The 55281-nt window shown below is 57.6% G+C and carries 60 protein-coding genes and 2 tRNA genes (1 of these 62 only partly in view); 44 read left to right on the top strand and 18 right to left on the bottom strand.

All coding sequences use genetic code 11. The features are described from left to right. The first annotated feature begins 25 nt into the window (after positions 1–25). The 15 genes from B9Z51_RS10600 to B9Z51_RS10525 all read left to right on the top strand — a co-directional run bounded on the left by B9Z51_RS10600 (position 26) and on the right by B9Z51_RS10525 (position 13314). Entirely contained in the window at positions 26–1102 is a 1077-nt protein-coding gene (locus B9Z51_RS10600) for an ABC transporter substrate-binding protein (RefSeq protein ID WP_108374347.1), read from the top strand. 60 nt (positions 1103–1162) lie between these two features. Beyond that, positions 1163–2023: an ABC transporter permease gene (locus tag B9Z51_RS10595; protein WP_369959072.1), complete on the top strand. Its 861-nt coding sequence runs from the start codon at positions 1163–1165 to the stop codon at positions 2021–2023. 12 nt (positions 2024–2035) lie between these two features. Beyond that, the gene (locus tag B9Z51_RS10590) at positions 2036–2812 is read left to right on the top strand and encodes an ABC transporter permease (protein ID WP_108374343.1); all 777 of its coding nucleotides are present in this window, start codon (positions 2036–2038) and stop codon (positions 2810–2812) included. A gap of 11 nt (positions 2813–2823) precedes the next feature. Next, positions 2824–3660 (top strand): ABC transporter ATP-binding protein, encoded by an 837-nt coding sequence (locus B9Z51_RS10585; protein ID WP_108374341.1) that lies wholly within the window; start codon positions 2824–2826, stop codon positions 3658–3660. Positions 3661–3793: 133 nt separating this feature from the next. After that, complete coding sequence (locus B9Z51_RS10580) at positions 3794–4903, top strand: ABC transporter substrate-binding protein (protein ID WP_108374339.1); 1110 nt, start codon at positions 3794–3796, stop codon at positions 4901–4903. Between the two features lie 4 nt (positions 4904–4907). After that, the gene (locus tag B9Z51_RS10575) at positions 4908–6239 is read left to right on the top strand and encodes a sulfatase (RefSeq protein ID WP_108374337.1); all 1332 of its coding nucleotides are present in this window, start codon (positions 4908–4910) and stop codon (positions 6237–6239) included. A gap of 8 nt (positions 6240–6247) precedes the next feature. Continuing rightward, positions 6248–6862: a glutathione S-transferase C-terminal domain-containing protein gene (locus tag B9Z51_RS10570; RefSeq protein WP_108374335.1), complete on the top strand. Its 615-nt coding sequence runs from the start codon at positions 6248–6250 to the stop codon at positions 6860–6862. Positions 6863–7179: 317 nt separating this feature from the next. Beyond that, on the top strand, positions 7180–7734 hold the full coding sequence (locus B9Z51_RS10560) for an ATP-binding cassette domain-containing protein (protein WP_108374965.1): 555 nt from the start codon (positions 7180–7182) through the stop codon (positions 7732–7734). 37 nt (positions 7735–7771) lie between these two features. Then, on the top strand, positions 7772–7987 hold the full coding sequence (locus B9Z51_RS10555) for a molybdopterin-binding protein (protein WP_108322464.1): 216 nt from the start codon (positions 7772–7774) through the stop codon (positions 7985–7987). 313 nt (positions 7988–8300) lie between these two features. Next, positions 8301–8468, top strand: a complete 168-nt coding sequence (locus B9Z51_RS18420; protein ID WP_158272869.1) for a hypothetical protein — start codon at positions 8301–8303, stop codon at positions 8466–8468. Between the two features lie 203 nt (positions 8469–8671). After that, positions 8672–9193, top strand: a complete 522-nt coding sequence (locus B9Z51_RS10545; protein ID WP_108374329.1) for a spore coat U domain-containing protein — start codon at positions 8672–8674, stop codon at positions 9191–9193. A 133-nt stretch (positions 9194–9326) separates the two neighbouring features. After that, the gene (locus tag B9Z51_RS10540) at positions 9327–9986 is read left to right on the top strand and encodes a molecular chaperone (RefSeq protein ID WP_233254914.1); all 660 of its coding nucleotides are present in this window, start codon (positions 9327–9329) and stop codon (positions 9984–9986) included. A gap of 31 nt (positions 9987–10017) precedes the next feature. After that, entirely contained in the window at positions 10018–12318 is a 2301-nt protein-coding gene (locus tag B9Z51_RS10535; protein ID WP_158272867.1) for a fimbria/pilus outer membrane usher protein, read from the top strand. Then, on the top strand, positions 12315–12875 hold the full coding sequence (locus tag B9Z51_RS10530; RefSeq protein WP_108374323.1) for a spore coat protein U domain-containing protein: 561 nt from the start codon (positions 12315–12317) through the stop codon (positions 12873–12875). Before B9Z51_RS10535 ends, B9Z51_RS10530 begins: the two co-directional genes overlap by 4 nt. A 112-nt stretch (positions 12876–12987) precedes the next feature. Then, positions 12988–13314, top strand: a complete 327-nt coding sequence (locus tag B9Z51_RS10525; protein WP_108374963.1) for a plasmid stabilization protein — start codon at positions 12988–12990, stop codon at positions 13312–13314. 150 nt (positions 13315–13464) lie between these two features. Here B9Z51_RS10525 and B9Z51_RS18255 read toward each other — a convergent pair whose 3' ends face one another. The 3 genes from B9Z51_RS18255 to B9Z51_RS10515 form a co-directional block, all read right to left on the bottom strand. Further along, positions 13465–13740, bottom strand: coding sequence for a hypothetical protein (locus B9Z51_RS18255; RefSeq protein ID WP_146187741.1), 276 nt, complete (start codon positions 13738–13740; stop codon positions 13465–13467). 36 nt (positions 13741–13776) lie between these two features. After that, positions 13777–15291, bottom strand: a complete 1515-nt coding sequence (locus B9Z51_RS10520) for an acetyl-CoA hydrolase/transferase family protein (RefSeq protein WP_108374321.1) — start codon at positions 15289–15291, stop codon at positions 13777–13779. Positions 15292–15506: 215 nt separating this feature from the next. Further along, positions 15507–15582, bottom strand: a tRNA-Lys gene (locus tag B9Z51_RS10515). 211 nt (positions 15583–15793) lie between these two features. Here B9Z51_RS10515 and B9Z51_RS10510 point away from each other — a divergent pair. The 4 genes from B9Z51_RS10510 to B9Z51_RS10495 all read left to right on the top strand — a co-directional run bounded on the left by B9Z51_RS10510 (position 15794) and on the right by B9Z51_RS10495 (position 19435). After that, complete coding sequence (locus B9Z51_RS10510) at positions 15794–16423, top strand: alpha/beta hydrolase (protein ID WP_108374318.1); 630 nt, start codon at positions 15794–15796, stop codon at positions 16421–16423. A gap of 10 nt (positions 16424–16433) precedes the next feature. Then, on the top strand, positions 16434–17297 hold the full coding sequence (gene cysT, locus B9Z51_RS10505) for a sulfate ABC transporter permease subunit CysT (protein ID WP_108374316.1): 864 nt from the start codon (positions 16434–16436) through the stop codon (positions 17295–17297). Continuing rightward, positions 17294–18193, top strand: coding sequence for a sulfate ABC transporter permease subunit CysW (gene cysW, locus B9Z51_RS10500; RefSeq protein ID WP_108374314.1), 900 nt, complete (start codon positions 17294–17296; stop codon positions 18191–18193). The genes cysT and cysW overlap by 4 nt, the downstream gene beginning before the upstream one ends. Positions 18194–18322: 129 nt before the next feature. Next, positions 18323–19435: a sulfate/molybdate ABC transporter ATP-binding protein gene (locus tag B9Z51_RS10495; protein ID WP_108374312.1), complete on the top strand. Its 1113-nt coding sequence runs from the start codon at positions 18323–18325 to the stop codon at positions 19433–19435. Between the two features lie 188 nt (positions 19436–19623). On the opposite strand, the gene B9Z51_RS10490 is transcribed toward B9Z51_RS10495, so the two are convergent. After that, positions 19624–20277, bottom strand: coding sequence for a rhodanese-like domain-containing protein (locus B9Z51_RS10490; protein ID WP_233254913.1), 654 nt, complete (start codon positions 20275–20277; stop codon positions 19624–19626). A gap of 175 nt (positions 20278–20452) precedes the next feature. On the opposite strand from B9Z51_RS10490, the gene B9Z51_RS10485 reads away from it, so the two are divergent. The 5 genes from B9Z51_RS10485 to B9Z51_RS10465 all read left to right on the top strand — a co-directional run bounded on the left by B9Z51_RS10485 (position 20453) and on the right by B9Z51_RS10465 (position 23587). Beyond that, positions 20453–20785: a helix-turn-helix transcriptional regulator gene (locus tag B9Z51_RS10485; RefSeq protein ID WP_108374310.1), complete on the top strand. Its 333-nt coding sequence runs from the start codon at positions 20453–20455 to the stop codon at positions 20783–20785. Positions 20786–20863: 78 nt separating this feature from the next. Continuing rightward, positions 20864–21274 (top strand): DsrE family protein, encoded by a 411-nt coding sequence (locus tag B9Z51_RS10480; RefSeq protein WP_108374308.1) that lies wholly within the window; start codon positions 20864–20866, stop codon positions 21272–21274. Positions 21275–21313: 39 nt separating this feature from the next. Next, positions 21314–21622 carry a c-type cytochrome gene (locus B9Z51_RS10475; protein WP_108374306.1) on the top strand — a complete coding sequence of 103 codons (309 nt, stop codon included), beginning with the start codon at positions 21314–21316 and terminating at the stop codon, positions 21620–21622. Positions 21623–21633: 11 nt separating this feature from the next. Next, positions 21634–22905: an NAD(P)/FAD-dependent oxidoreductase gene (locus B9Z51_RS10470; protein WP_108374304.1), complete on the top strand. Its 1272-nt coding sequence runs from the start codon at positions 21634–21636 to the stop codon at positions 22903–22905. Between the two features lie 67 nt (positions 22906–22972). After that, a complete protein-coding gene (locus B9Z51_RS10465) occupies positions 22973–23587 on the top strand; it encodes a cytochrome c (protein ID WP_233254912.1) in 615 nt (204 codons plus the stop codon). Between the two features lie 19 nt (positions 23588–23606). Here B9Z51_RS10465 and B9Z51_RS10460 read toward each other — a convergent pair whose 3' ends face one another. Next, a complete protein-coding gene (locus B9Z51_RS10460) occupies positions 23607–24713 on the bottom strand; it encodes a YeeE/YedE family protein (RefSeq protein WP_233254911.1) in 1107 nt (368 codons plus the stop codon). An 86-nt stretch (positions 24714–24799) separates the two neighbouring features. Beyond that, the gene (locus B9Z51_RS10455; protein ID WP_233254910.1) at positions 24800–25864 is read right to left on the bottom strand and encodes a YeeE/YedE family protein; all 1065 of its coding nucleotides are present in this window, start codon (positions 25862–25864) and stop codon (positions 24800–24802) included. Between the two features lie 94 nt (positions 25865–25958). Between B9Z51_RS10455 and B9Z51_RS10450 the strand changes: the two genes are divergently transcribed. Continuing rightward, positions 25959–26444, top strand: a complete 486-nt coding sequence (locus tag B9Z51_RS10450; protein ID WP_233254909.1) for a thioredoxin fold domain-containing protein — start codon at positions 25959–25961, stop codon at positions 26442–26444. Positions 26445–26515: 71 nt separating this feature from the next. Then, complete coding sequence (locus B9Z51_RS10445) at positions 26516–27217, top strand: Crp/Fnr family transcriptional regulator (RefSeq protein ID WP_108374299.1); 702 nt, start codon at positions 26516–26518, stop codon at positions 27215–27217. Between the two features lie 18 nt (positions 27218–27235). Here B9Z51_RS10445 and B9Z51_RS10440 read toward each other — a convergent pair whose 3' ends face one another. Then, on the bottom strand, positions 27236–27946 hold the full coding sequence (locus tag B9Z51_RS10440; protein WP_233254908.1) for a cyclopropane-fatty-acyl-phospholipid synthase family protein: 711 nt from the start codon (positions 27944–27946) through the stop codon (positions 27236–27238). On the opposite strand from B9Z51_RS10440, the gene B9Z51_RS10435 reads away from it, so the two are divergent. From B9Z51_RS10435 to B9Z51_RS10365, 15 genes are all read left to right on the top strand, one after another. Next, a complete protein-coding gene (locus B9Z51_RS10435) occupies positions 27932–28408 on the top strand; it encodes a rhodanese-like domain-containing protein (protein WP_233254907.1) in 477 nt (158 codons plus the stop codon). The two genes, B9Z51_RS10440 and B9Z51_RS10435, sit on opposite strands and share 15 nt — an antisense overlap. An 11-nt stretch (positions 28409–28419) precedes the next feature. Further along, complete coding sequence (locus tag B9Z51_RS10430) at positions 28420–28800, top strand: rhodanese-like domain-containing protein (protein WP_108374295.1); 381 nt, start codon at positions 28420–28422, stop codon at positions 28798–28800. Positions 28801–28981: 181 nt separating this feature from the next. Then, positions 28982–29290, top strand: coding sequence for a c-type cytochrome (locus B9Z51_RS10425; protein WP_108374293.1), 309 nt, complete (start codon positions 28982–28984; stop codon positions 29288–29290). A gap of 123 nt (positions 29291–29413) precedes the next feature. Further along, positions 29414–29737 carry a hypothetical protein gene (locus B9Z51_RS10420; RefSeq protein WP_108374291.1) on the top strand — a complete coding sequence of 108 codons (324 nt, stop codon included), beginning with the start codon at positions 29414–29416 and terminating at the stop codon, positions 29735–29737. A 129-nt stretch (positions 29738–29866) separates the two neighbouring features. Continuing rightward, the gene (locus B9Z51_RS10415; protein WP_108374289.1) at positions 29867–30439 is read left to right on the top strand and encodes a DUF302 domain-containing protein; all 573 of its coding nucleotides are present in this window, start codon (positions 29867–29869) and stop codon (positions 30437–30439) included. A 26-nt stretch (positions 30440–30465) separates the two neighbouring features. After that, positions 30466–31749, top strand: a complete 1284-nt coding sequence (locus B9Z51_RS10410; protein ID WP_108374287.1) for an OmpP1/FadL family transporter — start codon at positions 30466–30468, stop codon at positions 31747–31749. Positions 31750–31882: 133 nt separating this feature from the next. Continuing rightward, positions 31883–32188 (top strand): helix-turn-helix transcriptional regulator, encoded by a 306-nt coding sequence (locus B9Z51_RS10405; RefSeq protein WP_108374285.1) that lies wholly within the window; start codon positions 31883–31885, stop codon positions 32186–32188. Between the two features lie 22 nt (positions 32189–32210). After that, entirely contained in the window at positions 32211–33575 is a 1365-nt protein-coding gene (soxC, locus tag B9Z51_RS10400; RefSeq protein WP_233254906.1) for a sulfite dehydrogenase, read from the top strand. Then, complete coding sequence (locus tag B9Z51_RS10395) at positions 33559–34635, top strand: c-type cytochrome (RefSeq protein WP_108374283.1); 1077 nt, start codon at positions 33559–33561, stop codon at positions 34633–34635. The genes soxC and B9Z51_RS10395 overlap by 17 nt, the downstream gene beginning before the upstream one ends. Positions 34636–34703: 68 nt before the next feature. Then, on the top strand, positions 34704–35159 hold the full coding sequence (soxY, locus tag B9Z51_RS10390; protein ID WP_108374281.1) for a thiosulfate oxidation carrier protein SoxY: 456 nt from the start codon (positions 34704–34706) through the stop codon (positions 35157–35159). A 48-nt stretch (positions 35160–35207) separates the two neighbouring features. Next, complete coding sequence (gene soxZ, locus B9Z51_RS10385) at positions 35208–35519, top strand: thiosulfate oxidation carrier complex protein SoxZ (protein ID WP_199227503.1); 312 nt, start codon at positions 35208–35210, stop codon at positions 35517–35519. A 94-nt stretch (positions 35520–35613) separates the two neighbouring features. Next, the gene (soxA, locus tag B9Z51_RS10380; RefSeq protein ID WP_233254945.1) at positions 35614–36399 is read left to right on the top strand and encodes a sulfur oxidation c-type cytochrome SoxA; all 786 of its coding nucleotides are present in this window, start codon (positions 35614–35616) and stop codon (positions 36397–36399) included. An 18-nt stretch (positions 36400–36417) separates the two neighbouring features. Next, positions 36418–37074, top strand: coding sequence for a sulfur oxidation c-type cytochrome SoxX (soxX, locus tag B9Z51_RS10375; protein WP_108374949.1), 657 nt, complete (start codon positions 36418–36420; stop codon positions 37072–37074). A 60-nt stretch (positions 37075–37134) separates the two neighbouring features. Next, positions 37135–38871, top strand: coding sequence for a thiosulfohydrolase SoxB (gene soxB / locus B9Z51_RS10370; protein ID WP_108374276.1), 1737 nt, complete (start codon positions 37135–37137; stop codon positions 38869–38871). A 141-nt stretch (positions 38872–39012) separates the two neighbouring features. Continuing rightward, positions 39013–39735 carry a DUF4395 family protein gene (locus B9Z51_RS10365; RefSeq protein WP_199227502.1) on the top strand — a complete coding sequence of 241 codons (723 nt, stop codon included), beginning with the start codon at positions 39013–39015 and terminating at the stop codon, positions 39733–39735. Positions 39736–39975: 240 nt separating this feature from the next. Here B9Z51_RS10365 and B9Z51_RS10355 read toward each other — a convergent pair whose 3' ends face one another. From B9Z51_RS10355 to B9Z51_RS10345, 3 genes are read right to left on the bottom strand one after another with little or no spacing between them, the layout of a single operon-like run. Beyond that, on the bottom strand, positions 39976–40323 hold the full coding sequence (locus tag B9Z51_RS10355; protein ID WP_108374272.1) for a rhodanese-like domain-containing protein: 348 nt from the start codon (positions 40321–40323) through the stop codon (positions 39976–39978). Then, positions 40320–40805, bottom strand: a complete 486-nt coding sequence (locus tag B9Z51_RS10350; RefSeq protein ID WP_108374270.1) for a PaaI family thioesterase — start codon at positions 40803–40805, stop codon at positions 40320–40322. Before B9Z51_RS10350 ends, B9Z51_RS10355 begins: the two co-directional genes overlap by 4 nt. 13 nt (positions 40806–40818) lie before the next feature. Next, positions 40819–41208, bottom strand: coding sequence for a rhodanese-like domain-containing protein (locus B9Z51_RS10345; protein ID WP_108374268.1), 390 nt, complete (start codon positions 41206–41208; stop codon positions 40819–40821). A 188-nt stretch (positions 41209–41396) separates the two neighbouring features. Between B9Z51_RS10345 and B9Z51_RS10340 the strand changes: the two genes are divergently transcribed. Further along, complete coding sequence (locus tag B9Z51_RS10340; RefSeq protein ID WP_108374266.1) at positions 41397–43199, top strand: ABC transporter transmembrane domain-containing protein; 1803 nt, start codon at positions 41397–41399, stop codon at positions 43197–43199. A 73-nt stretch (positions 43200–43272) separates the two neighbouring features. On the opposite strand, the gene B9Z51_RS10335 is transcribed toward B9Z51_RS10340, so the two are convergent. Then, positions 43273–43347: transfer RNA gene (locus B9Z51_RS10335), tRNA-Arg, on the bottom strand. Positions 43348–43441: 94 nt separating this feature from the next. On the opposite strand from B9Z51_RS10335, the gene B9Z51_RS10330 reads away from it, so the two are divergent. After that, positions 43442–45448 (top strand): PAS domain-containing hybrid sensor histidine kinase/response regulator, encoded by a 2007-nt coding sequence (locus B9Z51_RS10330; RefSeq protein WP_108374264.1) that lies wholly within the window; start codon positions 43442–43444, stop codon positions 45446–45448. A 51-nt stretch (positions 45449–45499) separates the two neighbouring features. On the opposite strand, the gene B9Z51_RS10325 is transcribed toward B9Z51_RS10330, so the two are convergent. The 7 genes from B9Z51_RS10325 to B9Z51_RS10295 form a co-directional block, all read right to left on the bottom strand. Further along, a complete protein-coding gene (locus tag B9Z51_RS10325) occupies positions 45500–49369 on the bottom strand; it encodes a translocation/assembly module TamB domain-containing protein (RefSeq protein ID WP_108374262.1) in 3870 nt (1289 codons plus the stop codon). Continuing rightward, complete coding sequence (locus B9Z51_RS10320; RefSeq protein ID WP_158272866.1) at positions 49369–51102, bottom strand: autotransporter assembly complex family protein; 1734 nt, start codon at positions 51100–51102, stop codon at positions 49369–49371. Before B9Z51_RS10320 ends, B9Z51_RS10325 begins: the two co-directional genes overlap by 1 nt. 107 nt (positions 51103–51209) lie before the next feature. Then, positions 51210–52394 carry a VWA domain-containing protein gene (locus tag B9Z51_RS10315; RefSeq protein WP_108374258.1) on the bottom strand — a complete coding sequence of 395 codons (1185 nt, stop codon included), beginning with the start codon at positions 52392–52394 and terminating at the stop codon, positions 51210–51212. Further along, entirely contained in the window at positions 52388–52900 is a 513-nt protein-coding gene (locus B9Z51_RS10310; RefSeq protein ID WP_108374256.1) for a DinB family protein, read from the bottom strand. The genes B9Z51_RS10315 and B9Z51_RS10310 overlap by 7 nt, the downstream gene beginning before the upstream one ends. 6 nt (positions 52901–52906) lie before the next feature. Beyond that, positions 52907–53518 carry a GNAT family N-acetyltransferase gene (locus B9Z51_RS10305; protein WP_108374254.1) on the bottom strand — a complete coding sequence of 204 codons (612 nt, stop codon included), beginning with the start codon at positions 53516–53518 and terminating at the stop codon, positions 52907–52909. Beyond that, positions 53515–53760, bottom strand: coding sequence for a hypothetical protein (locus tag B9Z51_RS10300; protein WP_108374252.1), 246 nt, complete (start codon positions 53758–53760; stop codon positions 53515–53517). Before B9Z51_RS10300 ends, B9Z51_RS10305 begins: the two co-directional genes overlap by 4 nt. Positions 53761–53767: 7 nt before the next feature. Next, a complete protein-coding gene (locus tag B9Z51_RS10295) occupies positions 53768–54610 on the bottom strand; it encodes a MoxR family ATPase (protein WP_108374250.1) in 843 nt (280 codons plus the stop codon). A 108-nt stretch (positions 54611–54718) separates the two neighbouring features. Here B9Z51_RS10295 and B9Z51_RS10290 point away from each other — a divergent pair, with 108 nt between their 5' ends. Then, positions 54719–55281: the 5' portion of a cytochrome c gene (locus tag B9Z51_RS10290; RefSeq protein ID WP_108374248.1), read on the top strand. Its footprint extends 97 nt past the window's final position; only the first 563 of its 660 coding nucleotides appear in the window; its start codon is at positions 54719–54721; its stop codon lies off the right edge, out of view.

Genomic DNA, 55281 nt, shown 5'->3' with positions numbered 1-55281 from the left:
CCATTGCACAAACAAGGAGTGAGTGATGAACAGACGAATTGCCCTTTGGGCTTTGGCTTGGGGCCTGTTGGGGGGCGCAGTGGCGCAGGCGCAAGACGCCAAAACAGAGGCGGCCGCCGTGATCCGCATTGGTGTGGCCACCGGGGGCGTGGGCAACCCGGTGCGCCATGGTGGCAGCACCACGGCGCTGGCTTATACGGACAAGGTGATTGAAGAAGAGTTCCGCAAGGACGGCACCAAGGTCGAGTGGATTTTTTTCAAGGGCGCTGGCCCCGCTGTGAACGAGGCGCTGGTCAACAAGCAGCTGGACCTGGCCTGGCAGGGCGACTTGCCTTCCATCGTGCACCGCGCTGCCGGGGTCAAGACCAAGATCATTTTGGGCAGTGGCGTGCGCAATGGTTTGTACCTGGGCGTGGCGCCCGAGTCCGCCATCCGCCGCATCGAAGACCTGCGTGGCAAAAAGGTGTCCGTGTTCAAGGGCACCAACCTGCACCTGGCTGCCGTGCGCGCACTGGCCGACCACGGCCTGAAAGAAAAAGACGTCAAGCTGATCAACCTGGACCCGGCGGCGGCGGCGGCGGCGCTGGTGTCCAAAGACATTGACGCGAGTTTTGATTACGTGGGTCTCTTCAACCTGCGTGACAAGGGGCTGGCCAAAATCATCTGGTCTGCGCACGAAGACAACTTCAAGTACACCCGCCAGACCGCATTGCTGGTGACCGACGAGTTTGCCGCCAAGTACCCCAAAGCGGTGGAGCGCGTGGTCAAAGTGATTGTGAGATACGCCCACAAATACTCGGACGAAAACCGCCGTGCCGAGCTGTTTGACGCTTGGGGCAAGGCCGAGTACCCCGACAAGATCTGGCGCGAAGACTTCATTGGCCAGCCGCTGCGCGTGCGCCTCTCGCCGTTGCTCGATCCTTTCTTGGTGGCGCGTTACAAAGATGCGGCCAACGAGTCGTTTGACCTCAAGCTGACCCGAGGCAAGCCCGAGATCGACAGCTGGTTTGACCGCAGCTACCTGAACGCCGCGCTGAAGGAACTCAAGCTGGAAGGCTACTGGCCTGCCTACGCGGCCAACGGCCAGCAGGTCGGCCGCTGAGTGGGGTGTCGGATGCCTGCTGTTCTGAATTTGGTGTTGTCGGCCACTGTGCCTTCGGTTTTGTCCTCCGCAATCACCTCGTCAGTGCCCGTGACGCCGCAGCCTGAAGCCGCCCGCCCAAAAGCGCCTGCGCGCAGCCGGGCTTGGCTGCAGGGGCTTCGCGCCTGGGCGGTGGGCTGGTTGCTCGCCTGGGTAGTGCCTTTGCTCTTGCTGGGCTTGTGGGCTTTGTCCAGCCACCACGAGTGGATCGCCTTGCAGGTGCTGCCCAGCCCGCAGCAAGTGTGGGCCACGCTGGTGGACCTGACCCGCTCGGGCGAGCTGCTGGACAACCTGCAGATCAGTGCGGTGCGCGTGCTCTATGGCTTTGGCATTGGCGCGTCGGTCGGTCTGGCGCTGGGCGTGGGGCTGGGTTTGTCGCGCAGCTTCAACGCCTATGTGTTTCCGCTGTTCAAGGCCATCAGCCAGGTGCCGGTCATTGGCTGGCTGCCGCTCTTGATGTTGCTGGTGGGCATTGACGAGGCGCTCAAGTTCTTGCTGATTGCCAAGGCGGCGCTGGTGCCGGTGGCGGTCAACACCTGCCAGGGTATTCAGGGCGTGGCCAACGCGCATGTGGAGGTGGCCAAGGTGTTTCGCTTCACGCGCTGGCAGTTGCTCACCAAGGTGGTGTTCCCAGCCGCCACGGCGCAGATCTGGAACGGGCTGCGCTACGGCTTCACCCACGCCTGGCTGGCATTGGTTGTGGTGGAGTTGCTGGCCTCGTCCGAGGGCATCGGTTTCATGATCGTCTATGGCCGTCAGCTGTTCCAGCTCGACATCGTGTTGGCCGCCGTGGTGGTGGTGGGCGTGCTGGGTTACCTGATCGACAAGCTGCTGGGCGCTGCCGAGTCGCATTTGCTGCGCTGGCGCAAGCCGGGTTTGTGAGAGGGCCAGAGCATGTTGAATTTGAATTTGAAAAATCTGCGCGGCTTGGTGCTGCCATCGGCTTTGCTGCTGTTGTGGTGGTTGGCGGTGGAACTGAAATGGTCCACCTCGCCCATCTTGGTATCGCCCGTGGCAGTCTGGGACCGCGCTGTGGCGCAGGTGGCCAGTGGTGACTTGTGGGCAGCGTTGTCGGCCAGCCTGTGGCGCGATGCGCAGGGCTTTGTGATCGGCACGCTGGCGGGGCTGTTGTTTGGCTCGCTGCTGGGCGCGTCGCGCTGGTTTGAAAAGCTGCTGGGCCCGAGCTTTCACACGCTCAAGCAGATTTCGCTGTTCGCGTGGATTCCGCTCTTGTCGGTGTGGTTTGGCCTGGGCGACAGCGCCAAGATCGCCTTCATTGCCCTGGCGGCGTTCTTTCCGGTGGTGCTCAACACCTTTGAGGGTTTTCGCAGCGTGCCGCGTGAGCTGATCGAGGTGGCCCGGGTGTTTGCCTTTTCGCCACTGCAGCTGTGGCGGCGGGTGGTGTTGCCTGCGGCGGCACCGTCCATCTTCACGGGCATTCACCTGTCGCTCATCTACTCCTGGCTGGCCACGCTGGGGGCCGAATACCTGCTGGTGTCGGGCCAAGGCATTGGCAACACCTTGATCGACGGGCGCGAGCACTTCTGGATGGACCTGGTGCTGTTCGGCGTGCTGGTGATCGGTGCGGTGGGCTATGTGCTCAACCTCGCGCTGTCATTGATTGAAAAACGATTGTTGGCATGGCGTCAAAACACCATTGCCCAGTATTGAAAGAGTCACTCATGGCACACGCCGGAACTTTGGCCATCACGGGCCTTTACAAAAACTACCAGGTCAAGGGCGAGACCTTGCCTGTGTTGCAAGACATTAACCTGAGCATCGCACCGGGCGAGTTTGTGAGCATTGTGGGCACCAGCGGCTGCGGCAAGAGCACGCTGCTGCGCCTGATCATCGGGCTCGAAGAAGGCTACGACGGTCAGATCGCCCTCGACGGTCAGCGCGTCAAAGGCACCAGCTTGAAGCGTGGCATTGTGTTCCAGGAGCACCGCCTGTTCCCCTGGCTCACAGTGGAAGAAAACATTGGTTTGGGCCTGCTCAACTCTGACCTGACCGAAGGCCAGCGCCGCCAGGCGGTGCGTGAGCACATTGCGCTGGTGGGTCTGCAGGGCTTTGAAAAGGCCTATCCCTACCAACTGTCAGGCGGCATGTCGCAGCGCGTAGCGATTGCGCGTGCGCTGGTCAACCGGCCCGAGATCTTGCTGCTCGACGAGCCTTTTGGTGCACTGGACGCGATGACCCGCGCCCACCTGCAGCAAGAGCTCAAGCGCATCTGGCAGAGCGAGGGCATCACCATGATTTTGGTGACGCACGACGTGGAAGAAGCTGTGTACTTGGGCGACCGCGTGGTGGTGATGGAGCCGCGCCCCGGTCGCATCCGCCGCACCATCCCGGTAGAGCTGCCACACCCCCGCGACCGCGCCAGCTACGCCTTTGCCCAAGTCAAAGACCGGGTGCTGGCCGAGTTTGCCGAGCACACCAGCGCCGAGCTGGCCGAGCCGCCATTGCGCGAGCCCTTGCCCGAGCAAGCTTCCATCAATGCGTGGCAGTTCGCCGTGTAACCCCGTTTTTGTAGGAGCCGCGCCCTCGCGGCGATCGGTTTGTCCACAACGCGCAGTGAGCTGCTCAACCGGCTCATCGCGGCGGGGGCGCCGCTACTACACAACTTCTTCCTTTTTTGATTGAAAGCACAACATGACAACATCCCTCACTCATCGCATCCCCCGCCGCGTGGTGGCTTCGGCGCTGTTCGCTGTCGCCAGCTCGGCGCTGCTGTGGTCGTCCGCTGCGAACGCAGCCGATGCACCCACCGTCATCCGCATCGGCTCGCCTGACCTGGGTACGGCAGGCAAACCATCTGTCAGTGCGGGTCCGCTCACGGTGCTGCAATCCAACAAATGGCTGGAGCAAGAGTTCGCCAAAGACGGCATCAAGATCGAGTGGAACTTCTTTCGGGGTGCAGGCCCGGTCATTGCCGAGGGCCTGGCGGCCAAACAGCTCGACGTGGTGTTCCTGGGCGATCTGGCCTCGGTCATCGGCCGCGCACGCGGCTTGCCCACCAAATACATCTTTGCTTCAGGCAGGGGTTCCAACAGTTATCTGGCCACCGCGCCCGGCGTGGACATCAAGACCGTGGCCGACCTGAAAGGCAAGAAAATTTCGGTCCTCAAAGGCACGGCGTACCAGCGGCCGTTTGACAACCTGCTGGCTTCGGCGGGTTTGACCGAAAAAGACGTGAAGCTGATCAACCTGGATTGGCCCAGCTCCAAGACGGCGGTGGTGGCCAAAGAGATCGATGCCACCTTTGGCGGCTCGGACCTGTTCCTGCTCAAGGACAAGGGCGTGAACATCCCCATCAGCACCAAGGGGCGCGGCGCGGAGTTCAAGATCGATGCGGGCGTGTTGGCCACCGAGGACTTCATTGCCAAATACCCCGAAGTCACTGCCCGCTTGGTTAAGCAGCTGGTGCGTGCGGCGCATTTCGCGTCACAAGAGTCCAACCGCGAAGCCTTCATCAAACTGTCGGTCGAGCACAGCGGCAACCCCGAGCTGGGCATCCGCTCGGAGTTGGAGGGTGAAAACCTGAAAGAACGTTTTTCGCCACTGATCGACGACGACCTGGTGGCCGACTACCAGCGTGTGGTGGACGAGGGCCTGAAGTTGGGCTTGATCCGTCAGGCCTACAACGTCAAGGACTGGTTTGCCCCGCAGTTTGTGCTGCAGGCTGTCAAGGACCTGAAGCTGGAGAATTTCTGGACCGAGCTGGACGCGCAGGGTAAGGCCATCAAAGTCAAGGCGAAATGAAGTCATGACTGCCAAGCAACCCAATATCGTTTTCATTCTGGCCGATGACTTGGGCTGGGCCGATTTGAGCGTGTATGGCCAGACCGCCTTCACCACGCCCCACCTGGACCAGATGGCCACCGAGGGCGTGCGCTTCACGCAGGCCTATGCCAACTCGGCGGTGTGCTCGGCCACGCGCTTTGCGCTGATCACCGGGCGTTACCAGTACCACTTTCGCGGTGGGCTGGAGGAGCCTTTGGTGCGGCAAGCGCAGCGCTACGGCTTGCCGCCAGAGCACCCCACGCTGCCGTCGCTGCTGCGCGATGCGGGCTACAACACCGCGCTGATCGGCAAGTGGCACTTGGGCAGCTTGCCCAGCTTCGGGCCGCTCAAGAGTGGTTACCAGCGTTTCTTTGGCAACTATGGCGGTGCCATCGATTACTTCACGCACAAGCCAGGCGTGGGCGAGGCGGTGCCGCGTGACCTGTACGAAGGCGAAGTGCCGGTGGAAAGGGTGGGCTATTACACCCAACTGCTGGCCGACGAGGCCAGTGGCTGGATCGGTGAGCAATCGAGCGACAAGCCCTTCTTTTTGTCGCTGCACTTCACCGCACCGCACTGGCCCTGGGTGGGTCCGGATGACGAAGAGGTCTCGCGCAATCTGAAAGACCTGTTCCATTACGACGGCGGCAACCTCGCGACCTATGCGCGCATGGTGCGCTCGCTGGACAAGGCAGTGGGGCAGGTGCTGGGTCAGCTCAAGTCGCAGGGCTTAGATGAGAACACCATCGTGGTGTTCAGCAGCGATAACGGCGGTGAGCGCTTTGCCAAGACCTGGCCCTTCACCGGGCAAAAGACCGAGCTGCTCGAAGGCGGCTTGCGCGTGCCCACGCTGTTGCGCTGGCCTGCAGGCGTGCGGCCACAGGTGAGTGAGCAAGTGAGCATCAGCATGGACTGGCTGCCCACTTTGCTGGCTGCGGCGGGCATTCAGCCCCACCCCGACTACGCGCCCGACGGCGAGAACATCTTGCCCGTGTTGCAGGGCCAGGCCCCGGTGCGCGAGCGCAGCCTGTTCTGGCGCTACAAGGCGCAGGCCCAGCGGGCGGTGCGCGAGGGGCCCTACAAGTACCTCAAGATCAATGAGCATGAGTTTTTGTTTGATGTGGTCACTGACACGCTGGAGCGGGCCAACCTCAAAGACAAGCTGCCCGAAGTCTTTGCCCGCCTGCGCCAGAAGTGGGAAGACTGGAACGCCCAGTTCATCCCGATCACCGACGAGGTGTTCACCCACGGTGTGACGCCTGACATCCAGGCCGACCGCTACCAACCCGAGCGCGCCACGCGCGACAAGATTTGAGGACGCTCATGAAACTGTACATCGCACCCGGGGCTTGCAGCTTTGCCAGCCATGTTGTGGTTCAAGAATTGGACTTGCCTGTCGAGGTGGTGACGGTGTCGCTCACCGACCCGCAAGGCCTGCACAAGCAGGTCAGCCCGTTTGGGCGCGTGCCCGCCTTGCAGCTGGACGATGGCACGGTGATCGCCGAGAACACGGTCATCTTGCCTTTTCTGGCTGACCTGGTGCCCGGCACCAGCTTGTTTGCGCCTGCTGGCAGTGTGGAGCGTGCCCAAATCCAGTCTTGGTTGGGATACCTCAGCAGCGAGGTGCACACCGGATCGTTCCGGCCGATCAACCGGCCAGGGCGCTACCACGCAGATGCGGCACAACATGATCAGGTGCGTGCCAGTGGCATCGCGCTCTTGCGCGCAGCGCTTGCACCCATCGCGGCGCATTTGCAAACGCGCACCTGGCTGGTGGGCGAGCGCTTTACCATTGCAGATGCTTATCTCGGGGTGTTTTTGGGTTGGCTTGCACGTGCGCCGGGCAAGCCTTTCAAAGACGAAACGCTGGATGCGTATTACTTGCGCTATCAGCAAAGGCCTGCAGTGAAGGTGGCTGCTGATGCCGAAGTGGCATGAAACCTAGCCGTTGAAGGCGTGAACAGTGCGACCGTCAGAGAGATGGCGGCCACGATGATCATGGCGATGGCGAATGCAATAAAAAATTCGTTTGTCGCGTGTGCACTGTGGTCAAAATCTGATGGGTTGGTGTTGGATGTTTTGTGTGTGGTCATGCATGAATTGGATCACTCCAATCCTCGGTGGTCCACGAAAAAATGCGCACAAACATATTTACTTTTTTTGGCGCGGCACATCCTTCATCGTTTTTTGTATATCAAAGCGCAATAAAAGTCGTTGTCTTGCGACCGGTGAAAACCTCAGAACGAGAAAACGACATGACGGAACACAATACATCCATAGGGCAGGGAGTCGTGCGCGTGCAGGCCCTTGCCTTGGGCAAAATCTATGGACAGCGCCGCGTGCTGCAAGGCACTGAGCTGGTGATCGAACCTGGCGAGTTTGTCGCCATCGTGGGCCGCAGCGGCTGCGGCAAGAGCACCTTGCTGCGCCTGGTGGCGGGGCTGGAGCCCGCCACACAAGGCGACCTGCTGCTCGACGAACCGCTGGGCGCGCTCGATGCACTCACCCGCATCGAGATGCACGAGCTGATCGAAAACCTTTGGAAGGCCAACGGCTTTACCGCTCTGTTGGTCACTCATGACGTGCAAGAAGCCGTGGCCCTGGCCGACCGCGTGATCCTGATCGAAGACGGCGCGATTGCGCTCGATGAACGCATTGACCTGCCGCGCCCACGTTCGCGTGGCGATGCCCGCTTTGCGGCGACTGAAAAACGCATCCTCGACCGCGTGCTGCAACGCGAAGACCCCGAGCCCAGCGTCGACACGGCGTGGATCACCACCCCCGCCTGCGGCCTGCGCTGGGCCATCTGAACCTCTTTTTTCAAACGGACTTTTCAAGGAGAAAACCATGTCCATTCAAGCCATCAACGTTCGCAACCAATTCAAAGGAAAGATCAAAGAGATCATCCGTGGCGATGTCGTCTCCGAGATCGACGTCGAGACCCCCTGGGGCATCGTGACCTCGGTCATCACCACCCGCTCGGTGGACGACTTGGCGCTCAAGGTGGGCTCCGAAGTGGTCGCCCTGGTCAAGTCGACCGAAGTGTCGATTGCGAAACTGTAAAGCGGCTGTCCCTCCGCAAAAATCTCCGGTTTGAGCCTTGAAATTTCACCAACTCAAATGGTCGTGCGAAGCCGTGCGCTGCGGCTTCAACCTGATCGAAGTGGCTCACATGCTGTTCGCGTGCTAGCCCGGTGGCCCGATGAATTTGCGATCTGCAGGATGAACGCGGTGTCGAGATTTTTGTGCGACATGGCAAACGCCTCACCGGACTCACGCTGCAGGTCTGGATGCGTGGGCATCGTCACGTCGATTGCGGTGGATCCCGGCTGCAACTCCCGCTGCTCGTGCCCACCACTGCCACCTGGGCCTGGCAGTGGCTGCGCAGTGTGGCGTCCTGAATGCAGACGGTCAGGCCCAGCCCGATTTGCGCTTGCAGGGACCTGCGACGCTGGACACTTTTGGCGACCCGATCGGGGCCATGTTCATCGGTGTCCATGAACACAGCATCGTGCCCGATGTGCTGCGGGCCTTGCAGCATTGAGCTGAGGAGCGGTCAAAGAAATTTGTTGGTTGTTTATCTCTTGAAGAATTCCATTGTTCACCTTGTTGACTCCCGCCTTGCTGATCAGGGTTTGGGTGAGTTTGCGCACATTCATGGTCAGGAGTTGAACGTAACATAAAAAATTAACTCAGCAGTAAACATTGCCTGCTGATGACAATAGATCATTGAAAGGAAAATTAGGTATGAACTGCATTCAGAGGTTCGTCCGATATATGCTCCTGTTGTTGGGTGTGGGCTGTGCCATGGGTAGCCATGCAGCGACGCAAACAGCAACAATGGACGTGAGCGCCATCATTGTGGCCAGTTGTAAGTTGTCGGTCATGGCGTTGAAATTCGACAATGTCGAGCCAGGAGTCGACAAGAATGCCGCGGCTGTGCTGGCGTCGACTTGTACATCAGGTACAGCTTTCACGCTTGATTTGAGTAATGGCGGTCAATCCACGACAACAGGCGGCACAGGCGACCAGTTCCGTCGGCAAATGGCTTCCGGTAACAATCTCTTACCTTACATGCTTTACCAAGATGGCAATGTGGAGATCGGGGCCAGTGCAACAAGCGCGGGTAATGAAAATCTTTTGAAAAATGGCATGGGTACTGGCGAGGAACAATACGTGAACATTTATGGTCGTGTCATTGGTGCCGAGACCAAGAAAAGTCGCGCAGGAAATTACAGTGACCAAGTCGTCGTCACCATCGCGTTCTGATGTCGGTTTTATAAATTTTCGGAGACGCCAAACTTTCCAAATATGGAAATTTTCCCGACAACTGAGCTTGCTGGTTATGTGCTTGCTTGTCGGAGTTAGCACGCCTGCGCAGGCTGCCATCACGATCTCACCCGTGATTGTCAATGTGCCGCCCGATGGTCGCGCAATCATCACGGTGCGCAACGAGCGACAGCGCGAGGTGTTGTACCAAATCAGTGTCTTTCGCTGGCTTCAAGTCGACGGGGTTGACCGGTATGAGGCCGCGCAAGACTTTATTGCTAGCCCGCCCATGTTCACCTTGGCCGCTGCTGAGTCGCAGATTATTCGCGTGGGGTTTCGCAACCCTCAGCGCTTGCCCGTTGAGCAGTCTTATCGATTGTTTCTGGCCGAGGTGCCCCGCCCCGGTGAGAACTCAGCTGAGCGCGGCGTTGTTGAATTTGCCATGCAATACGCGATTCCTGTTTTTGTGGCGTCTTCGAATCGCACAGGTCCACTCTCCTTGGTGTGGCAAATACGCGAGGAAGGTGGCGCGTTGGTTGTGCGCGCGGACAACCCTTCATCCACTCACACGGTACTGAACATGGTGGGTCTGACTCAGCAATCTGGACTTGATGTCCCAGCAGAGATGGCCAGCAAAAGACGAACCACCGTGTTGGCCCATGCATGGCATGAATGGCGCTTTCCAGTTGCGCATGACAGGTTGCATCTTTCGTGGCGGATCGTGGTTCGACAAAATGATGCTCAGACTGTCGAGGTCGTTCCTCATGCTGAAATGCGCCCCCATTTGCGCTAAAGCATGCAAGGGCGTAGGGCCGCACTTTCTCGTGTTTGTTTCTATTGTGATGTTGGGCGCAGCGAGTGCGGCCAACATGAGCAGTGGTTTTTACGGTGTGGTGGTCAATGGTGTCACGCAAGCAGGTTTTGCACTGCTTGTTTTCGATGCGCAAATTCGCCCTCTCATGGCCTATCAAGACTTTTTGACACTGGGATTTTCAAAGACTATCCCCCCCGTCATTCAAGATGGCATGTCGCTGGTTCCCCTGTATGGAAATGAAGGCATGGTCGTGAAGGTCGACACCAAACGCCTTCTGGTCACTCTGGATGTAGAACCCCATTGGTATGCGCCCACCCGCATGATCCTGAATGCACCGCAAGTGGGAACGCCCCTGCCCGCACCGTTGGGCGCGCTGCTGAACTACAGCTTGCAAGCCAGTCGCAGTGGTAAAGCATCTGTTGCAATGAACAGTACCCAAGTGCTGTCATTGTTCGGTTCTGCAGGTTTGCTGCAGTTGACGACTGCCATGAAGTCCGTTGAGTCACGTCAGGCCACTTTGAATCCTGCGAAGGAGAAAAAGTTCATGCGCTTGGGCACCACATTTTGGCGTGATGACCCGGAGCATCTGACCACGCTGACTGTGGGCGACGATGTGCTGCAGGCGGGCACCGGTGTGCCCAGCGTGCGTTATGGCGGTGTCTCTTGGCAAAGCAATTTCGGACTGAATCCATCCTTCTCCACGCTGGAAACGCCTAAGCTATTTGACGCTGCCCGTTTGCCCAGTACGTTGGAGTTTTTTCTCAACGACCGTCGTGTGGGCTCTCCCATCACGGTGGCACCGGGTCCCTTTGAAATCAGTGGCTTGCCCACCGTGGGAGTCAATGGCGCGGTCAAAGTCCTCATCCGTGATGCGCTGAACAACGAACGCGTCGTCGTTGTGCCATATTTGCAAACGCCAAGCCTGTACCGTCAAGGCCTGCACGGCTTCAGTTACACCGCAGGTTTGTTGCGACCTGATCTTGACCGATATGAAACCCCATTTCTGGCCAGTTCGCACCGTTGGGGGCTCACGCGCAGGGTGACACTCGATGCGGGTGCTGCGCTCAGTACGCACCAACGCAGCGCCGGTGCAGGTGCGACCATGGCCCTGTTTGGTCAGGCCATCGGGAATGTCAATGTTGCCTTCAGTCACTCCCCATCAGGTGCGGGGAAAAAGCTGGGTGCATCGGTTCAATGGCAAGACAGCCGGGCAAGCATGGGCGCCAGCTACAGCCATGCATCTTCTGCTTTTGAACTGCTGGGTGATGCTTGGAATGCCCGTCAGCGACCAAGAGACGACATGCGTTTTTTCGCAGCGCATGCCTTGGGCTCAGAGCTGGGCAGCGTCAGCCTCAGCTGGGGCCGTCTCTCAGACTGGTCAGGCAAGTCGCGTTCCATCAGCAGTGCGGGGTGGACCAAAAGTTTTGGCGTGACGAACGTCTCGCTCAGCGCTGTGCGTAGCCCCGATGGCACGCAACTTCAGATCATGGTGAATATTCCTCTGGAGCGAGGAGCGTTCTTGAGCACCAGTGTGCAAAAGCACAGGAGTGGAACGTCGGCCCGTATCGATTACGCCACGACCCCGGTGACAGACAAAGGCGTGGCCTGGCGCGGGGGCATGGAAGTGAATGATGCTGAGGCCACAGCTGAACGAAGCCGATTTTTTGCAGGCATGGACATGCGTTCGGATTGGGGTGAACACGGCTTGGACTGGGTGAGTGCCCCGAAAGGCGCATCCTGGCGCGCTCGCACTGCAGGCAGCTTGGGACTGCTTGCAGGGCATCGGTTTTATGGCCCACCCATTCACGGCGGCTTTGCATTGGTGTCCACTGGCGATGCCCCCGATATACCCATCTACAGATGGAACTTGCCTGTGGCCGTCAGTGACTCGCAGGGCATGGCTTTGGTCACGACGCTGAACCCGTACCAAAAAAATTTGCTGACCATCAAGCCTGAAGAAGTCCCGCTGCAATACCGCGTCGCCAGCAACGAGGTCACGGCCATTCCAAGAGGACGCGGCGGTGTGTTGGTGGATTTTTCGATTGTGCGTGAACGACCTGCGGTGCTGGTGTTGACGTCGCCAGACGGTCAACCTTTGCCCGTGGGCGCCAGAGTCCATGTCCTTTCCAGTGGCGAGACGGCATCAGTCGGTCTGCGCGGTGAGGCCTACCTGCAAAACTTGCCTGCAAAAACCGAGGTGGAGGTGCGCGTGAAACAAAAAATGTGCCGTGTATCCATTGATAGCCCTCTCACCACCGATCCGCAACCACGCCTTGGGCCTTTCGTCTGCGACCTGCGAGAAATGCCATGAACATGGTTGACCTGATGGACTGTGCGCACAAGCCAATGGGCGTGCCAAAAAATGCGCGCCCTATGGGGCTTGCTCTTGCCTTGTTTGTAGGCATTTTGTTGGCATGCCCTGATGGGGTTCACGCGGGCACCGATGACCTGGCGTCAGTGGAATGCAACCTGCAATCCACACGCCTGAACTTTGGAACACTGGCCCGATACAGACCACTCTTGGTGCAAGGTGAAGGCGAGGTGACCGTGACATGTCAAAACCTGTCGCAAGAAGTCCGTACGGTGGATATTTCTGTTGCCTTTTCGCGAAACGGATCACACACGGCCCTTCTTCAGTCGGGTCATGATGCTTTGTATGTGGATTTTTTTCTGGATGCCCAATTGGTTCAATTTTGGGGTGATGGCTCTAATGGGGGTCAAGCTTTGCAAGTCATTCTGAAATTGGGACCCGGAGAACGAAAGCTTTTGCACCTGCCAGTGCATGCGCTTTTACAGAATCGACGAGATGCCCGAGCTGGTGAGTACCTTGTTCAGGTTCCGATTCAGATGACGACTGTGCCGAGGTGATCTCCAAGTCATCATGCGCAGAGGCAGTTGTTTGCAGCGCATGCCTGTGCCTCAGCCCATCCGGATGTATTCATTTGCTTTTCACAACCAAGCCAACACCGAAGGAGTTGTCATGCCCAAAAAAGCCTGGAGCGCCAAACGCGAACGTCAATACGAACACATCAAGGACAGCCTTCTTGAGTCTGGCAAGCCTGAGCCGCTGGCCGAAGAGATTGCAGCGCGGGTTGTCAACAAGGAACGTGCTCGACACGGTGAATCCGAGACTGCCAGCGCGTCTTCTCTCAACGACATGTCCTCAGGACAACGTGGTGGCATGCGTTCCCACAAAGGCCCGGGTGGGCGAACATTGCTTCAGCTTCGCAACGAGGCCCGCCAGCGTGGCCTCAAGGGGCGATCGAAGATGAACAAGGCGCAGCTTGAAGCCGCTTTGTCGTCATGAACCCAGAGGTGGCCGCAGAGCTTGCCGCCAGCAATTGATCATCGACCTGCGGCTATCTCCGCAGGTAAGTTGTGCGCTACGCCGAAGTCCGGAATGCTCCTCAAGGCCTCAAGGCCTCAAGGCCTCAAGGCATCAAACGCCTCAAACGCCTCAAAGGCCATCCAGTTGCTGGCTCAGGTTCAGCCTATACGGCACCGCATCATCTTCACGGTCGATCAGGCGTTTTGAACCCGCATCACAACAAGTCTCCTGAATGTGGGTACTGGTGATGTGTGTTGAACTGCGTCCATTGCCGTCCCATGCCAACGTACTTTTCATTCTGACGAATTCACCAGCAGTTGAGTTCTTGTGCAAGGGTGAAGTTTCATGCGCTGGCAGTTGCTGAGCATTACCGCTGCACCTCAAACTGTCGGGGTCTTTGGGCATCAATCTGCGAACGTTTGTTGCATTGCCCGCCAATGCTCACATTTGCCCGGTCTTCAGATACCGGCTGTGCCAGCTCAACGCCTCATTCAGCATGTGCGGTGTGTGCAGGCCCGCGCCGCTGTGCTTGGCCCGATCCATGTAGTCCCACAGTTGAGGCCTGAAGCTGGGGTGGGCGCAGCGTTCCACGATCAGCTGGGCGCGTTGCGTGGGGGCCAGGCCGCGCAAGTCGGCCAGGCCTTGTTCGGTCACGATGACGTGCACATCGTGTTCGGTGTGGTCGTGGTGCGAGACCATGGGCACGATGCACGAGACCTTGTCGTCTTTGGCTGTCGAGGGGCTCATGAAAATCGACAGGTGGGCGTTGCGCGCAAAGTCGCCCGAGCCGCCAATGCCGTTCATGATGCCCGAGCCCATGATGTGGGTGGAGTTGACATTGCCGTAGATGTCGGCCTCGATCATGGCGTTCATGGCGATCACGCCCAGGCGTCGGATCAGCTCGGGGTGGTTGCTGATTTCTTCGGGGCGCAGCACGATGCGCTGGCGGTAAAAGTCGATGTTCTCGTTGAACTCGGCCAGTGCCGTGGGACTGAGCGACAAGGCCGTGGCCGATGCAAAAGCCAGCTTGCCCGAGCGCAGCATGTTGAGCATGCCGTCTTGCAGCACTTCGGTGTAAGCCGTGAGGTTTTTAAATGGGCCTTCGTTGAGCCCGGCCAGCACCGCATTGGCCGTGTTGCCGACCCCCGATTGCAGCGGCAGCAGCGATGGCGGCAGTCGACCGGCTTTGACTTCGTGTTGCAGAAAGTCAATCAGGTGCCCGGCGATTTGGGCCGACACCTCATTGGGCGCATAAAAGGCCGAGTTGCGGTCCGGGTGATCGGTGATGACCACAGCAACCACCTTGGACACATCGCAGTGCAGGTAGGGCGTGCCAATGCGGTCACTGGGGTGGGTCAGGGCGATGGGCTGGCGGTGCGGCGGTCTGGTCGTGTCGCGCTCAATGTCGTGCATGCCTTCGAGCGCTGGGTTCTGGTGCAGGTTGACTTCCAAAATGATGCGCTGGGCCTGGTCCAGCCAAGTTGGGTTGTTGCCCACCGAGGTGGAAGGGATCAAACGCCCATCAGGCAGTATGCCGACCACTTCGACCACGGCCACATCGAGCGGGCCCAGAAAACCTGCACGGGCCATGGGTGCCACATGCGACAGGTGCATGTCGGTGTAGCGCATTTGCCCGGCATTGATCAGCTGGCGGCAAGTGGGGTCTGATTGGTAGGGCAGGCGCATCTGGATGCCATGTGCCTGGGCCAAGATGCCGTCCAGCTCAGGTGCGGTCGAGGCGCCAGTCCACAAGTTGATGCTGGCCTGGGTTTGTCCCGCTGCATGCAGGGTAGCCAGCCGTGCGGCCAGGGCTTGCGGCACGGCTTTGGGGTAGCCCGCACCGGTGAAGCCGCTCATGCCCACATTGGCCCCGACCGGGATCAGCTCGGCCGCTTGCGCGGCAGACATGACTTTGGCGTGCAGGGCGGCATTCTGGATGCAGGTGGCAAGGCTCATGGAGACTCCGGTGGGGTCAAGCGTGTGTGCAAGGCCCATGCATGACCGCATGTCGGCAAGTGAAGAGAGGAAAAGTCTAACAGTCCCTTTCAGGACGCAAACTCTCTGGTTGCCATGAATCGGATCGATGCGTCAGATGCCGAGCTGCTTGCTGAGCGCCACAGCCCAAGAAAAAAGCCACTGGGTGCATTTGCACACAGTGGCTTTTTGATTTTTGGTGGGACCAGCGGGGGTCGAACCCACGACAAACGGATTAAAAGTCCGCTGCTCTACCAACTGAGCTATGGTCCCACACGAAGCCGCAAATTATAGATTGGAAATGTGCCGAAAATTGCCCGTAAGCCGGTGAAGCTGTCATTTTTAAATTGCATCGTTGGTGATGGGCGTGTTTCCGATGTGCCTTGGTGGCCCGTGGTCATGCGGGTTCTTATGTTGAAAAACGAATAAACAAACAAGAAATGATTCGTTGGCGATCGGGGTTTGAGCCCACACAATCGCGGCCATGTCTTCAACTCTTCCCATCGTCATCGTGCCGGGCTGGCGCGATTCTGGTCCCGGTCACTGGCAAAGTCTGTGGGCCGAGACCTTGCCTGGCGCGGTTCGCGTACGTCAGGATGACTGGATCACGCCGGTGCGCAGCGCCTGGGTGGCGTCCATCAGCGGCACGATCCTGGCGCAACCGGGACCGGTGGTGATTGCTGCGCACAGTTTGGGCTGCATTGCCACGACCCATTTGCCTGCTGAGGTCGTCAGGCGCATTCACGGGGCTTTGCTGGTGGCGCCTGCTGACCCTGAGCGCCGGGGCGTGCTGTCGGACTTTGCGCCTGTGCCTTATCAGCCCTTGCCTTACCGCAGCATTGTGGTGGCCAGCAACAACGACCCGTTTTGCCCGATTCGCACGGCTGGCGCGTATGCCCGCTCTTGGGGCAGCGAGTTGGTGCGTTTGCAAAACGCAGGGCACATCAATGTGGAGTCCGGTTTGGGGACGTGGCCGCTGGGCTTGGCTTTGCTGCAGTCCTTGACCAAGTCATTGGCTTGGGGGGGCGAAGAAACCGACGCACATTTGAAAGCCACTTCGGCGCTTCATGTCAACGATGGCAGTTGGTTCAACAGGCTTTCTACCGTTCAATAAGTATTCATCCATGACCGCATTGCCCATTGCGGCGCCTGCCAAACGGCGGGTGCCAGCCAAAGTGTTGCCCGGGTTCAATTTGACCCTGGGTTTCACCATCTTTTATCTGAGCCTGATCGTGTTGATTCCTTTGTCAGCGCTCGTTTTCAAAACCTTTACCCTGACGTGGGACCAGTTTTGGGCCGCCGTCACCGGCCCTCGCGTCATGGCGTCGTACCGCCTGACCTTTGGCGCGTCGCTGATCGCGGCCTTGATCAATGTGGTGTTTGGCCTGCTGGTGGCCTGGGTGCTGGTGCGCTACAACTTCTTTGGCAAAAAGATTGTCGATGCGCTGGTGGATTTGCCTTTTGCGCTGCCCACGGCGGTGGCCGGCATTTCGCTCACCGCCTTGCTGGCTGGCAACGGCTGGGTGGGGCAGTACCTGGAGCCTTTGGGCATTCAGCTGGCCTTCAACCCCAACGGTGTGGTGTTCGCGCTGATCTTCATCGGCTTGCCCTTTGTGGTGCGCACAGTGCAGCCGATTTTGGAAGACGCTGAAAAAGAACTCGAAGAAGCCGCGACCTGTCTGGGCGCCACGCGCTTGCAGACCTTCACCCAGGTGATTTTTCCGTCGATCGCGCCTGCTTTGCTGACCGGCTTTGCCATGGCGTTTGCGCGTGCGATTGGTGAATATGGCTCGGTGATTTTCATCGCGGGCAACATGCCCATGATTTCGGAGATCACGCCATTGATCATCATCAGCAAGCTGGAGCAATACGACTACGCCGGGGCCACCGCCGTGGCCTTGGTGATGCTGGCGTTTTCCTTCGCCCTGCTGCTCATCATCAACGCCCTGCAAGCCTGGCAGCGCAAACGCACAGGAGCACCCGCATGAGCGCAACACCATCCACACGCCGCGCACAGGCCGGCACCACCGAGCCCGCATGGGTGCGCTACACGCTGATTGGCGTGGCCTTGACGTTCATGTTCCTGTTCCTGGTGCTGCCCTTGGCGGCGGTTTTCACCGAAGCCTTACGCAAGGGCTTGGGTGCTTACTTGGAGGCCTTGCAAGAGCCCGATGCCTGGTCGGCGATCAAACTGACATTGATCACTGCGGCCATTGCCGTGCCGCTGAACCTGGTGTTTGGTGTGGCCGCCGCTTGGGCGATCGCCAAGTTCGAGTTCAAGGGCAAGGCCTTTTTGACCACGCTGGTGGACTTGCCGTTTTCGGTCTCGCCTGTGGTGGCGGGCTTGATCTATGTGCTGATGTTTGGCGCGCAGGGCTGGATCGGGCCCTGGCTGCAGGCGCACGATATCAAGATCGTCTTCGCCGTTCCGGGCATCGTGCTGGCCACTGTGTTTGTGACGTTTCCGTTCATCGCCCGTGAGTTGATCCCGCTCATGCAGGCGCAAGGCAGTGACGAAGAGCAGGCGGCCATCGTGCTGGGCGCCAGCGGCTGGCAGACCTTTTGGTACGTGACGCTGCCCAACATCAAGTGGGGCCTGATTTACGGCGTGATCTTGTGCAACGCGCGGGCCATGGGCGAGTTTGGCGCGGTGTCAGTGGTCTCGGGCCACATCCGTGGGCAGACCAACACCATGCCGCTGCATGTCGAAATTTTGTACAACGAATACCAGTCGGTGGCCGCTTTTGCCGTGGCGTCGCTGTTGGCGCTGCTGGCCTTGGTCACGCTGGTGATCAAGTCGGTCATCGAGTGGCGCCATGAGCGCGAGTTGCGCGCCGCTGCCGACACGCCGCCTGAACGGCCTGGCGAGTTGTCTCTGGCATGAACGCATGAGTTTGTAGGAGCTTGCCTGCAAGCGATGGTCAGCGGTTTATCTGCATCGTCATCGCCAGCAGAGCTGGCTCCCAGTGCGAACAAGGCCCTCTGAATTTAGTCAATAAAAGTCAAAAGCAACATGAGCATCGAAATTCGCAACGTCCACAAGCAATTCGGCGACTTCACCGCGCTGAACAATGTCAGCCTCGACATCGAGTCGGGTGAACTCGTCGCGCTGCTGGGTCCGTCGGGCTGCGGCAAGACCACGCTGCTGCGCATCATCGCCGGGCTGGAGACTGCCGACAGCGGCACCATCGGCTTCAGCGGCGAAGACACCACGCATGTGCATGTGCGTGAGCGCCAGGTGGGCTTTGTGTTCCAGCACTATGCGCTGTTCCGCCACATGACGGTGTTCGAGAACGTGGCCTTTGGCCTGCGCGTCAAACCGCGTAAAGAGCGGCCCAGCGATTCGGAAATCAAACGCAAGGTGCACGAGCTGTTGGGGCTGGTGCAGCTCGATTGGCTGGCCGACCGTTATCCCTCGCAGTTGTCGGGCGGGCAACGCCAGCGCATCGCGCTGGCCCGCGCTTTGGCGGTGGAGCCCAAGGTGTTGCTGCTCGATGAGCCCTTTGGCGCGCTGGACGCCAAGGTTCGCAAGGAGCTGCGCCGCTGGCTGCGTCGCCTGCACGACGAGCTGCACGTGACCAGCATTTTTGTGACGCACGACCAGGAAGAAGCCCTGGAAGTGGCCGACCGCGTGGTGCTGATGAACAAGGGCCGCATCGAGCAGATCGGCTCACCGCAAGAGGTGTGGGACCACCCCGCCAGCCCCTTTGTGTATGGCTTTTTGGGCGATGTGAACCTGTTCCACGGCCGCGCTCACGAAGGCGAAATGCGGATCGGTGCCGACCAGCACGCCGTGCGCCTGGACAGCCCCGAGCATGGCCAGGTGCAGGACGCCAAGGCCTTTGCCTATGTGCGCCCGCACGACCTGGACGTGGCGCGCTACACGCCCGGCGGTGTGAATGCCGGCATTGTGGCCAAGCTGACCCGCGCCATTGTGGTCGGGCCGGTGGCCAGGCTGGAGTTGGAGCCGGTGGAGAGCCACTTCGGAAAGGACGCCATCATCGAAGCGCAGTTGTCGGCATCGCAATATCGCCAGCAAGACTTCAAGGAAGGCGAGACCTTGGTGCTGAACCCGCGAAAGGCGCGGGTGTTTGTGGAGGGGGCCGTAGCGACGATGCAGGCATGATGTGCATGCATCGTGCTCGAAGTCCCTTTGGCAGCTTTGCGCTTCGACTTTGAAGTGAGGCCGCCACCGCAGATTGTTGAAAAATACCGCTTTACGCGAGCATTCATCGACTGTGTTGCAACAAAATGGCACTTCCCAACGTGATCGGCCGAGGCCGTCATGGCCAAGTCTTCAGTCCATTGACGACATCAAAATTCGTCTTTGACCATCGTCAGACCGAGTGCATCCCAGTCAAGCATCCCACCGCGGTAGTAATAAATTTTGTCTGCAGGGAAACCTTCTCGGGTCATGGCGCGGATTGCCATGGGGCTTTGTGGGCAAACAGGACCATTGCAAAAGGCATAGATCTTTTTAGCACCCTCGCAATTCCACTGTGTGCCTGCTTTTTTACAGCCTAATTCGCTAAGACGCGAGGCCACTTCTGTGTAGGGGATGCCGATGGAGCCAGGGATTGTGCCTTTGACGCGGTCATTGGTGTCGCGCATGTCAACGACCAGCGCGTTGCGGTCGCTCAAGGCTTCGAGAATTTCAATCTCGCCCACGGGGTGGACACCAGCCACCGGAACCAAAGGCTGCAAGGTGCCGCCGTTTTTGGCTGCGGCGGTCATCACGCGTGTGATTTCCACTGGACCTTTGGCAGTTTTCACCACGACAGCCTTTTGGTTGTCAAAAATGTTCAAGGCAGTCCCAACGGGAATGACGGCGGCTTGGCCGAATGCCACACTGGCGAAACCGAGACTGAGCAGCCAGACAGAGATACGTTTCATGGTCATTTCAAGGATAAAAGTTGAGCAGCGTTGATGTTCTCGTTCTTGGTCTTGGTGGTCATTGATGTGGATCAATTTGGATAAGAGGGTAAACCCTGATTTCATTTTGCGAAGAAGCAATATTTCATCAGATTGCTTGCTGCGCGTGAATGAATCCGTGTGCCAGGGGTGTGATTATGGATTCGTGACTTGACTTCGAGAATTTAGGGGACAATGCACCGGTATTACTTGAACGAAAACGGGAACCAGTATGGTCAAAGCGACCAAAAAATCTGCAGAAATTCAATCCATAGCGGTTTCAGATGAGCAAATTGAAAAGGCGGCAGAAGTATTCCGTGTGATGTCTGCTCCTATGCGATTGCGCATCATCAGTTGCTTGTGTAACGGCGAAAAAAATGTAGGTGAATTGCTGAGCGAAATCGATACCACTCAGCCCAATATGTCTCAGCATTTAAATACGCTTTACTTGGCTGGTGTGCTGGACAAACGTCGCGAGGGCGTGCAAATTTATTACCGCATCGTGAACAACAACATCGTCAACATTTGCCGGGCTGTTTGTAAGCAAACAGAAATTGAAAGCTGATTGTCAGTTTTGTGTCGGGTTTTCACTGGCGCAGTTGTGCCAAGTGAGCGATTAATATCAGTACATCAGGAGCAACGGATGAAGCGTTTTTTGTTTTTCATGGCAGGCCTATTGGCTTGTACCTTGACGTTGGCTCAAATCAAGGTTGTGTATCACTTGAGTGAGGGCATTCCACAGGCGTCCCGCGCCATGGGCAATATCCGCAACCACCTCACGGCCGATCCGACGGTCAAGATCGTGGTGGTGACGCATGGCTTGGGCATTGATTTTTTGCTGGACGGTGCGACCAATCAGGCGGGCCAGCCCTTTGCGGGCAGTGTCAGTGAACTGGTCAGCAAGGGTGTGGAGTTCCGGGTGTGTAACAACACGCTGGTGTCACGTCAAATTTCTGCCGACAAGGTGTTGATGGAGGCCAAGGTGGTGCCTTCGGGTGTGGCTGAAGTGGCCAAGTTGCAGGCCAAAGAAGGTTTTGTGTACCTGCGGCCCTGATCGCGTCGGATTCATTTCTTGTTTTTCTGAGGAGCTCTCATGAAATTTACAAAGGCCACTGTCGCCGCCAGTTTGTTGATCTTGTCAGGCTGGGCGCATGCCCAGTCCCCCAGTGCCGCTCAGGTGCGCAGCTGGGCTGCAGCTTGTGCCAATTGCCACGGCACCAATGGTCAGGCACAGCCGGGCATGGAGTCTTTGGCGGGTGTGAGCAAGGACGACATCGTCAAGAAAATGCTGGATTTCAAGGCTGGTCGCAAGCCTGCCACGATCATGCACCAGCTGGCCAAGGGGTACAGCGACGACCAGATCCAGGCCATTGCGGCGTATTTCGCTGCTCAGAAGAAATAAGGAGTCCCGTCATGCAACGTCGTCACTTTTTGCAAACCGGCTCCGCTTTGGGGGTCATGGGCTTGATGTCTGGCTGCGCCACCGTGGGTGGCAAAGGCCCCAAGGTGGTCGTGATTGGCGGGGGCTACGCCGGTGCCACAGCCGCCAAATACATCCGCATGTGGTCGGACTACGGCATCCAAGTCACGCTGGTGGAACCCAACCCCAGCTTCATTTCTTGCCCGATTTCCAACTTGGTGATTGGCGGCAGCAAGACTCTGGCCGACATCACGACACCGTACGACAACCTGGTCAAGCGCCATGGCGTCCAGATGGTGCAAGACCGCGTGACCAGCATTGACGCGGACAAGCGTGTGGTCAAGCTGGCCGGTGGCGCTGAACTGATGTATGACCGTTTGATCGTCTCTCCGGGTGTGGATTTCATGTGGGATTCTTTGCCCGGCATGACCCAAGCCGGTGCACAGGACAAGGTCTTGCACGCCTGGAAGGCGGGCGCTCAGACCGTGGCCTTGCGCAAACAACTCGAAGCCATGCCCGATGGCGGTGTGTTTGCCATGTCGATTCCTCTGGCCCCTTACCGTTGCCCGCCCGGTCCCTATGAGCGTGCTTGCCAGGTGGCCGATTACTTCAGCAAGGCCAAGCCCAAGAGCAAGGTGCTGATTCTGGATGCCAACGACGACGTGACGTCCAAAGGACCCTTGTTCAAGAAGGCTTGGGCCGAGCGTTACAAAGGCATCGTGGAATACCGCAACAAGCACAACGTGACCGATGTGGACGTGGCCACCAACACCTTGAAGTTCGAGTTCAACGACGACCTCAAGGCGTCTGTGTTGAACGTGATCCCCAACATGCGTGCGGGCGACATTGCTGTCAAAGCCGGTTTGGCCACGGCCAACAAGCGCTGGTGCGATGTGGACTTCCTGACTTTCGAATCGAAAGTGGCCAAGAACGTGCACGTGCTGGGCGATGCGATCCAGATCGCACCGGCCATGCCCAAGTCGGGCCACATGGCCAACCAGCATGGCAAGACCTGTGCAGCCGCAGTCGTGGCTTTGCTGACGGGTCAGCAAGTCAACACCATGCCGATCTACAACAACACCTGCTACAGCTTTGTCAGTTCGGAAGATGTAGTCCATGTGGCCAGCGTGCACGCCTACGACGCCGACAAGAAGACCATGCTGGCTGTGCCCGGTTCGGGTGGCGTCTCCAGCGCGGCCAACGAGCTGGAAGGCCGCTATGCACTGGCTTGGGCACGCAACATCTGGGCAGACACCTTGGCTTGATGTGCCGCTTCATCCAGGCCGCAGTCGAGAGTCTGCGGCTTTTTTTTGCCAATCATTTTTCAAAGCCATGAACATCCGATTTCAAACACATGCCCAAGTCGCCTTGATGCTTTTGTGCGGGGCTGGCAGCCTGGCTGCGCACGCGCAAGCTGACGAGGCGCGCGCCAAGAAAATTGTCGGTGGCGTTTGCTTTGTCTGCCATGGTGCAGAAGGCGAATCGTCCAGCGAAGTGTTCCCTCGTCTGGCGGGGCAGCACTGGGAATACACGGCCAAGCAGCTGGAAAACTTCAAATCCGGCAAGCGCAAGAGCACCGCCATGGCCGACATGGCGGCCAAGCTGACGCCCGATGAAATGGTGGCGTTGGGCCAGTTCTTTGAAAAACAAACCGTGCCGGTCGAACCAGCCAAAGACCCCGGACTGGCTGCTGTGGGCAAATACATCTATCACAACGGCAACAAATTCAGTGGTCTGGCCGCGTGTGCCAGCTGCCATGGCGCAGAAGCCAAAGGCACCACAGCCTTGCCGCGCCTGGCGGGCCAGTATGCAGACTACATTGCCACGCAGTTGCAACAGTTCAACAAGCGTGAGCGCACCAATGACAATGCCGTGATGCACGCCATCGTCAGCAAGATGACGCCGCTTGAAATGGTGGCCGTGGCGGAGTACCTGAGCGGTAAATAAATGCCCGCTCTCCCTTGAGTCAGGGGGCGGTCAATCCCGGTACGGGCATGGCCTGCGAGGCTTGGACGCTGGCCGATGTGCCGCCATCAAGCCAGCGGTCTGTCAGGCCTGCGCCCAGCCACATCCCCACCAGGCTGAGCCACGAGGTGAGCGCGAAGATGGCACCGCCGGTCACGCCAGCACCTACCGCGCAGCCGCCTGCGAGCATGGCCCCAAAACCCATCAAGATGGCACCGCCAATGTAGCGACGCATGCTGTAGCCGTCGCTGAAGCCTTCGAGTTTCCAGTCCTTGCCGATCAGGGCACCGATCAGCGAGCCGATGAACACGCCGGGCATCAGTCCAAACTCGAAGCCGATGGGGGGCGTGGGCCATTGCACCACCCGCATCAACCACTCGGCAGACGGGCCACTGAAGGTCAGGCCCTGGATTTGCACCGGATCGAACGACTCGCGTGCGACCCACTGGCTAAAGCCCCAAGCGGCAGCCACCATGAGGCCGGTGCCAATCCCACCGACCCACATCCACACACCGCGTTGTGGGCTGCGCAAGGAAAAATACAGCGCTGCGATCAGCCAGATGCCGCCCATGGCCAGACCTGCGCCATGGCCCAGCCCGGTCATGGCCAACAAGTCGCGCGAGGCGCCGCCTGCAACCGTCCACCAGCTGCTGACGGCCAGGCGCAACGGCGACAAGGCCCCTGACAAAGCCGATTGAGCGGCGACTGCGAAGATCAAGCCCGACAAGAGGGCACGCAAGTTGCCGTTGGCTGACAACACCAGCAAACGGCTGGCGCAGCCGCGCGTCATGACCATGCCGATGCCAAAAGTCAGACCTCCAATGAGTGCGCCAGAGAGGCTGCCGGTGGCGGCAATCTGACGGGCGTTGTTGGTGTCCAGCCAACCCAGCAGCACCATGAGCTGCACGGCGATCACCGCAGAGGCAAACGCCAACAACCACACGGAGAGCTTGTCACCAAAGCGGCGGTGCCAGAACTCGATCACGGCCGCGCGCAAACAAAAGCGAGAACGCTGTGCAAAGAACCCAAACAAGCCACCAATCAGGGCGCCACCTGTGGCAAGAATTGTCGGGTTTCCGTAGGCTTCCAGCCATTGAGTCATGGACATGGCGCACTCCATTTACATCATTGTTGAATGATGTATATCCTAAGGCGTGTGATGGATGGAGGCTTGATCGAGGTCAATGCACGGTCTCAGATGACCCAATCCATACTTTTGCTCAAGCGCCAGGCCAGGCCCGCTCCGAGCCAGATGCTGATGAGTGTGAGCCAAGCCGTCAGCGCAAAGATGGCGCCGCCCGTCATACCGGCACCCACGGTGCAACCGCTGGCCAATACCGCGCCAAAACCCATCAAGATGGCGCCCGACAGGTAGTGCCCCAATTTGTTTTCAGTTTTGAAACCTTCGAATTTGAATTCGCGGCCCAGCAAGGCACCGATCAAGGAGCCCAGGAATGTGCCGGGCAATACCCCTGAGTCAAAGCCCCAGCTGCCGACATTGGCTGTGGAAAGCACGCGCATCAGCCACTCGGCCGATGGGCTGCTGAAGCTCAGGCTTTGCACGGGCACGGGTTCAAAAGACGCAGATGCGATGGCTTGGGTAAGGCCCCAGCCCATGGCGATGCTTGTGCCCGTCAACGCGGCGCCCAGCCCCAGCGCCCAGCGACCTGCATGGTGGCGCATGAAAAATACCCAAGCAAAGATCAGCAAAGCGGCTGAGATGATCAGCCCGCCGGTGTTGCCAATGCCGCCGAGCAACAGCAAATCACGCGATGGGCCGCCATCGACAGGCCACAGTTGGGTCACACTGAGTTTCAGGGGGGCCAACCAGCCGCCAATGGTGGCCTGAACAGTCACGGCAAAGATCAGCCCTGATAGCAAAGCGCGCAAATTGCCATTGGCCGACAACACCAGCAAGCGGCTTGCACAGCCGCGCGTCAGGATCATCCCGGCGCCAAAACACAAGCCACCCACAATGGCCCCCGAGATGCTTCCCGGTTGGGCCATGAACCGGGTCACGGAAGGTTTGAGCCATCCCATGACAACCAGCCCCTGCACGGTGAAAAGACAAGTACCAAAGGCCAAAAGCCAGACACTCAAGCGTTCGCCGGCCTTGCCTTCACAGCATTCAAGCACTGCTGCACGGGCACAAAATCGTGTTCGTTGTGCCGCAAAACCAAATACCAAGCCGATGAGCGCCCCCCCAGTGGCCAACACATTGGCATCACCCCAGGTTTCCAGCAGGCTTGCAAGATTCACATGACTCTCCAGTAATTTAAGATTCGCTTATATTTCGCGTTGTCTAAACATGATGACAACCCCCGTATTTTCCGGGTTTTTTTGATCCATATTCATGAATGAGCTTACTTTGAACCTCGCTTTGAAACGTCGTCATTTCTTGAGTGTGGCGTCACTGGGGCTTTCCCAAGGTGTTTGGGCTCAGTCGGGCGCCTCTGCAGTGCTGCCCACGCCCCAATCTTTGCAGGCTGAATTGAATCGGGCTTTGCAGCAAAAACAACCCTTGATCGTGATGGTGAGCCTGGAGGGGTGTCCGTTTTGCCGAGTTGCACGCAGCAGCCATCTGGTGCCCATGCAAAAAGCGGGCGCGCCCATCGTGCAGCTCGACATGCGCAGTGCGCAAGCGGTGTTGGATTTCCAAGGACGCTCGACCACGCATGATCAACTGATTAAACAATGGCGCATTTCCATTGCGCCTACTTTGCTGTTCTTCGGCCCAGGTGGCAAAGAAGTTGCAGAACGCATGGAGGGGGGGTATCTGCCGGATTTTTATGGCCCTTATCTGGATGAGCGCCTGATCAAGGGCCGACAGGCGCTTTGAATGCGCCCTGTTGAGCTTAGAAATCCATGCATTCTTCCTTCGCGACAATTTTCAATTTTTGACAAGCAGTCATGATTCCAATCCGCAATGATTCCGCATGGAAGGGCACTTCCGACTGCCGCAGTTGTGGCATACGTGACATGGTCTTGTTTGTCGACCTCAACGAGCAAGACTTCAGCGACATGCACACGCCCATCGACGACATGGGCTTTCAAGCGGATGCGGTCTTGTACACGGAGGGGCAGTCAGCGCAAGGCCTGTTCACGCTGCGAAAAGGCACCGTGAAGTTGGTGCGTGCAACGGTTGACGGCCGTGAACGCATTGTCAGAGTGTTGCGTCCGGGGGATGTGATTGGCTTGGAGGCCTTGGTCACTGGGCGTTATGACAGTGAAGCCGTCGCAATGGTGGATGTCAGCGTTTGCAGGATTCCTTTGTCGGTGATCCATCAACTGTCTGCCAACTCCCCGCGTTTGCACTTGAGGTTGATGCAAAAATGGCAGCAAGCATTGAAGGATGCAGATGATTGGTTGGCCGAGCTGAATTTCGGCTCTGCGCGTCAGCGCGTGGCCAGTTTGGCATTGAAAATGCGAGATCCTGAGCAGTCACAATTCACGGCATTCTTTGCACGTGACGACATGGGCGCCATGCTCGACCTCAAGTTGGAAACTGTGAGTCGTGAAATTTCTGGACTGATTCGTGATGGCGCCTTGAAATCTTGCGACAAGCAGGGCAGGCGCTACGAGATTTTGGACGAAAAAATGCTGTTGGCCTGAGCGGCCATCGGCTCAATTTCAGCGCTTTCGAGCAGTCAAGCCCAGCAGACCTGACATGCCATTGTGGGCCGTACCTTCGTCAATCTGCGCTTCGTAGGTTTGCAAGTCGATGATGTCGTAATCTGCAAAAGCATCACGCATCAGGGGCTCATCGTACATATGCGCCAGCTTGCCCGGGCCACCTGTGTTGAACTGCAGTTGTGCAGCCGTATAGCCCTGAATGATCAATGTTCCGCCGGACTTCAGGCTCGCGTCCATCTTGGCAAACAGCGCCTTGCGTTCCAAAGGGGCGGCAAACTGGAAGAAGATGCCAACCACATTGTTGTAGTGTGAGTCCTTCCAGTTAAACGATTGCCAGTCACTGCAATGCCACTGAACCGATTGCATGCGGCGTTCGGCCAACAGCCGTGCTTTTTGAATGGCGTTTTCTGAAAAATCAAAGGCATCAACGGCGAGGCCTTGCTCCGCCAGCCAGACACCATTGCGGCCTTCCCCATCTGCCACGGCCAATGCAGAGCCAGCTTGCAGGTGCGCCACTTGGCTGTGCAGATACGCATTGGGTGCTTCGCCAAAAATGTACTGATCCGTGGCGAATCGTTGGTTCCATGTAATCAGTGGACTGTTGAATGCTGTCATGGTGTTGCGGGTTGATATTTTGTCGGTTACAGGGGAGCGGATAATTGAGTATATTGGTGAAAACTTATGGAGTTCCGCATGAACATGATTCACTCACTTCGGACGCTCCCCGGCTTCGTCTTGTGTCTGGGCGCATTGAGCAGCCATTTGGTTTGGGCCACAGACGCCAAGGCGGTGGTTGTAGATGAAATGTCTGCCTACCTCGAGTTTGTTGATTACGGCGGGGGCACGATCTTTCCAGAACAAATTCCCAAGGCCGAGTACGCCAAGATGATCGTCATCGATACACGCGATGCCAGTCAATTTGGCCAAGAACACATTCCGGGCGCCATCAACATCGAGTGGCGTCAGGTGCTGGTCAAGTCGGCGCTCATTCCCAAAAACAAGCCGGTGCTGGTCTATTGCAATACCGGCAGTCTGTCTGCGCAGGCAGGATTTGCCTTGCGGGTAGCGGGTTGGGAAAATGTCCGCATTCTTCAAGGTGGCTATGCCGAGTGGAAAGTCAAAGGCGGCATGGACGCCAACCTCAAGGCCACGTCTACCCCACAGCATTGAAAGAAAAAAATATGAAAACAGCGCATGATTTGGTGGCGCAAGCCAAAGCACTCACCCAGGAAATTGCCTTGCAAGATGCAGCCCAAGCGATTCTCGATGCTGATGTGTTGCTCGACGTTCGCGAAGCGGATGAGTTTGCAGCGGGCCACATTGCAAGCGCGGTGTTGATGCCACGCGGCTTGCTCGAGTTCAAGCTCAGCGCCTCACCTGCACTGGCATCACGTGATCTGAACATTGTTCTGTATTGCAAGACGAGCGGTCGCGCTGCATTGGCGGCGCAAACCATGCAGACGATGGGATACCTGAGTGTCCGCTCCCTCGCCGGGGGCTTTGACGCTTGGCAGGCCGCCGGAATGCCTGTGGTCAAGCCGGAAGAACCTTCATTTGAATGAGCGCTACCAGGTCCGAGTTTGCCAAGCGGATGGGTCATGAAGAAAAATGGAAGCGCCACAATGGCTGTTTGTGAATGCTTTTACTGGTGAAATCCCTGATCGCACGGATTGAGGGATCTGTTGGACGCATCAGTTTTTTGCGTTAAATTAGCGGTTGTTTATATTTGAACGTGGAGCTTTCATGAAATTGTTGTCTGCATTTGTAGCCGTGTCTGCATTGTTTGCTGCGCCGGCCTTCGCCAACTTGGACCTTGCCAAGAAAAATGCCTGCATGGCTTGTCATGCAGTGGATAAAAAAGTGGTGGGTCCAGCCTACCAAGATGTGGCCAAGAAATATGCTGGCCAAAAGGACGCTGCAGCCACGGTGGCAAAAAACATCAAGGCCGGTGGTTCCGGTAAGTGGGGGCCAGTTCCCATGCCTGCACAGGCGGCTTTGAGCGAAGCCGATGCCAATACCCTGGCGGCCTGGATTTTGGCGGGTGCCAAGTAATCGTTATGGCCCATTGCTTGTCAATTGGGTGTTGAAGTTGTGAAAGCTCGACTGGTACTCGTGGCTTTTATATTCCGCTCTTCGGGCAACTGAAGAGCGGTTTTTTTTTGGGGGAGACATTCCATGCTTGCACCAACTCGATGGGTTTTTTATTTCATGTTCGCGGGCGCATCCACAGGGCTACAAGCACAGCCTGCCATTTTTCACGGGGCAGACTTGAGGTTGGGTCAAAAACTGATCGATGAGAACAAGTGCGTCGAATGCCACGCGTCCAAGGTTCCGGGAGATGGCAGTGCGATCTACAAGCCCAAAGGGCGAATCAACACGGCGGGCATGTTGCGCGGCATGGTCGAGCAATGCAACACCGAGCTGAACATGGGCATGTTTCCAGAAGAGGTCGATGCCGTGTCCGCAGTCTTGAACAAGGACTACTACAAGTTTAAATAAACAATCACTTATATAGGGTATTTCCTATATCAGTTTTCGCGAATATCTCTGATGATTTGAATCAAAGGCGGGGCCTCTCCGAGAGGCGGGTCCAGCTGTTCAAATGTCGCAAATCTGAAGGAGATACACATGCGCAAATCTTGGACTTGGGTGAAGTGGGGTGTTTTGGCCAGTTCTGTCTGGTTGACCGGTTGCGGCACCATCAGCACGATGGGCAAGCTTGAGACAGGTGCCGCCGCTGAAGCTGGTCGCATGTGGGACCGCTGGATCGAAGGTAATGGCGACATCGCAGTGGCCACCACCTGGGAGCGCAAAGTCAAGGCCGGTGTGACCGCCAATGAGGTTGAGCAAGTGCTCAAGCAAGTGGCCACCGAGCGCAACATGAAAGACGTGGGCACCTTGCCTTTGTCCAAGGAGCTGGAAGCCCGCACCGGCCAAAAACAAAAGCTGCTGACGGTGTACTCGTTCTGCACCCCAGCGACTGCACGTCGCATGGTGGACTTCAGCCCGCACATGGCCGCTTATTTGCCTTGCCGAATCTCTCTGGTAGAGAAGGAAGACGGACTGTGGATGTACACCCTCAACATGGACATGATGGTCAAGATGGGCCGCCAGCTGCCGTCCCCTCTGAAGGAAGAGGCTCGAGCCGTGCGCGACACGCTTTGGGAAATGATGGAGCGCGGCTCCAAGGGTGAATTTTGATTTAAAAAACAACAAAGAGACAAAACATGAAAACAATCAACACTTTGCGTGCCACCGTGTTGGCCGCTGTTTTGGCGACTGGTTCAGTAGCTTGGGCGACCGACGGTTACTTTCCTCATGGCTATGGCATGCAATCGGTGGGCATGGGCGGTGCGTCTGTGGCGGTCACGGGCAACACATTTGCGGGCGCCAACAACCCTGCATTGGCAGCATTTGCTGGTAACCGTTTTGAGGTCGGTGCCAATGTGTTCATGCCAAAGCGAGGTGCCACTCGTACTGGAGGGGCTGGGATGATGGCAGGGATGAATGGGAGCGTTGAGAGTGGCTCAAGCACATTCATCGTTCCCGAGTTTGGCTATAACCGACAGATCGGTTCTGATATGGCCGTGGGTCTGTCTGTGTACGGCAATGGCGGGATGAACACCGATTACGTAGCAACGGGCTTTAATTGTGGTCCAGGTGCAACCAATATGTTGTGTGGTGGCACGAATCTGGGCGTCAATTTGATGCAATTGATCGTGGCCCCTACCTTTGCTTACAAACTGACCGAAACCAGTGCGATTGGCGTGTCTCCTCTGTTGGTGTATCAGCAGTTCAAGGCTTCGGGTTTGCAGGCGTTCGCAGGTAAACCCCAGTGGACAGGTCAAAACACCTTTGCCGCAAACACCACAGACAATGGCAATGATTCCAGCAAAGGCCTCGGTGTGCGTTTGGGCTACACGGCCCAAGTGAATGACAGCACTCGGTTCGGGGTGTCTTATTCGCCCCGAATCAACATGAGCCGCTTCGACAAATACTCACAGCTGTTTGCTGAAGCCGGTGATTTTGATATTCCAGAGAACTTCGCGTTCGGTGTCTCTATTCAGGCTTCTCCAGCGGTGATGTTGGCGTTGGATTACCAACGCATCAATTACAGCAAAGTCAAGTCGATTGGCAATCAGATGATGCAAGGCGGTCCTTTGGGGGCAGAAAATGGTCCTGGCTTCGGCTGGGCGGATCTGAATGTCTTCAAATTGGGTGTCGAGTGGAAACAAAGCCAGAACTTGACCTTGCGTGCAGGCTACAACCACACCAACAACCCCGTCGGCGGTGCCAACGTCACTTTCAACATCATTGCGCCAGGGGTCATCACGGACCACTACACCTTGGGTGCGACGTACAAGTTGGATGACAAAACCGATCTGACTTTTGCATACATGTATGCGCCGAAAAACACGGTCACAGGCACGTCGGGTTTGAATCCAACATTGACTGAAACCATCCGCATGTCCCAGCAATCCCTGGGTGTTCAGTACGGCTGGAAGTTCTGATTTAGACAAGTTGGCCACTTGATCTGGGTTTGTCCTGATCAAGTGGCTGCGGCTTTGTAATTTCTGGTTCAGATATTTCGTTTATCGTATATATTCGCACATCCGAATATACTGACATAACGGCAATTGGTGCATGAATGATGAAAAGACGGTGGTGTTTGAGAAAGCAGCAGCTTTGTTTGCTGTGTTGTCAACGCCCATTCGCCTGCGCATCATCAGCGAGCTGTGTCAGGGTGAGCGCAATGTCGGGCAATTGCTTGGCAGCATTGATGTAGCGCAACCCAATATGTCTCAGCATCTGAACATGATGTACAGGGCTGGGATCTTGGGCAAGCGACGTCAGGGTGCGCAAATGTTTTATCGGATAGCAGAAGAGACAGCGGCGATGGCTTGTCGGGCCGTGTGCACGCAGGTGGCTATCGATCTGGATGTGAATTGACAACTCAAAACGAGGAGTTCGTGTGAAAGATGACAACATCAACTCGGGAAGGGTGCAAAAAGCGCCTGAGAATTTCCTGACGAAAAGCGGTATCCGGGAAGTTTTTGCCGAAGGCAAAAAAGGTCGCCGTGATTTCATTCGCAGCGCATTTGCTGCGGCTGCTGCGGGTGCGGCTGCACCCATGGCTTTGGCACAAGGCAATCCTGTGCCGACTGAAGGCGGCGATCCCAACATCTTGAATTTGCCTGAGCATGCGACCAATCTGGGTCAGGGTGTGGCGGTTGAAGGGTATGGCAAGCCATCAAAATTCGAATCGAACCTGCAGCGCCGTCAGAGCCCCGGTCTGACGCAAACCACCCAAGCCTCGGTGTCGTTTGCGCCTTTGCAATCCTTGTTTGGCATCGTTACGCCCAGCGGTCTGCACTTCGAGCGTCACCACCAAGGCTGGTGGGACATCGATCCGTCCAAACACCGCTTCATGATCAATGGCATGGTCAAAAAGAACATGGTGTTCACCATGGACGAGATCATGCGTTTGCCATCGGTGTCGCGCTTCCACTTCATCGAGTGTGGTGCCAACACCGCTGTCGATTGGGGCAACGTGGCTGTACCCACGGTGCAATACACCCACGGCATGTTGTCGTGCAGCGAGTTCACCGGCGTGCCCTTGATCACACTGCTTGAATTGGCTGGCGCCGACCTCAAAAATGGCAAGTTCATTTTGGCCGAAGGCGGCGATGGCTCGTCCATGACCCGTACCATTCCGATGAGCCTGATCACCTCGGGTGAAGTGTTGGTAGCCTACGGCCAGAACGGTGAAATGTTGCGCCCAGAAAACGGCTACCCACTGCGTTTGGTGGTGCCTGGCGTTCAAGGCGTCAGCTGGGTCAAGTACCTGCGCCGCATCGAAGTGGGTGACAAACCTTATGCGGCCAAAGACGAAGCCATTCATTACATCGATTTGCAGCCCGGTGGCTTGCACCGTCAGTACACCAACATCCAGGAAGTCAAGAGCGTGGTGACCACGCCCTCTGGCGGTCAGGTTTTGCTGGACAAAGGCTTCTACAACATCACGGGTTTGGCCTGGTCGGGCAAAGGCAAGATCCAGCGCGTGGATGTTTCCACCGATGGTGGCCGCAATTGGCGACAAGCGCGTCTGGAAACGCCTGTGTTGTCCAAAGCTTTGACGCGTTTCAATCTGGACTGGGTCTGGGACGGCAAGCCTGCCATCATCCAAAGCCGTGCACAAGACGAAACAGGCCATGTGCAGCCAACTTATCAGCAATTGCGTGGTGTTCGTGGCACGCGTTCGATCTATCACAACAACGCCATCCAATCGTGGCTGGTTCAGGAAAACGGTGAGGTGAAAAATGTTCAGGTTTCGTAATGCCGTTTTGACGGTCGCCTTGCTGGCCGTGGCGGGTATGGCTGCAGCGCAGTCGCCCAAATACCCTGGTGTCGGTCGAGCCGCCACGCCTAAAGAAGTGGCCAAGTGGGACATTGATGTGCGTCCTGACTTCAAAGGTTTGCCTGCAGGCTCGGGCTCTGTGGCCAAGGGTCAAGACGTTTGGGAAGGCAAATGCGCGCATTGCCACGGCGTGTTCGGTGAGTCTGGTGAGGTGTTCAGTCCTCTGATTGGTGGCACCACCGCCGAAGACGTCAAGACAGGCCGCGTGGCCAACTTGAATCGCTCGGACTATCCAGGCCGCACCACCATCATGAAGGTGGCGACGGTGTCGACCTTGTGGGACTACATCAACCGCGCCATGCCTTGGACCAGCCCCAAGTCCTTGACGACGGAAGAAGTCTATGCGGTGACTGCGTTCTTGTTGAATTTGGGCAATGTGGTGCCTGATGACTTCGTGTTGTCGGACAAAAACATCGCTGACGTGCAAAACCGCATGCCTAATCGCAACGGCATGACAACCAAGCACGCCATGTGGCCCGGTCATGAATTTGGTGGCGTCAAAAATCCAGATACCGATAACAAGATCTGCATGAAAGACTGCACGACTGAACCCAACGTGGCGTCTTTCTTGCCTGACTTTGCCCGCAATGCCCACGGCAACCTGGCTGAGCAAAACCGCTTGGTGGGGCAGCAGCACGGGGTGGACACCACCAAGCCAGAAGCCAAGGCAGGCATGCCTGCCGTTGCAGCGCCCGCTGCGGTTGCACCTGCCAAGCCAGAAAATGCCGAGGCCAAAGCCGCCATAGCCTTGCTGAACAAATACAGCTGTACAGCATGCCACGGTGTGGACAAGAAAGTGGTGGGCCCAGGCTTCAATGAAGTAGCCAAAAAGCATGCAGGCAAGGTCGACTATCTGGCTGGCAAAATCAAGGCCGGTGGTTCAGGTGTTTGGGGTCCGATCCCCATGCCTGCACAGTCCCTGCCTGAAGCGGACGCCAAGAAAATTGCCGAATGGATTTCAAAGGGGGCCAGCAAGTAATACGGGATATACCTGTTGCACTGCTGAACCTGTTTCAATAGCATCACTCAACCTCAAGGAGATATCAGATGCAAACCCGTCGCGAGACACTCAAGCAAAGCGCTGTAGTGGCAGGCCTGTTGGCCACGGCTGGCTTCCCCCAGTTCGCACAAGCCGCGTTCAACAAAGTGGCCTTTGATGCCAAGTCTGTCCAAGATGCGGCCAAAGCCGCTGGCGCTGCCAGCTTGGTCGAAAGCAAGGATGTGACCATCACCGGTCCGGACATCGCTGAAAACGGCGCTGTGGTTCCATTGGGTGCCAGCACCTCTTTGGCTGGCGTTAAGCAATTGCTGGTTCTCGTTGAAAAGAACCCTGCAGCATTGGTCGCCTTGTTCCATGTGAGCGACAGCATTGATGCCAACTTCGCCACACGTGCCAAGATGGGTCAATCTTCGGATGTTTACGCTGTCGCCATCATGGCCGATGGCAAAGCTTTCTTCGCCAAGAAGGAAGTCAAAGTCACTTTGGGCGGTTGCGGCGGTTAAGCGCACACTGATCCGATCCACAAATCATTGAAAGAATTGGAGTAAAAAATGGCAGATCCAATGCGCATTCGTGCCCAAGCCTCTGGCGACAAAGCCACCGTCCGTGTTCTCATGAGCCACGAAATGGAATCCGGTCAGCGCAAAGACGCCGCTGGCAAACTGGTTCCAGCTTGGTATATCCAGGAAGTCACCGCTTCTTTGAACGGCAAGCAAGTACTGGCCGCTGAATGGGGCCCCGCTGTGTCCAAGAACCCCTTTATGCAGTTTGCCATCAAGGGTGCCAAGGCAGGTGACAAAGTCGCTGTGACCTGGAAAGACAACAAGGGCGATACCCGCACGGACGAAGCCACCGTTTCCTGATAACGTGGTATGTCCAAAAGGGTGAAGAATTTGACTTCACCCTTTTTTTGTTTTGAGAATGAATACGAGGTGACGCATGAAATACGCGACCACAATGACCTTGGCCACTGTTTTGGCCATGGCCGTCTTCCCCGCCATGGCGCAAAAGACCGCCAGCCAAGGCATTGATGAATACCGCGCCATGTTGCAAGACGGTAACCCTGCCGAATTGTTTGAAGCCAAAGGCGAGGGCTTGTGGACGCAAAAGCGCGGCCCCAACAACGCCAGCCTAGAGAAATGCGATCTGGGCAAAGGTCCTGGCGTGGTCAAGGGTGCATTTGTGGAGTTGCCCCGTTACTTTGCAGATACCCAGCGCGTGCAGGATCTGGAAACCCGCTTGGTCACTTGCATGGAAACCCTTCAGGGTTTCAACGCTGCCGAGATTTACAAGACACCCTTTGGCAAGGGTGAGCAAAACAACGTGACGGCACTGGCCACCTGGATCGCCGCAGAGTCCAAGGGCATGCGTTTCAATCTGTCGCAAGCGCATCCTCAGGAAAAGACTTTTTATGAAGTCGGCAAGCGTTTGTTTTTCCAGCGTGGTGGTCCTCATGATTTTTCGTGTGCCTCTTGCCACGGCGAAGAGGGCAAGCGCATCCGCCTGCAAGACCTGCCCATGCTGACCAAGAATCCCGGAGATGGTGTCGGTTTTGCCGCCTGGCCCGCCTACCGTGTATCCAACGGTCAAATGTGGGGCATGCAATTGCGTTTGAACGACTGCTACCGCCAGCAACGTTTCCCGTATCCGGGTTTTGGCAGTGATGCCACATTGGCCTTGGCCACCTATTTGGGTGTGAATGCCAAGGGGGCCGCATCGGTGGCGCCAGCCATCAAGCGCTAATGAATGAAGGTGATCACCATGAAAAAGAAAATTCAATTTGCCTTGACCGGTATCGCTGCAGCTTTGCTGGTGGTCGGTTGCGCATCGGCCCCTTCAGTGTCTGAACTCAATGAACTGACCAACAAGATCGTCAAAGCATCGTTTCGCGACGAAGGTTTTGTCAAAGTCGATCGCGTGTTGAACACCGATGAAACCAACCGCGCATGCAGCGAAGCCGATGTGGCGGGCAAGCCTTTGGATGAGAAGACTGCCAAAGCCATCGAAGAGATGAATTTGAAGGCCATCAAATGGCCCTCGGATGGGAAATTCATCGGCGATTGGAAGCAAGGCGAGGCCATTGCCCAGAGTGGACGTGGCTTGACCTGGACTGACAAAGTCACAGATGTCAACGGTGGCAATTGCTACAACTGCCATCAGATCAGCAAAGAAGAAATTTCTTACGGCACCATTGGCCCGAGCCTCTACAACTACGGCAAGATCCGTGGTGTGACCGATCCGAACAGTCCCGAAAGCAAACCCATTGTGGAATACACCTGGGGCAAGATCTGGAATTCAAAGGCCTACAACGCTTGCTCCAACATGCCCCGTGCAGGTCACATGGGCATCTTGTCCGAAGAACAAGTTCGCCACGTGGTTGGCCTGTTGCTGGACCCCAAATCGCCCGTCAACCAGTAATCCATCTGAAACCCGGCATGTCCGGGTTTTTTTGCCGTCAATACATCAGTGAGTGCAAATATGAACCTGACCAAACGTGAATTCATCCAAGTGATGGGCGCCGGCACCATGGCCGGCATGAGCATGGGTAAGTTTTCTGAAGCCAGCGCAGCCACCGCAGCCAATGGCCTGTACGACATCCCCAAGTTCGGCAATGTGTCTTTCTTGCACATGACCGACTGCCATGCTCAGCTCAAGCCGATTTACTTCCGCGAGCCCAGCATCAATATGGGCATTGGCTCCATGCAGGGCAATTTGCCGCATTTGGTGGGCGAACACTTGCTCAAAGTGGCCAAGATCCGCCCGGGTTCTGCAGAGGCGCACGCGCTGACGTATCTGGACTACGAAAAAGCCGCCAACCGTTACGGCAAGGTGGGCGGTTTTGCGCACCTGGCTACGCTGGTCAAGCGCATGAAGGCCAGCCGTCCTGGCGCCTTGTTGCTGGACGGTGGCGACACCTGGCAAGGCTCTGGCACTTGTTTGTGGACCAATGGTCAGGACATGGTCGACGCCTGCAAATTGCTGGGCGTGGACGTCATGACCGGTCACTGGGAATTCACTCTGGGCATGGAACGTGTGAAAGAAATCGTCGAGAAAGACTTCGCGGGTAAGGTGGACTTTGTCGCGCAAAACATCAAGACCAACGACTTTGGCGACCCGGTTTTCAAGCCCTATGTGATCCGCGAGATCAATGGCGTGCCTTGCGCCATCATCGGCCAGGCTTTCCCCTACACCCCGATTGCCAACCCCCGCTACATGGTGGCCGACTGGGCCTTTGGCATCCAGGACGACAACATGCAAAAGATGGTGGACGAAGCCCGTGGCAAAGGCGCGCAGGTCGTCGTCGTCATCAGCCACAACGGCATGGATGTGGACCTGAAAATGGCCAGTCGCGTCAGTGGCATTGACGCCATCATGGGCGGCCACACACACGATGGCATGCCCGTGGCCACACTGGTGTCCAACAAAGGCGGCAAAACCATCGTCACCAACGCAGGCTCCAATGGCAAGTTCCTGGGGGTGCTCGACTTTGATGTCAAAGACAAAAAGGTCAGCGATTTCCGCTACAAACTGCTGCCCGTGTTCTCGAACATGCTGCCAGCCGATAAAGAGATGGACGCACTGATCACCAAGATCCGCGCGCCCTACGAAGCCAAGCTGTCCGAAAAGCTGGGCATCTCGGAAGGTTTGCTGTATCGCCGTGGTAACTTCAACGGCACGGGCGACCAATTGCTGGTCGATGCCTTGCTCGATGTACAGGGCGCTGAGATCGCGTTCTCGCCAGGCTTTCGCTGGGGTACATCGCTCTTGCCGGGCCAGGCCATTACACGTGAGTGGCTGCTCGACATGACGGCCACGACATACTCTTATGCCACGGTGACCGAGATGACCGGCGAGACCATCAAGACGGTCCTCGAAGACGTGTGCGACAACCTGTTCAACCCTGATCCTTACTACCAGCAAGGTGGTGACATGGTGCGTGTGGGGGGGTTGAGCTACAGCTGCAACCCTCTGGGCAAGATGGGCACACGGATTGGCGACATGCGCCTGAATGGCCAGCTGATTGAGGCGGGCAAAAAGTACAAGGTGGCAGGTTGGGCACCCGTGGCCGAAGAGGCGCGCACGCAAGGCAACAAGCAAGTGTGGGAAGTCGTGGAGACCTGGCTCAAGACGCAGCCCGGCGGTCGTGTCAAACCCCGCAAGCTCAATGCCCCCAAGATCACTGGTGGTTTGCCCAATCAGGGCTACGTGGGCTGAGCTTGAATTAACCCACAGGGCTCTGAGATGCAACAGAGTTGCATCTCAGGTTGGCTTTGACGGCAACTCGGTAAACACTTCAGTCTGGCTTGTCTCGAAGCGCAATAAGCATACTGATTTTCATGAAAAAAGGGGAGACAAATGGCAGATTCAAATGGCATGACGACAGGCAATTCCTGGTCGTTACTTTGGTTCAGAAGCCGTGACGATGTCACGCCGTTCATCAATGACACCGCAGTTCGTATCCGAGCGGGCATCATGCTGGCCATTCCGATCTTCATGGCCTTCACTCTGTGGGATATCGTGTTCGGTAGTCGCTGGATCGTCACTGGCGAAGTGATCAAGGACACTTTTGAACTTGACTTTGACAACCGCATTCTTTACATGGTCCAGGCCGTGCGCCGAACCTACGACTACACCGTGCAAACCTGGCTGCTGTTTTATGCCTTGCTTGAAATGCTCGCGGGCATGAGTGTCAAAACGGCGTATCTGTCGCCCACCATTTGGCTGTCAACTTTGCTGGCCAGGCGCGCTCGCCCCGTGTGGAAGCCGTTGACACCCAAGAGATTCGCCTGGACCATTGGCGCGTCGATGATCAGTGTTTGTCTGGTTTTTTTCCATCCTGAAAAATTCGCCGCGGCCATTAATTTCATCTTCCGCAGCGCGGTTCTGCCTACTACTGAGCAGTATCTGCCCCGCTGGTTGCCCCTGGTGATGGTCTGGGTGTGCCTGGGCTTCATGTGGCTCGAGGCTGTGCTGGGCTATTGCCTGGGCTGTGAGGTTCACGCCTTGCTGGTGAAGCTGGGTGTTTTCAAAGAAGATTGCGAGGCTTGCAATAACCTCGACTTCAGTCAGCCGCGCTGAACGGCTGCCCGTTTTTTCGCTTACGCGACTTGCAATTTGAAGTCATGCGTGCCTGGTCATGGGCCAGGATGCGCTTGACGATCTTCAAAGGTAAGTTTCTGAACCAAGCAGGAAGAATACCCACCGAGCGGATTGACAAAGCGGCGGCCCATCGGGTCAGGGGACGCAACCAAGCGGTGGCTTGCAAAAACTCTTTTTGCTGCTGGCTGTTCATCATGATTTGAATCTCTTGAGATCTCTTCAAGACATGAAGTTGCGCCAAGTACCGATGTTGTAAACCCGGTGGTAACCGTTTTTCTTCAACATCAACTTGGCCATGCCACTGCGTGTGCCACTGGCGCAACCGACCACCACGGGCGCAGATTTGGGCAGGCTGGCCAAATGCTGGCCCAGTTCGTTGAGGGGGATGTTGCGTGTGCCGGGAGCATTGCCAGAGGCGAATTCGGCTGCAGAGCGGACATCCAAAAGAATGGCTCCCTCATTTTTGAGTTGCGGCAACAAAGCCATGACGCGTCGGGCATTCCACCACTTGTAGCCAAACCACAGGGCCAAGGCCATCATGGGCCAATAGTCTTGAATGAATTTCATGAGGCTTCTTTTTGCGTTGGATTTTGGCCAAAACTGTCGGGCATTTGCACCGCCACCACTTCACCGCGAGCAGTGGCCACGCCTGCGGCATACACGGTAGTCTCGACCACCACCTTGCGGCCTTTGATTTGCTTGATTCGGCCACGAATGACCATTTCGCTGTCCAGCGGTGTGGGCTTGAGGAAGTCCACATGCAAAGAGCCCGTCACAAAACGAAAGGCGGGCAGGGAGTCCATGTCACGACCTTCTTGGCGGTACATGGCGGCAGCGGCCGTGCCGGTGCTGTGGCAATCAATCAGCGAAACGATCAGGCCGCCATAGGCAAAGCCTGGAACGGAGGTGTGGTAAGGCTCAGGCTGAAAGTGCGTGACGGTCTCGTCGCCATCCCAGACGGTTTTGATCTGGTGGCCGTGCGTGTTCAGGTGCCCGCAACCGTAGCAGTGTGCAACGTTTTCGGGGTAATGGTCTTGAAATGCATCCATGGGGTGTCTTGGTTTAAGGTTGAGGGCGAGTCAAAGACCAACCTTTGTTTACCCATTGGCTCACACCACCTTCTACATAACGTATGTTTTGATAGCCTTGTTGCTTGAGTTTTGCCAAAGTGGCTTTTGACCGGTTTTGAGTGTTGCAAATCAGCAGGACAGGTTTGTCCGGATTTTTCGGGATCAGCATTTGCTTCTGAGGCAATTCGCTCATGGGCAGCAATACGGCACCTGGCGCCACACCCGTGCGATGCTCCATTGTTTCTCGTATGTCGATGAGAATGACGCGGCCAGCTTCGTGTTCTGTGTGGGCTTGCTCAAGTGAAATTTTGTCAATATCGTCGGCAGAAGTGCACGCATTGATCGTCAGGATTGCAATGGAAAGAAGAATTTTTCGGATCATGGATTGATGTGCTTTGTATGAATATAAGTGTTCGCGAATATTATGTTGACGTTAATGTATCCAACAGAACTGAAACTGTCGATAAAAGGGTAAAAGCGCAGACTTTTCAGGTGACTTGATATGACCATTACCTCTTCATGTGCTCTGGCGATATGCTCACAGGTTGATATCCACTCAAAGAGCCTGTTTTGACTCAGCCACCACTGCTTGCCAGCCCTCAAGCGCACCCTGCATCGCTATCCGGTCTGCTGCCCTTTTTAAAGCCCTACCGCTGGGCGTTGGCTGCGGCCGGTGTGTTCTTGCTCCTGGCGGCAGGCACTACGCTGGCTTTTCCGTGGGCTTTGCGTCAGCTGATTGACCAGGGCTTGGCTGCGGGTGTGTCTTCGGACCATCTGGCCCAGGATTTCATGCTGCTGTTTGCGGTGGCTTCTGCATTGGCAGTGTTTTCGTCAGCGCGTTACTACACCGTGAGTTGGTTGGGCGAGCGCATCACCACCGATGTGCGCAATGCCGTCTATGGCCATGTGCTGGCACAAAGTCCGGCTTTTTTTGAAACCACGCAGTCGGGTGAAGTCTTGTCACGGCTGACCAACGACACCACCTTGGTGCAAACCGTGGTCGGCTCGTCGTTTTCCATGGGCTTGCGCAATCTGGTCATGGGTGTGGGGGCCATGGCCATGCTGGTGTGGACCAATCCAGTGTTGATGTTGCAGGTCATGGTGGTGCTTTTGTTGGTAGTTTTGCCTTCGGTGATTTTGGGGCGCCGGGTGCGCAAACTCTCGCGGGCCAGCCAAGACCGGGTGGCCGATGCCAGCGCATTGGCCTCCGAAGTGCTCAATGCGATTTCGGTGGTGCAAAGCTATACGGCAGAGCAGCGTGAGACGCACCGCTTTGTTGCGTCCACCACCAAGGCCTTGGGGACGGCTTTGCGCCGTATTCGCGCCCGGGCGGTGTTGGTCGGATTCATCATCCTAGCATCCAGTGCGGTGTTGCTGTGGGGGCTTTACATGGGCACCTTGGCGGTGCGAGCTGGCACCACCACGGCAGGAGCGCTGAGCCAGACCATTGTGTATGTGATCTTGCTGGCCAGTGCTTTTGCCGTGCTCGGCGAGGTGTATGGCGACATGCTGCGCGCTGCAGGGGCGACCGAACGCTTGATGGAGTTGTTGCACAGCCAATCGACCTTGAAACAGGTCGAGCAACCCGTCCAGGCCCCTTGGCCTGTCGACGGGTCGGTGCTCTCGCTCGATAGCGTGAGTTTTCATTACCCCTCGCGGCCAGAGACTTGGGCGTTGAAGCAGTTGAGTGGCCAGATCGCAGCGGGGCAGACTGTGGCGGTGGTCGGCCCCAGCGGTGCAGGCAAAACGACATTGTTTGATTTGCTCATGCGCTTTCATGACCCGCAGTCTGGCCGCATCATTCTGGATGGCGTGCCGATTGACCAGATGAGCTTGCATGACCTGCGTGGCCGCATGGCCATCGTGCCGCAAGAGCCCGTGATTTTTTCAGGCACGGTGCTTGAGAACATCCGTTATGGACGGCCCGAGGCCAGCGCCCAGGAGGTGCTGGCTGCTGCTGAAGCCGCGTACGCTCAGGAGTTCATCACGCAGCTGCCACAAGGCATGGACACCTACCTGGGGGATCGGGGTGTTCGTCTGTCCGGCGGGCAGCGCCAACGCATTGCGATTGCCCGGGCAATTTTAAAAAATCCGCCTCTGCTGTTGCTGGACGAAGCCACCAGTGCGCTTGACGCCCAGAGCGAAAAAATGGTTCAAGCGGCGCTTGAGAAAGCCATGTCCGGCAGAACAACGCTGGTGATTGCCCACCGTTTGGCCACGGTGCAGCAAGCAGATTTGATCTGGGTGATGGATCAAGGACACTTGGTCGAGCAGGGCACGCACGCCCAGTTGCAAGCACAAGACGGTCTGTACGCCAGTCTGGCGGCCTTGCAGTTTCATGCGGCCGTTGAGGATGGATGGCCAACAGTCTGACGCAGAGCGGTTGCTGAAAAAACAAAATTCGCACCGTGCTGGACGTGTGCGGATTCAGGTCCCGACAGGTAAATGGTGCCCCCGACAGGAATCGAACCTGTATTTACACCTTAGGAGGGAGTCGTTCTATCCATTGAACTACGGTGGCTGACCGGGCTTGATTGTAATCGGGGGCAGTTGCCAGACTCATCGGGAGTCTCCATTTGGACGGGGTTGGTCGGGCTTTATGAAACAATCCGCCGATGATTTTGATTCTCAAAAATATATTGCAGCGATTTTTTCCGACGCGCAGTTCTCTCTCATGGCTGGACCTGGAGCAAATGCCTTTCGGCGTGGTGGTGGTCGCATCTGAGTCTGGCCGGGTGCTTCAGGTCAACGAGCGCTTTGCCCGCTTTGTGGGGCGCACCCGACCAGCTTTGGTGCAATCTTGTTGGTCGCAATTGACAGCAAAGCCTGATCAGGAAGGTCCGGCATTTGATGGGGACAGTTTTCGTGCATCGAGTACAGAAACGCCAGTGGTGATGGCGCAGAGTTTCATCAAGCCAGATGGTCTGGAGGTGCGAGCCGAGCTGTCGCTGCTGACAAAGCACATGGGGTCTGGAGGAGAGGCGGTTTTCATCTTGATGGTGCGCGACATGGCTGAAAGTTTTCAGGCGCAGGATCAGTTGCGTGTCAGTGAGCAGCGTCATCGCTTGTTGGCGGACAGCGCGCGGGATGTGGTGTGGACCATGAGTCCCTTGGGGCAGATCACCTATGTGAGTCCAGCGGTCGAACAACTCAGGGGCATCACACCTGAAGAGGCGATGCAGCAATCGATTGACGAGACTTTGACGCCCGAGTCCCGCGATGTGTCGCTGAGGTATTTTCAGGAGGTGGCTTTGGCGATTCAGGAGGGTCACGTACCCCAAAGTTTCCGTGGCGAACTGGAGTATTGGCGCAAGGATGGCTCGCGTTTCTGGACGGAAGTCTTGTCTTTTCCACTGATGGGGGCGCAAGGTGAGCTGGTGGAAATCGTGGGTGTGACGCGGGACATCAATGAGCGTCGGCTTTATGAAGACGGCCTGCTGCGCGCTCGGGAAGTGGCCGAAAAAGCCAACAAGGCCAAGAGTGAATTTTTGGCCCACATCAGCCATGAAATTCGCACGCCGATGAGTGCCATCCTGTCTTTGACGGAATTGCTGCTGAGCACACCTTTGAATGAAAAACAACATGAATGGTTGAAAAAATCCAAAAGTGCAGGCAGCTTGTTGCTGGGCATCATCAATGACATTCTGGATTTGTCGAAGATGGAGTCCGGTGCTTTGGTCTTGCCCAGCCTGCCTTTGAATGTGCAGGATGTACTTCAGCAGGTGACCGATTTGGTGACGGATGCCTGTGCGTTCAAAGGCCTTGGGTATGAGGTGTGGGTGGACCCGAAGGTGCCCCACGCCTTATTGGGTGATTCACAGCGCTTGGCGCAGGCGCTTTTGAACCTGGTGAGCAACGCAGTCAAATTCACGGAGCAAGGCAGCATCTCGGTTCGGGTGGAAGACTTGGGCCAGGAAGGATCCACTGAGTGCCTGCGTTTTGTCGTTCAGGACACAGGCATTGGATTGGAGCGGGAGTTTCAGTCGCGCGTGTTCGAAGGTTTTGTGCAAGGCGACAACGCACAAACCCGGCTGCACGGTGGCGCAGGGCTGGGCTTGTCGATTTGTAAACGGATTGCCCAGTTGATGGGCGGCGATGTGGGGGTCGAGTCGATGCCAGGGCATGGGTCGACGTTTTGGATGACGGTGCGCCTGGCGCGAGGTGAGATGGCAGGCGGGCCGGTATCTCATGCCGTGGATGACCCTGCGGTGCCGGTGGATTTTCAGGGCATTCGAGTGTTGTTGGTGGATGACAATGCCTCGATCCGGGATATCTTGACGCAGTTGCTGACGCTGGCTGGTGTCGATGCGGACACGGCCGCAAATGGTCGGGAGGCGATGGCCAAAATCCAGTCATCACCCTATGCGCTGGTGTTGATGGACATGCAGATGCCCTTGATGGATGGACTCGAGGCCACCCGGCAGATTCGGCAAGATCCGCAGTACCGGGATTTGCCGATTGTGGCGCTGACCGCCGGTGGATTTGATGAAGATCGTGAGCGTTGCATGGCCGCTGGCATGAACGATTATTTGAGCAAGCCGTTTGAATACAAGAAGCTGTTGGCGGTTTTTGCGCGGAACTTGAACCCTGCCGCCCGTCGTTCGACTGAATTGCTGTCTTGAGTCGGCTCAACAGGCGCCTGCTGATCGGTTACCTCGGGGTATGCCGGTGCGTCAGTCCTTGCGGATGGTGTAGATCAGATCCAGCGCATTGTCCTGACCGGTTTGTGCGCGCAACGTCAAGCGGCGCGAGAGGTCGTAGAAGACATAAAAGCTGCCAAAGGTGCCGCGCAGACTGGTTTCATAAACGATGTAAAAGTCCTTGGACAAACGCTTGCCCAGAGTGACGGCAGCCCCCGTGGCGGTGGCATTGCTGCGGCTGCCTTGGGCCAGGGAGATTTCGTCAAGGCCCAAGGCGCTGGCCAGTTCACCGCTGAGGGTTTTGCCATTGCCGCCCAGAAGGGCCAGCGCCGCTTGTTGCAGTACGGCTGACTCTGCTCCGCCACCGGCTGCTGAGCGCCCCAGCACCAGCCAGGCCAACTTGTCGGCGTCGGGCATTTCCGGGTCAGAGTACAGGCGGATGCGGGGTTGCAAAGCGGTGCCGGTGATTTGTACCCCCACACGCTGTGACAAATTGGGTCGGAGGGCCAGTATGTCCAGGCTTGGGTTGTCGTAAGGGCCATTGAAGCGCAGCAAGCCGTTCTCAATCTCCAATTGCTGGCCATAGGCTTTGTAGCGCCCGCCTTCAGTGCGCACCTGACCTGTCAGGCGCGGTTGCCCTTGGCTGGCAGCGTTGCTCACAAGGGTCACCTGGCCTGCCAGGCGTGTGTTCAGTCCCAGTCCACGGACTTGGAAGTCCGGACCCAGGTCCAGGCCGACTTGGACATCGGGTATGCCCAGCCAGTTCGGGCGCGGTGTGGGGGGCGTGCTGGCTGCGGGCACTGTGTGGACGCCCAGGATGACGACATCTGAGCCCAGAGTGGGAGTGTTGTCTTCGGGCAAGATGAACAAGGCCTGGTCGGCTTGGACTTGTCCCCGCAATTGCAGACGTCCTTGCTGCATCACGGCCTTGACATCGCCCGAGAGGGTCAGGCGGCGGTCGGCCCGGTTGCTCACGCGCAGGTTCTGGATGTGCGTATGCAAGGCCATGTCCACTTCGCCCCAGGGGTGCGCCGGATCCTTGTCGGCTGTGCTTGAAGGCGGCAGCCATTTCACAAGGCCCCCTGCTTTCAGCTCGCCGCCTTGTGCACCTGCTCCGCGCAAGCTCAGTTGCGTCAATTCAACTTGCTGGCCCTGCAATTGGGCACGTAACTGTCCTTGGTTGAATTCAATGCCCTCTACCGCAGATCGCACTGCGAGTTTGTCTGCTTGCAAGAAGCCTTGCCATTGCGGCTGTGCCAGCGTGCCTGAAAGCGTGACATGGGCGTCCAGTGTGCCTTGCACGCGCCAGCCTGGAGGGGCCAGCAAGGACCAGGCGTCCACGCGGGGCAAGTTGGCCTGGAGTTGCCCGCTCAGCGGGGCTTGCTCAGGCCATGTCCAGCCTTGGGCGGTGGCGCTCAGGCGGGTCTGGGCCTGGGCTTGTGCCTGGCCCATTTGTTCACTGTCCCATGCCAGTTGGGCCTGCATGTCTACGCCATCAATCTGCAATTGCAGGCGGGCTGTGCGCAACCCCGCACTCAGTTTTTGTCCCGTTCCACCATCGGTGGCGAGGCGCAAATCACCTCGACTGCGTTCGAGTACAGCTTTGACATGCAGGCTGTCCTGTTGTGACCAGTTGAGCGTGCCTTGCAGCAGAACATCGCTTTGCAGATCCGGACTGATGATGCCTGACAACCAGGTCATGGGCAGGTCATCCAGGCGTGCGCTCAGTTCGGTCTTTGTCCCGTGACCGGGAATGGGGGCGGACCATTGGCCTGCGTTCCAGCTCACTTGGGCTTGGCCGGGAGAGGGGCCTTGCAAGGCCAAAACTCCTGCGCCCCAGCGCCCTGAAGCGCCCAATGTGTCGCGGCGCCATTGCCAAGAGACCGGCTCCGCCAGTTGCGCGCGCCAGGGCAGCACGGTGTTGGGGGTGATGGCGGTTTTGGCGTCAATCGTGGCGTTGAGTACTTGGCCTTGCCAGGCACTCCAAACGGTCGATCCAGCCGTAGGCGTGCTTCTGACTGCGTTCAGTCGTGTTTGCACTTGCACCGACGAGCGCCCCTGTTGGATGCTGGTTTGTACTTGTGCCTCCAGCTTTTGCAGCGTGCCTTGGATTTGAAGGCGTGCAGGGTCGATTTGCCAGGGTTCGACTTTGGCTTTCTGGCCTGTCAACCGGGGCAATTGCAGGGTGAGCTGTACCGGGGCATCTGCCTGCTCATAACCACCTTGCCATTGGGCTTTGAGTTGTGCGGGTCCGGAGGCCTGCAGCCCGCGAAGACGCTCAGCCCAGCCTGGCCAGCGGCTCAGCCACGCTTGGCTGAGCGCAGCGTCTTGCATGGCCGCGTCGATGCTGCCCAAGCCCTTTTGGGCGGCCAGATGGCCTTGGGCCCGGGCTGTGAGACCGGGCACAGTCAACTGAAGTTGCCCTTGTGCGGCCCATGGAGTGGAGCCTCGCGGTGGTTGGAATTTGAATTGACCCTGCAAGTGCCCGTCTGCCGCGCGCAGATCCAGGGTTTGGATGTCCCATTCGGCCGCTTGCCAGAGCCCTTGAAGGTGCAGCCTTTCCAAGCGCAACTGCGGGTGTCTTGCAAGTGCACCCAGGGATGGGCTGACGTGGGCGGTGCCCGGCGGGCTGCTCAGGTCAGCGGAGATCTGCACCTTGCCTTGGCCGTTGTCCCGGGCTTGCAGTTGTCCTTGCACAGCCCCTGACGCCAGTGCGGTGTGCATCTGTGAGGGCACCAAGCCTGTGAGCTGCACTTGCCCTGTCCAACCCGCTGAGGTTTGCTGGACTTGGGCCTGCACTTGACCGCCCGCCATGCGTGAGCTCAGTTGCTGGATGTGCCACAGCCCTTGCTGATAGCGCACCTGGGCGTCCAGTTGGCTCAGAGGCAAGCGGTTTTGATCCCAGGGGCCGGGGATGGCATTGGTCAACTCGGCCTGGCCATGCCAGCCTGCCGCATCGGGCGCAATGGCCGCTTGACCGGTCAAACGGGTTTGTGGTGCGCCAGGCCACAGCAGGGCCAGATCCAGTTGCTGCCATTTTGCTTGCGCGTTGTGTACGGGCTGGCTTTGCCAGGGCAGCACATGGGCCTGCAGATTCAGCTGCATGCCGGAGCGGATTGGGTTGGGGGGAGACAGTTGCGCGTCCACAAGCAGCTTGGCCTGAGGCCCCGACAAGTTGCCCTGCACCGTGGCACTGGCCTGCAGGGTCAGGCCCCGGGTGCGTGCCGTGCTGGGGATTTGCACCTGACCTTGCACCGTGACATCCAGCGCCATGGGCGCTGCTGCTTGCAGTCTGGCCTGAAGGCTGTATTGCCCCTGTGCCACGGTCAATGGCTGGAGTTTCAGCAGGTGATGCTGACCGTCAAAGTCGTAATGTCCTTGCAGAGCCTGCAAGTCCAACGCCGGAGGGCCTGCCCAGCGCAGTTGCCCGATGCGCCAGGGCAGTTTGACCTTCACAGGCCAGGAAAATGAGTTCAGTGCTGCGTGTGGGCTGGGCGGGCGTTTGTCGTCGATGTTCAGTTGTTCTATTTGCAAGCTGCGCAATGGCAATCGCCCGTTCCACAGCTGCGACCAGTCCAGCGTCACATCGGCGTTGTGCAGCTGCACCTGAAGGCCGTCGTGTTGCCAGTGCAGTTGCCCCAATCGCCCGCCGTGTTGCATGCTGCCTTGAACCTGTGCACTGCTCAGGGTCTGTCCCTGTGGCATCAAGCGGCTGGCGATGTTCAGGGTGGTGGCCAGTGAGCCTTCGCTGCCAGACCAGGCCCACAATGCGCCCGCAGTGGCAAGCAAGGCCAGGCTCAGGCCAACAGGCAGCCGCCACCAGCGTAGGCTGACGCGCGCCGTGGGCGGCAGGGCCGTGGCAGCCTGCGCGGTATCTGATGTGTGGGGCTCAGGTGGGGTCATCAAAAAGTGAACCCCACGCTCAGGTGCAAACGCAGTTTATGTGTAGCTTGTCCATAGGCCAGGTCAATCCTCAAGGGGCCGACCGGGCTGCGCCAGCGGGCGCCCACGCCATAGCCCAATTTAGCGTGCAGGTTTGCGGGTTGATTGGCCACGGCACCGGCGTCTACAAACACAGCGCTTTCCCAATCGGTGCGTTGCTGGTTCCAGGAAATGGGGCGTTGCCATTCCAGGCTGCCGACCGAGAGGTATTGCCCCGGTCTGACCGTGCCATCGCTTTGCGTGACGCCCAAAGTGCCCGGCCCATAACCGCGCACGCTGTTGTCGCCCCCTGCGATGAACAATTGCGTGGCGGGCAAAGCCGTGGCGTCTTTGCTGACCACACTGCCTGCTTCGCCGCGCAAAGCCAAGCGTCCGGACTGCTGGCCCAGGGGCACAAGCCACAGGCCACGGGCCAGCCAGCGCACAAAAGACTCGCGGTTCGCGCCCAGCGTGACGCCATAGCCCAGCTCCAGGCCCCAGCCTGTGCCTTGGGTCGGAAAAGGCAGGCGGTCAAACCGTCGCCAAGTCCAGGCGTAGTTGGCACTGACCGATTCGCGTTGACCGGCCTGATCACCGGTGGTGTTGGCGGCGTCATATTGGGCGTAATAAGCGCGGTCGATGCGTTCACTCAACTGGTTACGTCCAGCCCGCCAACGCTGGCTGTTCACGGTGTAGCTGGTGAATTTTTCTTCCTCGTATTGGCCCGAGACATTCCAGCGCCAAAGGCTGGGGTCGGGGGGGGCCAGTAAATCGACGCCCACCCGCTGCAAATTGCGGTCAACCGCCAGTTTGCTCACGGCCCGCCATTCCAGTCCAGGCACCTTGTGTTGTGTGTGTTCGGCCGTGAAGCGAACACCGCTTTCGTTGCGCACACCCAAGCCCAGCACCCATTTTTGGCGCAGGGCTTCTTTGAGTTCAATTTTGACGGGACGATGGTTGTCGCTGCTGTCGGGGTCCAGGCTCACAAATACCGAATCGTAATAACCACTGAGCACCAGGCGTTGTTGTGCTTCGAGCAGATCGCTTTGGCGGTAAACGTTGCCGGGTGTCAGGCGCGCCAGGCGTTCGATTTGTTCGCTGCTGTAGCGTTCAGCGCCAGTGATGACCAATGGCCCCAAAGACACGGCAGGACCCGAGTCCAGTGTGATGTCCAGTTGCACCTGGTTCTTGGTGGGTTCGACTTGGGCCTGGCTGCGGGCAATGCGGCCTTGGGGGTAGCGCTCGGACAGCAGCTGCCGAAGCGCCTGGGTTTTGGCATCGCTCCAGCTTTCTTGCGTGAAAGCCTCACCAACAGGCAAGGCCCATGTTTGCACCACATCGGCACGCTGCTGGGCTGCCTCAGGGCGCTGTTCAATGTCGCCTTGCCAATGGATCTCTACTTGGGCAATGCGCGCTTGAGGGCCGGTTTTGACATCCAGTTGCACCTTGCGCAGGCGCGGCTGGTTGGGCGTTGTATCGCGTGTCCAGTTCAGCGTCGGGTTGAAAAATCCCTGCGTGGCCAGTAAATCGCGCGCTTGCAGATCCGCTTCGCGCAGCAGGCGGGCCATTTCGGTGTCGTCCAGATCGCTCAGTTGGCGATAGCGCTGCAACTCCAGGTGCTGGCTCAGCCAAGCGGCCAAGGGGGGTGAGTCGGCGTGCACTACCAGGTCAAACGCTTGCAGAGTGGGCACCGTCTTGTCGCGGGTCTGGGCCATGGAGGGTGAAACGAGCAGGCAGCCGAGCAGGCATGCAGACCGCATCCAGCGGATACCCCAGAAGGGTGTGAGCAGGGATGGGATTCGACTCAGCAAGGGAAGGGCATTCACTTGCTGAGCAAACGCATCGCGTCCTCCAGGCCTTTCAAGGTCAGCGGGAACATGCGTTGGCTCATGAGTTGCTGGATGATGGAAATGCTCTGGCGGTATTGCCATACGCCTTGCGGTTCGGGGTTGATCCAGGCGAATTTGGGGAAGGTGTGCGTCAGGCGCTGTAGCCATTCGGCACCGGCTTCCTCATTGTTGTACTCGACGCTGCCGCCTTTTTGCAAAATCTCATAGGGGCTCATTGTGGCGTCCCCAATGAAGATCAGCTTGTAGTCCTTGTTGTACTTGCGCAGGATGTCCCAGGTCGGAAATTTTTCGGCGTAGCGGCGCTTGTTGTTCTTCCACATGAAGTCATAGACGCAGTTGTGGAAGTAATAAAAGTCCAGGTGCTTGAACTCGGCTTTGACGGCCGAGAACATTTCTTCGACGCGGGCAACGTGCTCGTCCATGGTGCCGCCCACGTCCATGAGCAGCAGCACCTTCACATTGTTGTGCCGCTCTGGGCGCATCAGGATGTCCAGGTATCCGGCGTTGGCCGCCGTCTTGCGGATGGTGCCGTCCAGGTCCAGTTCGTCGTGCGAGCCTTCGCGGGCAAAGCGGCGCAGGCGGCGCAGCGCCACTTTGATGTTGCGTGTGCCCAGTTCTTGTTGGTCGTCGTAGTCCTTGTAGGCGCGTTGTTCCCAGACCTTGACGGCGCTCTTGTTACCGCCCTTGCCGCCAATGCGGATGCCCTGTGGGTTGTAGCCGCCGTTGCCAAAAGGGGAGGTGCCGCCTGTGCCGATCCACTTGTTGCCGCCTTCGTGGCGCTCTTTTTGCTCCTCCAGACGCTTCTTCAAGGTCTCCATCAACTCGTCCCAACCCATCTTCTCGATGGCGGCTTTTTGTTCGGGCGTGAGTTCTTTTTTGAGGATCTGCTCCAGCCAGTCCAGAGGCACTTCTTTGGTGAAGTCGGTCAGCATCTCCACGCCCTTGAAGTAGGCGCCAAAAGCCTTGTCGAACTTGTCGAAGTGCTTCTCGTCCTTGACCAGCACGGTGCGCGACAGGTGGTAGAAGTCATCGATGCTGCAAGCATCCGATGCCGGGCCGACCACATTGGCCTGCAAAGCTTCGAGCAGCGTGAGAAATTCACGCACCGACACAGGCACTTTGGCGGCACGCAGGGTGTAGAAAAAGTCGATCAGCATGCGTAAACCTTTCTGCGATCTGGTTCTTGCGCATGAAGCTTGCGCGTCAGAAGTTCCCGTGGAGGTGCAATGCCTGCATCCTTGAGCATTTGGCTGACTTGTCCGCGGTGATAAGTGCTATGAACACCCACATGCAAAAGCATTTCTGTGGGGCTCATGCTTCCCGGGTCGCCATCTGTGAATTGAAAATGCATGCGTGAGTGCACTTCGGTTTCATGCCATGTTCGAAGGTTATCCAGCAAGGCCTGATTGGTTTCTTGCATCGCCCAAGTCAGGGCTTCGGGTTCTGGCGTTGCATCGGTGTTGGTGCTGGCGAAGGCGTGTTTTTGCCCGGACAAGTGTGCTGCAAAAATACAGTCCACCACATGAATGTGTTTCATCAGGCGGACGGATTTTTTCAACAATTCCGGTGCCAACCGATCTTGGTTGTCGCACAGACATTGCATCAGTTCCTGATCAGCCCAAGCTTTGTATTGCAGCAATTCAAGCAAGATGAGGTTGTTCATGTTGGTTTACGCACGATGACGGCGTAATTGGTAATCCAGATGTGTTTTTACATTGGGCCATTCGCTGGCAATGATGCTGTAAACGCAAGTGTCTCGCAGTGCGCCAACAGCCAGAGGGTGCGGGTTGATTTGGTGGCTGCGCAGCACGCCGTCAAGCTTGGCGCCCAGGCGCTCGATGGCGCGGCGGCTTTGCTGGTTGAAGAAATGCGTGCGGAACTCCACCGCGATGCAGTCCAGTTGCTCAAAAGCGTGGGCCAGCAGGAGCCGTTTGGCTTCGGTGTTCAACGGGCTGCGCTGTACGCTTTGGCGGTACCAAGTCGAGCCGATTTCGACGCGGCGATTGGCCGCGTCGATGTTCATGTAAGTGGTCATGCCCACTGCCTGCTGGGTGGTCGGGTCGATCACGGCAAACGCGCACATGCTGCCTTTGGCCTGAAGATCGAGGCGACGCTGGATTTCAGTGGCCATGGCTTCGGGCCGGGGAATGGCGGTGTACCAGTGGTTCCACAGCTCGCCGTCTTGCACCGCCTGGACCAGGTCGTCGTGGTGCGCGGGCGCCAGCGGCACCAGCTTCACATGCTCACCACTGAGGGTGACCGGCGCGGCAAACAGGCTCATGGGGACTCCGAATCGTTGGGGTTGGCGCGATCATTTTGTTTGGCACGCCAGTGACGGGCCAGCTGCAGACCGCCGCCACCGCCCAGTCCGACCAGCAAGATCGCACCGATGCTGGCGCTGCCGTAGCCTTCGCTGAAGATGTTCCAGCCCAACAGACGGCCAAGCCAGTACCCGGCCACAGCGCCGCCGACAAAGCCCACGGCGTCAGACAGGCCTTCTAGAAGGAGCTTGTTGGCTGACATGGGCGTATCAGCGATTGCGCTGGTTCATGAACACCAGCTTTTCAAACAAGGTCACGTCTTGCTCGTTCTTGAGCAGGGCGCCCACCAGCGGCGGCACCGAGACTTTCTGGTCGGCGCTTTGCAGGGCTTCGAGCGGGATGTCTTCGGCCACCAACAATTTCAGCCAGTCGAGCAGCTCGCTGGTGGAGGGTTTCTTTTTCAAACCAGGCAACCCGCGCACGTCATAAAAGGTCTTGAGCGCCAGTGCCAGCAAGTCTTTCTTGAGCGTGGGAAAGTGCACGTCCACGATCTGCTTCATGGTTTCCGCTTCGGGGAACTTGATGTAGTGGAAGAAACAGCGGCGCAAGAAGGCGTCAGGCAGTTCTTTTTCGTTGTTGGAGGTGATGAACACCAGCGGGCGGGTCTTGGCCTTGATCAGCTGGCGCGTCTCGTAGCAATAGAACTCCATGCGATCGATCTCGCGCAGCAGGTCGTTCGGGAACTCGATGTCGGCCTTGTCGATCTCATCGATCAGGATGGCCACCGGGGTTTCAGACGTGAAAGCCTGCCAAAGGACGCCCTTGATGATGTAGTTTTCGATGTCTTTGACTTTTTCATCGCCCAGCTGGCTGTCTCGCAGGCGGCTTACCGCATCGTATTCGTAGAGGCCTTGCTGGGCTTTGGTGGTCGATTTGATGTGCCACTGCAGCAAGGGCAAGCCCAAGGCTTGAGAGACTTCTTCGGCCAGCATGGTCTTGCCGGTTCCGGGCTCGCCCTTGACCAGCAGGGGGCGTTTGAGGGTGATGGCGGCATTGACCGCCAGCATCAGGTCCTGCGTGGCGACGTAATTTTCGGTACCTTGAAATTTCATGTTGATGTCTCGTGAACTGCGGGAAAAAAAGCTTGTCAGGATTATGCGGGCCAGGCCGATATAATCCTCAGTTGATTTTTATCAATCAATTTGGATTGTGTAAGCAAAATGAACAAGCTGCTGACCTCGATGTTTGCCCTGGCTGTCGCCTCCGTGACCGCCATCTCCGCCCAAGCTCAAGAAGTGAAGGGCGATGCCAAAGCCGCTGAGCAAAAGATTGCCATGTGCATCGGTTGCCACGGCATCAAAGGCTACCAGGCCAGCTTTCCTGAGGTTTATCGCGTGCCGATGATCTCTGGCCAGAACGCCAAATACATCGCTTCTGCCCTCAATGCCTACAAAAAAGGCGACCGCAAGCACCCCACGATGCGCGGCATTGCCGACAGCCTGAGCGATCAGGACATCGCTGACGTGGCTGCTTATTACGAGCAGCACGGCAAGACCGAGCCTGTGGCCACTGCTCCAGCCACCCCGGACGCCAAAGTGGCGGCCCTGTTGCAAAAAGGCGCTTGCGTGTCTTGCCACGGAGACAACTTTGCCAAGCCGGTGGATCCCAGCTACCCCAAGATTGCAGGTCAGCACAAAGACTTTCTGTTTGTGGCCCTCAAGTCCTACAAGACCGAGAACCAGTCCACCTGGGGCCGCAGCAACGGCGTGATGGGCGGTATTGC

Source organism: Limnohabitans sp. T6-5, from assembly GCF_003063315.1.
Lineage (GTDB): Bacteria > Pseudomonadota > Gammaproteobacteria > Burkholderiales > Burkholderiaceae_C > Limnohabitans_A.
This window is presented reverse-complemented; position numbering and strand designations above follow the sequence as displayed.

Coding starts and splice junctions, on each gene's coding strand:
- B9Z51_RS10345 (WP_108374268.1), bottom strand. CDS start 41,208: ATGATCCGAAAAATTCTTCTTTCCATTGCAATCCTGACGATCAATGCG.
- B9Z51_RS10315 (WP_108374258.1), bottom strand. CDS start 52,394: ATGCTGATCGACTTTTTCTACACCCTGCGTGCCGCCAAAGTGCCTGTG.
- soxX (WP_108374949.1), top strand. CDS start 36,418: ATGAAAAAGAAAATTCAATTTGCCTTGACCGGTATCGCTGCAGCTTTG.
- B9Z51_RS10470 (WP_108374304.1), top strand. CDS start 21,634: ATGCAACGTCGTCACTTTTTGCAAACCGGCTCCGCTTTGGGGGTCATG.
- B9Z51_RS10410 (WP_108374287.1), top strand. CDS start 30,466: ATGAAAACAATCAACACTTTGCGTGCCACCGTGTTGGCCGCTGTTTTG.
- B9Z51_RS10475 (WP_108374306.1), top strand. CDS start 21,314: ATGAAATTTACAAAGGCCACTGTCGCCGCCAGTTTGTTGATCTTGTCA.
- cysW (WP_108374314.1), top strand. CDS start 17,294: ATGAGCGCAACACCATCCACACGCCGCGCACAGGCCGGCACCACCGAG.
- B9Z51_RS10600 (WP_108374347.1), top strand. CDS start 26: ATGAACAGACGAATTGCCCTTTGGGCTTTGGCTTGGGGCCTGTTGGGG.
- soxY (WP_108374281.1), top strand. CDS start 34,704: ATGCAAACCCGTCGCGAGACACTCAAGCAAAGCGCTGTAGTGGCAGGC.
- B9Z51_RS10430 (WP_108374295.1), top strand. CDS start 28,420: ATGAAAACAGCGCATGATTTGGTGGCGCAAGCCAAAGCACTCACCCAG.
- B9Z51_RS10460 (WP_233254911.1), bottom strand. CDS start 24,713: ATGTCCATGACTCAATGGCTGGAAGCCTACGGAAACCCGACAATTCTT.
- B9Z51_RS10585 (WP_108374341.1), top strand. CDS start 2,824: ATGGCACACGCCGGAACTTTGGCCATCACGGGCCTTTACAAAAACTAC.
- soxA (WP_233254945.1), top strand. CDS start 35,614: ATGACCTTGGCCACTGTTTTGGCCATGGCCGTCTTCCCCGCCATGGCG.
- soxZ (WP_199227503.1), top strand. CDS start 35,208: ATGGCAGATCCAATGCGCATTCGTGCCCAAGCCTCTGGCGACAAAGCC.
- B9Z51_RS10435 (WP_233254907.1), top strand. CDS start 27,932: ATGAACATGATTCACTCACTTCGGACGCTCCCCGGCTTCGTCTTGTGT.
- B9Z51_RS10300 (WP_108374252.1), bottom strand. CDS start 53,760: ATGTCAGCCAACAAGCTCCTTCTAGAAGGCCTGTCTGACGCCGTGGGC.
- B9Z51_RS10545 (WP_108374329.1), top strand. CDS start 8,672: ATGAACTGCATTCAGAGGTTCGTCCGATATATGCTCCTGTTGTTGGGT.
- B9Z51_RS10395 (WP_108374283.1), top strand. CDS start 33,559: ATGTTCAGGTTTCGTAATGCCGTTTTGACGGTCGCCTTGCTGGCCGTG.
- B9Z51_RS10425 (WP_108374293.1), top strand. CDS start 28,982: ATGAAATTGTTGTCTGCATTTGTAGCCGTGTCTGCATTGTTTGCTGCG.
- B9Z51_RS10555 (WP_108322464.1), top strand. CDS start 7,772: ATGTCCATTCAAGCCATCAACGTTCGCAACCAATTCAAAGGAAAGATC.
- B9Z51_RS10575 (WP_108374337.1), top strand. CDS start 4,908: ATGACTGCCAAGCAACCCAATATCGTTTTCATTCTGGCCGATGACTTG.
- B9Z51_RS10310 (WP_108374256.1), bottom strand. CDS start 52,900: ATGAACAACCTCATCTTGCTTGAATTGCTGCAATACAAAGCTTGGGCT.
- B9Z51_RS10350 (WP_108374270.1), bottom strand. CDS start 40,805: ATGGATGCATTTCAAGACCATTACCCCGAAAACGTTGCACACTGCTAC.
- B9Z51_RS10295 (WP_108374250.1), bottom strand. CDS start 54,610: ATGAAATTTCAAGGTACCGAAAATTACGTCGCCACGCAGGACCTGATG.
- B9Z51_RS10560 (WP_108374965.1), top strand. CDS start 7,180: ATGACGGAACACAATACATCCATAGGGCAGGGAGTCGTGCGCGTGCAG.
- B9Z51_RS10305 (WP_108374254.1), bottom strand. CDS start 53,518: ATGAGCCTGTTTGCCGCGCCGGTCACCCTCAGTGGTGAGCATGTGAAG.
- B9Z51_RS10520 (WP_108374321.1), bottom strand. CDS start 15,291: ATGAGCCTTGCCACCTGCATCCAGAATGCCGCCCTGCACGCCAAAGTC.
- B9Z51_RS10355 (WP_108374272.1), bottom strand. CDS start 40,323: ATGAAATTCATTCAAGACTATTGGCCCATGATGGCCTTGGCCCTGTGG.
- B9Z51_RS10450 (WP_233254909.1), top strand. CDS start 25,959: ATGAATGAGCTTACTTTGAACCTCGCTTTGAAACGTCGTCATTTCTTG.
- B9Z51_RS10480 (WP_108374308.1), top strand. CDS start 20,864: ATGAAGCGTTTTTTGTTTTTCATGGCAGGCCTATTGGCTTGTACCTTG.
- soxB (WP_108374276.1), top strand. CDS start 37,135: ATGAACCTGACCAAACGTGAATTCATCCAAGTGATGGGCGCCGGCACC.
- B9Z51_RS10570 (WP_108374335.1), top strand. CDS start 6,248: ATGAAACTGTACATCGCACCCGGGGCTTGCAGCTTTGCCAGCCATGTT.
- B9Z51_RS10495 (WP_108374312.1), top strand. CDS start 18,323: ATGAGCATCGAAATTCGCAACGTCCACAAGCAATTCGGCGACTTCACC.
- B9Z51_RS10320 (WP_158272866.1), bottom strand. CDS start 51,102: ATGGCCCAGACCCGCGACAAGACGGTGCCCACTCTGCAAGCGTTTGAC.
- cysT (WP_108374316.1), top strand. CDS start 16,434: ATGACCGCATTGCCCATTGCGGCGCCTGCCAAACGGCGGGTGCCAGCC.
- B9Z51_RS10580 (WP_108374339.1), top strand. CDS start 3,794: ATGACAACATCCCTCACTCATCGCATCCCCCGCCGCGTGGTGGCTTCG.
- B9Z51_RS10420 (WP_108374291.1), top strand. CDS start 29,414: ATGCTTGCACCAACTCGATGGGTTTTTTATTTCATGTTCGCGGGCGCA.
- B9Z51_RS10510 (WP_108374318.1), top strand. CDS start 15,794: ATGTCTTCAACTCTTCCCATCGTCATCGTGCCGGGCTGGCGCGATTCT.
- B9Z51_RS10415 (WP_108374289.1), top strand. CDS start 29,867: ATGCGCAAATCTTGGACTTGGGTGAAGTGGGGTGTTTTGGCCAGTTCT.
- B9Z51_RS10485 (WP_108374310.1), top strand. CDS start 20,453: ATGGTCAAAGCGACCAAAAAATCTGCAGAAATTCAATCCATAGCGGTT.
- B9Z51_RS10405 (WP_108374285.1), top strand. CDS start 31,883: ATGAATGATGAAAAGACGGTGGTGTTTGAGAAAGCAGCAGCTTTGTTT.
- B9Z51_RS18255 (WP_146187741.1), bottom strand. CDS start 13,740: ATGCCCAAAGACCCCGACAGTTTGAGGTGCAGCGGTAATGCTCAGCAA.
- B9Z51_RS10465 (WP_233254912.1), top strand. CDS start 22,973: ATGAACATCCGATTTCAAACACATGCCCAAGTCGCCTTGATGCTTTTG.
- B9Z51_RS10365 (WP_199227502.1), top strand. CDS start 39,013: ATGGCAGATTCAAATGGCATGACGACAGGCAATTCCTGGTCGTTACTT.
- B9Z51_RS10330 (WP_108374264.1), top strand. CDS start 43,442: ATGATTTTGATTCTCAAAAATATATTGCAGCGATTTTTTCCGACGCGC.
- B9Z51_RS10445 (WP_108374299.1), top strand. CDS start 26,516: ATGATTCCAATCCGCAATGATTCCGCATGGAAGGGCACTTCCGACTGC.
- B9Z51_RS10325 (WP_108374262.1), bottom strand. CDS start 49,369: ATGACCCCACCTGAGCCCCACACATCAGATACCGCGCAGGCTGCCACG.
- B9Z51_RS10530 (WP_108374323.1), top strand. CDS start 12,315: ATGAACATGGTTGACCTGATGGACTGTGCGCACAAGCCAATGGGCGTG.
- B9Z51_RS10590 (WP_108374343.1), top strand. CDS start 2,036: ATGTTGAATTTGAATTTGAAAAATCTGCGCGGCTTGGTGCTGCCATCG.
- B9Z51_RS10525 (WP_108374963.1), top strand. CDS start 12,988: ATGCCCAAAAAAGCCTGGAGCGCCAAACGCGAACGTCAATACGAACAC.